At 73.1% G+C, this 57671-nt stretch carries 43 protein-coding genes, 1 tRNA gene and 1 pseudogene (1 of these 45 cut by a window edge); 21 read left to right on the forward strand and 24 right to left on the reverse strand.

What is annotated here, in order from left to right; all coding sequences use genetic code 11:
- The 11 genes from ACZ5WC_RS24710 to ACZ5WC_RS24760 all read left to right on the forward strand — a co-directional run.
- Positions 1 to 860, forward strand: partial view of a carbohydrate ABC transporter permease gene (locus ACZ5WC_RS24710; protein ID WP_468542837.1) — the 3' portion only. 82 nt of this gene lie to the left of the window's left edge; the window shows 860 of its 942 coding nt (coding positions 83-942); its start codon lies off the left edge, out of view; it ends in the stop codon at positions 858 to 860.
- Positions 861 to 863: 3 nt separating this feature from the next.
- A complete protein-coding gene (locus tag ACZ5WC_RS24715; protein ID WP_468542838.1) occupies positions 864 to 1769 on the forward strand; it encodes a carbohydrate ABC transporter permease in 906 nt (301 codons plus the stop codon).
- 2 nt (positions 1770 to 1771) lie between these two features.
- Complete coding sequence (locus tag ACZ5WC_RS24720) at positions 1772 to 3037, forward strand: 6-phospho-beta-glucosidase (RefSeq protein ID WP_468542839.1); 1266 nt, start codon at positions 1772 to 1774, stop codon at positions 3035 to 3037.
- Positions 3028 to 4002 (forward strand): N-acetylglucosamine kinase, encoded by a 975-nt coding sequence (locus ACZ5WC_RS24725; protein ID WP_468542840.1) that lies wholly within the window; start codon positions 3028 to 3030, stop codon positions 4000 to 4002. Before ACZ5WC_RS24720 ends, ACZ5WC_RS24725 begins: the two co-directional genes overlap by 10 nt.
- A 365-nt stretch (positions 4003 to 4367) precedes the next feature.
- Positions 4368 to 5756, forward strand: coding sequence for a hypothetical protein (locus ACZ5WC_RS24730; RefSeq protein WP_468542841.1), 1389 nt, complete (start codon positions 4368 to 4370; stop codon positions 5754 to 5756).
- Positions 5757 to 5767: 11 nt separating this feature from the next.
- Entirely contained in the window at positions 5768 to 6820 is a 1053-nt protein-coding gene (locus ACZ5WC_RS24735) for a glutamate ABC transporter substrate-binding protein (RefSeq protein WP_468542842.1), read from the forward strand.
- A 94-nt stretch (positions 6821 to 6914) separates the two neighbouring features.
- Entirely contained in the window at positions 6915 to 8267 is a 1353-nt protein-coding gene (locus ACZ5WC_RS24740; protein WP_468542843.1) for a coiled-coil domain-containing protein, read from the forward strand.
- A complete protein-coding gene (locus ACZ5WC_RS24745; RefSeq protein WP_468542844.1) occupies positions 8264 to 11044 on the forward strand; it encodes a serine/threonine-protein kinase in 2781 nt (926 codons plus the stop codon). The genes ACZ5WC_RS24740 and ACZ5WC_RS24745 overlap by 4 nt, the downstream gene beginning before the upstream one ends.
- A 2-nt stretch (positions 11045 to 11046) precedes the next feature.
- The gene (locus ACZ5WC_RS24750) at positions 11047 to 12288 is read left to right on the forward strand and encodes a PP2C family serine/threonine-protein phosphatase (RefSeq protein WP_468542845.1); all 1242 of its coding nucleotides are present in this window, start codon (positions 11047 to 11049) and stop codon (positions 12286 to 12288) included.
- Between the two features lie 19 nt (positions 12289 to 12307).
- Positions 12308 to 13669 carry a vWA domain-containing protein gene (locus ACZ5WC_RS24755; protein WP_468542846.1) on the forward strand — a complete coding sequence of 454 codons (1362 nt, stop codon included), beginning with the start codon at positions 12308 to 12310 and terminating at the stop codon, positions 13667 to 13669.
- 86 nt (positions 13670 to 13755) lie between these two features.
- Complete coding sequence (locus ACZ5WC_RS24760; RefSeq protein WP_468542847.1) at positions 13756 to 15135, forward strand: FHA domain-containing protein; 1380 nt, start codon at positions 13756 to 13758, stop codon at positions 15133 to 15135.
- Between the two features lie 7 nt (positions 15136 to 15142).
- Here the strand turns inward: ACZ5WC_RS24760 and ACZ5WC_RS24765 are convergent, their stop codons facing one another.
- The gene (locus ACZ5WC_RS24765) at positions 15143 to 16135 is read right to left on the reverse strand and encodes a methyltransferase domain-containing protein (protein WP_468542848.1); all 993 of its coding nucleotides are present in this window, start codon (positions 16133 to 16135) and stop codon (positions 15143 to 15145) included.
- A gap of 108 nt (positions 16136 to 16243) precedes the next feature.
- Between ACZ5WC_RS24765 and ACZ5WC_RS24770 the strand changes: the two genes are divergently transcribed.
- The 4 genes from ACZ5WC_RS24770 to ACZ5WC_RS24785 all read left to right on the forward strand — a co-directional run bounded on the left by ACZ5WC_RS24770 (position 16244) and on the right by ACZ5WC_RS24785 (position 24073).
- A complete protein-coding gene (locus ACZ5WC_RS24770) occupies positions 16244 to 16648 on the forward strand; it encodes a globin (protein ID WP_096631149.1) in 405 nt (134 codons plus the stop codon).
- A gap of 198 nt (positions 16649 to 16846) precedes the next feature.
- On the forward strand, positions 16847 to 20173 hold the full coding sequence (locus ACZ5WC_RS24775) for an FtsX-like permease family protein (RefSeq protein WP_468542849.1): 3327 nt from the start codon (positions 16847 to 16849) through the stop codon (positions 20171 to 20173).
- Between the two features lies 1 nt (position 20174).
- Entirely contained in the window at positions 20175 to 23015 is a 2841-nt protein-coding gene (locus ACZ5WC_RS24780; protein WP_468542850.1) for an ABC transporter permease, read from the forward strand.
- Entirely contained in the window at positions 23012 to 24073 is a 1062-nt protein-coding gene (locus ACZ5WC_RS24785; protein WP_468542851.1) for an ABC transporter ATP-binding protein, read from the forward strand. Before ACZ5WC_RS24780 ends, ACZ5WC_RS24785 begins: the two co-directional genes overlap by 4 nt.
- A gap of 118 nt (positions 24074 to 24191) precedes the next feature.
- On the opposite strand, the gene ACZ5WC_RS24790 is transcribed toward ACZ5WC_RS24785, so the two are convergent.
- The 7 genes from ACZ5WC_RS24790 to ACZ5WC_RS24820 all read right to left on the reverse strand — a co-directional run bounded on the left by ACZ5WC_RS24790 (position 24192) and on the right by ACZ5WC_RS24820 (position 33004).
- Complete coding sequence (locus ACZ5WC_RS24790) at positions 24192 to 24902, reverse strand: DUF8010 domain-containing protein (RefSeq protein ID WP_468542852.1); 711 nt, start codon at positions 24900 to 24902, stop codon at positions 24192 to 24194.
- Complete coding sequence (locus ACZ5WC_RS24795; protein ID WP_107470987.1) at positions 24899 to 25321, reverse strand: acyl-CoA thioesterase; 423 nt, start codon at positions 25319 to 25321, stop codon at positions 24899 to 24901. Before ACZ5WC_RS24795 ends, ACZ5WC_RS24790 begins: the two co-directional genes overlap by 4 nt.
- 5 nt (positions 25322 to 25326) lie before the next feature.
- A complete protein-coding gene (ettA, locus tag ACZ5WC_RS24800; protein WP_096631158.1) occupies positions 25327 to 26991 on the reverse strand; it encodes an energy-dependent translational throttle protein EttA in 1665 nt (554 codons plus the stop codon).
- A 127-nt stretch (positions 26992 to 27118) separates the two neighbouring features.
- Positions 27119 to 28612 (reverse strand): Cys-Gln thioester bond-forming surface protein, encoded by a 1494-nt coding sequence (locus tag ACZ5WC_RS24805; RefSeq protein WP_468542853.1) that lies wholly within the window; start codon positions 28610 to 28612, stop codon positions 27119 to 27121.
- A gap of 188 nt (positions 28613 to 28800) precedes the next feature.
- Positions 28801 to 29262 carry a single-stranded DNA-binding protein gene (locus ACZ5WC_RS24810; protein WP_468542854.1) on the reverse strand — a complete coding sequence of 154 codons (462 nt, stop codon included), beginning with the start codon at positions 29260 to 29262 and terminating at the stop codon, positions 28801 to 28803.
- Positions 29263 to 29387: 125 nt separating this feature from the next.
- The gene (locus tag ACZ5WC_RS24815; RefSeq protein ID WP_468542855.1) at positions 29388 to 31364 is read right to left on the reverse strand and encodes a YfjP family GTPase; all 1977 of its coding nucleotides are present in this window, start codon (positions 31362 to 31364) and stop codon (positions 29388 to 29390) included.
- Entirely contained in the window at positions 31361 to 33004 is a 1644-nt protein-coding gene (locus ACZ5WC_RS24820; RefSeq protein WP_468542856.1) for an ATP-binding protein, read from the reverse strand. The genes ACZ5WC_RS24815 and ACZ5WC_RS24820 overlap by 4 nt, the downstream gene beginning before the upstream one ends.
- Before the next feature lie 306 nt (positions 33005 to 33310).
- On the opposite strand from ACZ5WC_RS24820, the gene ACZ5WC_RS24825 reads away from it, so the two are divergent.
- Both ACZ5WC_RS24825 and ACZ5WC_RS24830 read left to right on the forward strand, forming a co-directional pair.
- A tRNA-Arg gene (locus tag ACZ5WC_RS24825) sits at positions 33311 to 33383 on the forward strand.
- A 404-nt stretch (positions 33384 to 33787) separates the two neighbouring features.
- Positions 33788 to 33958 (forward strand): annotated as a pseudogene (locus ACZ5WC_RS24830) (sigma factor); the annotation flags it as partial.
- Between the two features lie 83 nt (positions 33959 to 34041).
- Here the strand turns inward: ACZ5WC_RS24830 and ACZ5WC_RS24835 are convergent.
- The 6 genes from ACZ5WC_RS24835 to ACZ5WC_RS24860 all read right to left on the reverse strand — a co-directional run bounded on the left by ACZ5WC_RS24835 (position 34042) and on the right by ACZ5WC_RS24860 (position 40555).
- Positions 34042 to 34254, reverse strand: a complete 213-nt coding sequence (locus ACZ5WC_RS24835) for a DUF4287 domain-containing protein (protein WP_468542857.1) — start codon at positions 34252 to 34254, stop codon at positions 34042 to 34044.
- Between the two features lie 137 nt (positions 34255 to 34391).
- Complete coding sequence (locus ACZ5WC_RS24840) at positions 34392 to 36446, reverse strand: nuclease-related domain-containing DEAD/DEAH box helicase (RefSeq protein WP_468542858.1); 2055 nt, start codon at positions 36444 to 36446, stop codon at positions 34392 to 34394.
- A 271-nt stretch (positions 36447 to 36717) separates the two neighbouring features.
- Entirely contained in the window at positions 36718 to 37473 is a 756-nt protein-coding gene (locus ACZ5WC_RS24845) for an ABC transporter permease (protein WP_468542859.1), read from the reverse strand.
- Complete coding sequence (locus ACZ5WC_RS24850; protein WP_468542860.1) at positions 37470 to 38423, reverse strand: ABC transporter ATP-binding protein; 954 nt, start codon at positions 38421 to 38423, stop codon at positions 37470 to 37472. Before ACZ5WC_RS24850 ends, ACZ5WC_RS24845 begins: the two co-directional genes overlap by 4 nt.
- Before the next feature lie 92 nt (positions 38424 to 38515).
- A complete protein-coding gene (locus tag ACZ5WC_RS24855) occupies positions 38516 to 39220 on the reverse strand; it encodes a response regulator (protein WP_468542861.1) in 705 nt (234 codons plus the stop codon).
- A gap of 99 nt (positions 39221 to 39319) precedes the next feature.
- Positions 39320 to 40555, reverse strand: a complete 1236-nt coding sequence (locus ACZ5WC_RS24860) for a sensor histidine kinase (RefSeq protein WP_468542862.1) — start codon at positions 40553 to 40555, stop codon at positions 39320 to 39322.
- A 521-nt stretch (positions 40556 to 41076) separates the two neighbouring features.
- Here ACZ5WC_RS24860 and ACZ5WC_RS24865 point away from each other — a divergent pair.
- Positions 41077 to 41952, forward strand: coding sequence for a peptidoglycan-binding protein (locus ACZ5WC_RS24865; RefSeq protein WP_468542863.1), 876 nt, complete (start codon positions 41077 to 41079; stop codon positions 41950 to 41952).
- Between the two features lie 71 nt (positions 41953 to 42023).
- Positions 42024 to 42695 carry a GNAT family N-acetyltransferase gene (locus ACZ5WC_RS24870; protein ID WP_468542864.1) on the forward strand — a complete coding sequence of 224 codons (672 nt, stop codon included), beginning with the start codon at positions 42024 to 42026 and terminating at the stop codon, positions 42693 to 42695.
- A gap of 4 nt (positions 42696 to 42699) precedes the next feature.
- Here the strand turns inward: ACZ5WC_RS24870 and ACZ5WC_RS24875 are convergent, their stop codons facing one another.
- From ACZ5WC_RS24875 to ACZ5WC_RS24890, 4 genes are all read right to left on the reverse strand, one after another.
- Complete coding sequence (locus ACZ5WC_RS24875) at positions 42700 to 43167, reverse strand: anthrone oxygenase family protein (RefSeq protein WP_468542884.1); 468 nt, start codon at positions 43165 to 43167, stop codon at positions 42700 to 42702.
- A 145-nt stretch (positions 43168 to 43312) separates the two neighbouring features.
- Entirely contained in the window at positions 43313 to 45025 is a 1713-nt protein-coding gene (locus ACZ5WC_RS24880; RefSeq protein ID WP_468542865.1) for a vWA domain-containing protein, read from the reverse strand.
- Positions 45026 to 45163: 138 nt separating this feature from the next.
- Complete coding sequence (locus tag ACZ5WC_RS24885; RefSeq protein WP_468542866.1) at positions 45164 to 46066, reverse strand: ABC transporter permease; 903 nt, start codon at positions 46064 to 46066, stop codon at positions 45164 to 45166.
- Positions 46063 to 48717: an alpha/beta fold hydrolase gene (locus tag ACZ5WC_RS24890; RefSeq protein ID WP_468542867.1), complete on the reverse strand. Its 2655-nt coding sequence runs from the start codon at positions 48715 to 48717 to the stop codon at positions 46063 to 46065. Before ACZ5WC_RS24890 ends, ACZ5WC_RS24885 begins: the two co-directional genes overlap by 4 nt.
- A 132-nt stretch (positions 48718 to 48849) precedes the next feature.
- On the opposite strand from ACZ5WC_RS24890, the gene ACZ5WC_RS24895 reads away from it, so the two are divergent.
- The gene (locus tag ACZ5WC_RS24895) at positions 48850 to 49296 is read left to right on the forward strand and encodes a GNAT family N-acetyltransferase (protein ID WP_468542868.1); all 447 of its coding nucleotides are present in this window, start codon (positions 48850 to 48852) and stop codon (positions 49294 to 49296) included.
- A 13-nt stretch (positions 49297 to 49309) separates the two neighbouring features.
- Here the strand turns inward: ACZ5WC_RS24895 and ACZ5WC_RS24900 are convergent, their stop codons facing one another.
- The 6 genes from ACZ5WC_RS24900 to iolC all read right to left on the reverse strand — a co-directional run bounded on the left by ACZ5WC_RS24900 (position 49310) and on the right by iolC (position 56522).
- On the reverse strand, positions 49310 to 49927 hold the full coding sequence (locus tag ACZ5WC_RS24900) for a DUF4291 domain-containing protein (RefSeq protein ID WP_468542869.1): 618 nt from the start codon (positions 49925 to 49927) through the stop codon (positions 49310 to 49312).
- Positions 49928 to 50053: 126 nt separating this feature from the next.
- Complete coding sequence (locus ACZ5WC_RS24905; protein ID WP_468542870.1) at positions 50054 to 51556, reverse strand: CoA-acylating methylmalonate-semialdehyde dehydrogenase; 1503 nt, start codon at positions 51554 to 51556, stop codon at positions 50054 to 50056.
- A 47-nt stretch (positions 51557 to 51603) separates the two neighbouring features.
- On the reverse strand, positions 51604 to 53643 hold the full coding sequence (gene iolD, locus ACZ5WC_RS24910) for a 3D-(3,5/4)-trihydroxycyclohexane-1,2-dione acylhydrolase (decyclizing) (RefSeq protein ID WP_468542871.1): 2040 nt from the start codon (positions 53641 to 53643) through the stop codon (positions 51604 to 51606).
- Positions 53640 to 54575, reverse strand: a complete 936-nt coding sequence (iolB, locus tag ACZ5WC_RS24915; protein WP_468542872.1) for a 5-deoxy-glucuronate isomerase — start codon at positions 54573 to 54575, stop codon at positions 53640 to 53642. Before iolB ends, iolD begins: the two co-directional genes overlap by 4 nt.
- Positions 54576 to 54621: 46 nt before the next feature.
- Positions 54622 to 55509, reverse strand: coding sequence for a Cgl0159 family (beta/alpha)8-fold protein (locus ACZ5WC_RS24920; protein WP_468542873.1), 888 nt, complete (start codon positions 55507 to 55509; stop codon positions 54622 to 54624).
- Entirely contained in the window at positions 55506 to 56522 is a 1017-nt protein-coding gene (gene iolC, locus ACZ5WC_RS24925) for a 5-dehydro-2-deoxygluconokinase (RefSeq protein ID WP_468542874.1), read from the reverse strand. The genes ACZ5WC_RS24920 and iolC overlap by 4 nt, the downstream gene beginning before the upstream one ends.
- Before the next feature lie 133 nt (positions 56523 to 56655).
- Between iolC and ACZ5WC_RS24930 the strand changes: the two genes are divergently transcribed.
- A complete protein-coding gene (locus tag ACZ5WC_RS24930; protein ID WP_468542875.1) occupies positions 56656 to 57582 on the forward strand; it encodes a sugar phosphate isomerase/epimerase family protein in 927 nt (308 codons plus the stop codon).
- The last annotated feature ends 89 nt before the right edge of the window (positions 57583 to 57671 follow it).

A 57671-nucleotide genomic window follows, 5' to 3' on the forward strand; every position in this document is an offset into this window, starting at 1 on the left:
TCTCGGTCTTCTTCGCCTACCCGATGGTCTCGACGGTCTACTTCTCGTTCATGGACTACGACGGGTTCGGCGCGCCCACGTTCAACGGGCTGACGAACTGGACGTACGTCTTCCAGGACTATCCGATGTTCTGGCCGTCGCTGTGGAACACGCTCTGGCTGGTGGTCGTCGTGGTCACCTGCCGGGTCGTCTTCGGGCTCGGCATCGGGATGCTCATCACGAAGATCAAGACGGGGACGGGCGTCTTCCGGACGCTGTTCTACCTGCCCTACCTGGCCCCGCCGGTCGCCGCGACGCTCGCCTTCGTCTTTCTGCTCAACCCCGGCACCGGGCCGGTCAACGCGATCCTCGGGGACCTGGGGCTGCCGACGCCCGGCTGGTTCAACGACGCCACCTGGTCCAAGCCCGCGCTCACCATGCTCGCGGTCTGGGGCATCGGGGACCTGATGGTCATCTTCATGGCCTCGCTGCTGGACGTACCGACCGAGCAGTACGAGGCGGCCGAGCTGGACGGCGCGTCCGCCTGGCAGAGGTTCCGCTTCGTGACCCTGCCGAACATCTCGCCGATCGTGCTGTTCGCCGTGGTGACGGGCGTCATCCAGGCCATGCAGTACTACACGCAGCCGCTGGTGGCCGGGAAGGTCGCCTCCGGGGTCATCGGCGGCTCAGGGCAGTCCTTCGAGCCCGGCTATCCCGACAAGTCGACACTCACGCTTCCCCAGCTCGTCTACAACCTCGGCTTCCAGCGGTTCGACTACGGCGCCGCCTGTGTCGTCGCCCTCATCCTGTTCGCCCTGGCCATGGCCTTCACCGCGCTGCTCATGCGGGGCCGCAACAACCTCATCCAGGCCGGTGACTGAGCCATGACCCAACTCCTCGACAAGCCCGCGGCCGGCACCGCCCCGGCGACCGCCCCGCGGACGCCCGCCGAGCGCACCGCCCGCCGCAAGGCGCTGCTGCACTGGATCGCCGTGCACTCCCTCGGGATCGCCGCCGCGCTCTTCTTCGTGCTGCCGTTCGTCTTCGTGGTGCTCACCTCGCTGATGAACGACCAGCAGGCGCTGACCCGTGACCTCACCCCGAACACCTGGGAGTGGGGCAACTACGAGCGGGTCTTCAACACCCCGGGCTTCCTCACCTGGTGGCGCAACACCCTGTTGTACGCGGGGCTCGGCACCGTCCTCACCCTCGTCTCGTCCATCCCCGTGGCGTACGCCCTGGCGAAGTTCCGCTTCCGGGGCCGCAAGCTGTCGCTGATGCTCGTCATCTCGATGATGATGCTGCCGCCGCAGGTCGTCATCATCCCGATGTACCTGTTCTGGGCGAAGCAGATGGACCTGTCCGGCACCCTGTGGCCGCTGATCATCCCGATGGCCTTCGGTGACGCGTTCTCCATCTTCCTGCTGCGGCAGTTCCTGCTGACCATTCCGAACGAGTACCTGGACGCCGCGAAGGTCGACGGCTGCGGCGAGTTCCGCACGCTGGTCAAGGTCGTCCTGCCGATGGCCAGGCCCGGCATCGCGGCCGTCGCCCTCTTCCAGTTCTTCTACGCCTGGAACGACTACTTCGGACCACAGATCTACGCCTCCGAGAACCCGGCCGCCTGGACGCTCAGTTACGGCCTGGAGTCCTTCAAGGGCGCGCACCACACCGACTGGAACCTGACCATGGCCGCGACCGTTCTGGTCATGGCCCCCGTGATCGCCGTCTTCTTCTTCGCCCAGAAGGCATTCGTCGAGGGCGTCACACTGACCGGAGTAAAGGGCTGACAATGAAGCTCGCAGTAGTGGGTGGCGGGTCCACCTACACCCCTGAACTGATCGACGGATTCGCCCGGTTGCGGGACACGCTGCCGGTCGAGGAGCTGGTCCTCGTCGACCCCGCGGCCGACCGGCTGGAGCTGGTCGGCGGCCTCGCGCGGCGGATCTTCGCCAAGCAGGACCACGCCGGGAAGATCACCACGACCACCGACCTGGACGCGGGCGTCGCCGACGCCGACGCGGTCCTCCTCCAACTGCGCGTCGGCGGACAGGCCGCGCGCGACCAGGACGAGACCTGGCCGCTGGAGTGCGGCTGCGTCGGCCAGGAGACCACCGGCGCGGGCGGTCTGGCCAAGGCGCTGCGGACCGTGCCGGTCGTCCTGGACATAGCCGAGCGGGTACGCCGCACCAACCCGGACGCCTGGATCATCGACTTCACCAACCCGGTCGGCATCGTCACCCGCGCCCTGCTCCAGGCCGGCCACAAGGCGGTCGGCCTGTGCAACGTGGCGATCGGCTTCCAGCGCAAGTTCGCCCGGCTGCTGGAGGTGGAGCCGGGCGCGGTCCACCTCGACCACGTCGGGCTCAACCACCTCACCTGGGAGCTGGGCGTGCGCCTGGGCGGCCCGGACGGCGAGAACGTGCTGCCCAGGCTGCTGGCCGAGCACGGCGACGCCATCGCGGACGACCTCCGCATGCCCCGGCAGATCGTGGACCGGCTCGGCGTCGTCCCCTCGTACTACCTGCGCTACTTCTACGCCCACGACGAGGTCGTCCGGGAGCTCGGCACCAAGCCGTCCCGGGCCGCCGAGGTCGCGGCGATGGAGAAGGAGCTGCTGGCGATGTACGGCGACCCGGCGCTGGACGAGAAGCCCGGGCTGCTCGCCAAGCGCGGCGGCGCGTTCTACTCGGAGGCGGCGGTCGACCTCGCGGCCTCCCTGCTGGGCGGCGGCGGTTCGCCGGTCCAGGTGGTGAACACGTACAACAACGGGACGCTGCCGTTCCTCCCGGACGACGCGGTCATCGAGGTGCAGGCACGGGTCGGCCACGACGGTGCGACCCCGCTGGCCGTGCCCGCGCTGGACCCGCTGTACGCCGGTCTCATCGCCAACGTGACGGCGTACGAGGACCTCGCCCTGGAAGCGGCGCTGCGCGGCGGCCGGGACCGGGTCTTCAAGGCTCTGCTCGCCCATCCGCTGATCGGCCAGTACGAGTACGCCGAGGGCCTCACCGACCGGCTGATCGCCCACAACCGGGAGCACCTCGCGTGGGCGTGAACGTGTCGGTCGTCGCCGTCGACGCGGGCAACAGCAAGACCGATGTGGCGTTGATCGGCGCGGACGGCACGGTGCTGGCCTCCGCCCGGGGCGGCGGTTTCCAGCCCCCGGTGGTGGGGGTGGCGGCGGCGGTCGACGGGCTGGCCTCCGTACTGGAGCGGGCGGTGGCGGAGCTGCCGGGTCCGGTCGGCTCGCTCGGGCATGTCTCCGCGTGTCTGGCCAACGCCGATCTGCCGGTCGAGGAGGCCGAGTTGGCGGCCGCTTTGGAGGCGCGCGCCTGGGGCACGTCGGTGGAGGTCCGCAACGACACCTTCGCCATCCTGCGCGCCGGGGTGGACGAGCCCCGGGGCGTGGCGGTGGTGTGCGGCGCCGGGATCAACTGCGTGGGCATGACCCCGGACGGCCGGGCCGCCCGCTTCCCCGCGATCGGGCGGATGTCCGGTGACTGGGGCGGCGGTTCGGGTCTCGCGGAGGAGGCCCTGTGGTTCGCCGCCCGCGCCGAGGACGGGCGCGGCGAGCCGACGGAGCTGGTCCGGGCGCTGCCGGGGCACTTCGGTCTCGGCTCGGTGTACGCGCTCATCGAGGCGCTGCACCGGGGCGCCGTCGAGCCGGGGCGGCGGCACGAGATGACGCCGGTGCTGTTCGCCACGGCGGCCGCCGGGGACGCGGTGGCGGCCGCGCTGGTGGAGCGGCAGGCGGCGGAGGTGGTGGCGATGGCCTCGGTGGCGCTGGCCCGCCTGGAGCTGCTGGAGGAGGAGGTTCCGGTGCTGTTGGGCGGCAGTGTGCTGGCCGCACGGCATCCGCAGCTGAACGACCGGATCGCCGATCTGCTGGCCGCCCGTGCGCCGAAGGCCGACGTGCGTGTGGTGGCCGAGCCGCCGGTGCTGGGTGCGGCGCTGCTGGGCCTGGACCGTACGGGCGCGGCGCCGGAGGTGCACCGCAGGCTGCGCGCGCAGTACGCCTGACGCCGGAGCACACGGCACGCCACGGCCGTACGCCCTTGGGCGCCCCATCGTGCGATCGCGCGGTGGGGCGCCCTCGTACGCCGGAGCCGCCCCCCCGTACGGGGGATAGGAGGGGCGCGAGGGAACCGATCGGCTTCGTGGAACGTGTACCTGATGGGGAGTCCGTTCGCCTATGGGGATGTTTCCGGGCACGTCGCACCGGTTGTCTTGATCGGCCGCGTCCGCACTGATCGAATGCGGGGGCCGATGGGGGATCTGGGCGTTCCTGGTGTGGATGCCCGTCCCCGCGGCCATACTTCTGGCCGGGCACGCGCCGTCCGGAAGGGGACGGGGGACCCGCCGTCCGTGACCGAGGGGGAGGTCGAGTGACACACCCGCCGAGCGGCGGCGCGCCGCCGCTGCACGCGCCGGACCCGGTGTCCGCGCCCGTCGGCGTGCCCGCACCGCGTGGCGGCGGCTTGGCCGCCCAGGCGCGGCGGCTGCGTGCCGTGGCGACGACCGAGCCCGGCCGGCTCCAGATCATCGGGGCCGTCCTGGCCCTGCTCGTCGTGGCGTTCGGTGCGGTGACCACCCTGGAGATATCCCAGCGGGCCTCCGCCGCCGACGACGTGGTCGGGCGCAGCCAGCCGCTGAGCGCCGACGCGGCGGACATCTACCGCTTCCTCGCGGACGCGGACACCTCCGCGGCCAGTGGCTTCCTCGCGGGTGCGCAGGAGCCCGACGCCGTGCGCGAGCAGTACCGGAAGGACATCGAGGAAGCCGCGCGGCTGCTGGTGAAGGCCTCGGCGAACACGGACTCCGCCACCGCGTCCGGGCGGGAGATCACCACGCTCAACGAGCTTCTTCCGGTCTACACGGGCCTGATCGAGCGGGCCCGTGCCAACAACCGCCAGGGCCTGCCGCTGGGCGGGGCCTATCTGCGGTACGCGAACCAGAAGATGACCGGCGAGATACTCCCCGCCGCCGAACGGCTGTACGCGGCGGAGACCGGCCGGCTGGAGTCGGACTCCGCCGACGCCCGGCGGTGGCCGCTCCTGTCGCTCGGGGCCGGGGTCCTGGCGCTGGGCGCGCTGGCGTGGCTCCAGCGGCGCACCTACCGCCGGACGAACCGGGTGCTGAACCACGGGCTGCTGGCGGCGACCGCGGCCGCCTCGGTGGTGGTGCTCTGGCTGGCCGTCGGGCATACCGTGGCCCGTACGGAGCTGCGGTCGGCGATGACGCACGGCCAGGCCTCGCTGGACGTCCTCAACGACGCCCGGATCAACTCCCTTAAGGCGCGCGCCAATGAGAATCTGACCCTGGTGGCGCGCGGTGCCGTGCTGACGGCCGACGGCTCCGCCGACCAGTACGAGACGGACTACACCACGGGTATGAAGGCGCTGAAGGACCGGCTGGAGAAGGCCGAGCGGCTCGCCGACGACAAGAGCGGGAGCGAGCCGGTGGCCAGGGCCGCCTCCGCCGTGTCCGAGTGGCAGAGCCGCCACCGCGCGGCGCGTGCCACGGACGACCAGGGCGACTACAACAGCGCGTTGCGGCAGATCATCGGGGCCGAGGGGTCCACCGGCGAGTCCTTCCAGCAGGCGGACGCCGCGCTGAGGAAGGCGCTCGCCCATGAGCAGGGCGAGTTCACCGCGGCGGCGGAGGACGGGCGCGGAGCGCTGCGGGGCCTGCCGACAGGGGCCGCGGCACTGGCAGTGCTGGGGGCGATCGCCGTGATCGTCGGGGTCAACCGCAGGCTCTCGGAGTACCGGTGAGAGGGGCAGCGATGACCAGGGCGAGGGGCCGGTCCGTGGAAGGCCGGTTCGCGGGCGGCCGACTGCGCGGCTGGGGCGGCGTGACGGGGATGGCGGTGGCGTGCGCGGTGACCGCCGCGGTCACTTTGCTGCCGCTGTCCCACCACAGCGGCGGGGCGGCCGGTGCGGATGCGACGGGCGGCGGGGCGGTCGCGGCCGTGCAGGCGCGGGCCGAGGCGTGCACGGAGCCGGAGGCGAGCCTGCCGCCGTCGGGGGCGGACGGGCCGAACATCGCGAAGATCAAGGCGCGCGGCAAGCTGATCGCGGGAGTCGACCAGAACAGCTTCCGCTGGGGCTACCGCAATCCGGCCAACGGTGAGCTGGAAGGGTTCGACATCGATCTGGTGCGGGCCGTCGCCGAGGACGTCCTGGGCGACCCGGACGCGGTGATCTTCCGTGCGATCCCCACCAACCAGCGCATCGCCGCCCTGGAGAGCGAGCGGGTCGACGTCGTCGTACGGACGATGACCATCAACTGCAAGCGGCTGGAGCAGGTCTCCTTCTCCACCGCCTACTTCCAGGCCGGACAGCAGGTCCTCGCCCCGAAGCAGTCCGCGATCACCGGCTACGACGCCTCGCTGAAGGGCAAGCGGGTCTGCTCGGCCGAGGGCTCCACCGCGTACGAGGCGCTGGAGAAGGAGTCCTTCGGGGCGGTCTACAAGGACGAGTTCGACGGCACCGAGCGCGACCGGGACCGGCTGACCGTGCCGAACCAGCTGGACTGCCTGGTGCGGCTCCAGCTCGGCGAGGTCGACGCGATCGTCACGGACAACGCCCTGGCGGCCGGTCAGGCGGCCCAGGACCCGGCGGTGGAGCTGAAGGGGAAGGCCCCCTTCACCACCGAGTACTACGGCGTCGCCACGAAGAAGGGCGCCGACGACCTGGTGGCCCGGGTCAACAAGGTCCTCGTCGACTACCGGGCGGGCGGCGGGAACAGCGCCTGGATGACGTCCTACGACAAGTGGCTGGCGACCGGCCTGCCCGGCATCACGGCACCGCCCGCACCCAAGTACCGCAACGACTGACCCCGTACCACCGGCAGGCGTACAGACCGGAGCAGACCGAAGCAAGCGATCCCGTCGGGCCGACGGCCCGGCGGGGAGAGCGGAGAGGTGTTCGATGGGCGTCGCGGGATCCTTCCCCAGCTTCGCGGGGAGGCCTCCCGGCCCGGTCATGGACCGGGAGGAGGCGGACCGTGCGCTGGCCCGGCTCGGTGCGGAGCACGAGGCCATCGAGACCTCGCTCCTCGCCCTCCAGGACCATGCCGGCCGCCGGCTCCTGGAAGGCGCCGAGCTGACCGGTGTCACCCGGGAGCGCTGGGCCACGACCGAGCAGTCGATCACCCTGCTCTGGGGGTACTTCGACGCCTATGCGGGGGCGCTGGCCGAGGCCCGGGAGATACGGGCCCGCCGGCGCCAGCCGAACCGGGAGGACCTCGCCGCGCTGACCGAGCTGCTGCGCGGGGACGCGGTCCATGTGGCGAACCCGGGGGCGGTGCCGCCGCCCTCGGTCGCGGGCCCGGCACGGCTCTCCGAGCGGTTCTCGCTCCAGGAGCTGGTCGCCCGGATGAACGAGCTGTACGCCCGTTCCCTGGACATGGTCGTCGCCGCCGACTCCGTCTGGTCGGCGCTGCCCGCCCGGATCGATCTGCTCGCGGCCGAGCTGCACCGGACGCGGTCCCTGGCGCACTCGGTGGGCGTGCGGCCCGGTGAGCATCCGGCGGGCGACGATCTCGCGGAGATCACCGAGGAGCTGACCACCCTGCGGACCCAGGTGATATCCGACCCGCTGGCGTTCTGGCTGCCGGGGCCCGGCAGCGCGGCACCCGGCGGGGGCCGCCCCGACACCTCGCGCTACGACCGGGCCGCCCGCGCCCTGGAGGACGTACGGCGGGAGATCGAGGCGGTCCTCGCGGTCCGCCAGGACGCCGAGGCCCGCCTGGTCCGGCTGCGGGACGTGCTGTCCCGGGCCGACCGCACCCTCACCGAGGCGCGGGCGGCGCGCGGTGAGGTGCTGGCGAAGATCGCCGCCTCCGAGGTGCCCGCGGTCAGCGGACCGCCGACCGCCCTCCAGGAGCGTCTGGCTGCCGCGTCGGACTACCGCAGGCACGCCCAGTGGCACCGGCTCTCGCCGCTGCTGGAGTCGCTGGAGCAGGAGGCCGAGGACGAACTGCTGCGCGCCCGCGAGTCGCTGACCTCGGTGACGGCCCCGCTGGCGGTCCGCGCGGAGCTGCGCGGCCGGCTCGACGCGTACAAGGCGAAGGCGGCCCGGCACGGCCTGGCGGAGGACCCGATGCTAATCGAGCGGTACGACGCGGCGCGCCGGATGCTGTGGAGCGCGCCGTGCGATCTGCGGGTCGCCGAGCAGGCCGTCCTGCGCTACCAGCACGCGGTCCAGGAACTGCTGGCGCCGCGTCGGCCCGACGCACCCCAGGACCGGCGGGACGCGGGCGGACAGGGGGAGACCCGATGAGTACGCAGTGCCAGCGCCCCGGTTGCGAGGGCGCCTACGAGGACATGGGCGGCGGTGAGCTGTACTGCGGCACCTGCGGCCTGGCCCCGGTCGTCTCGCCGACGGGCATGGTGAGTTCGCCGCCCACGGGGGTCGCCGGGGGCGGCCGGGCGAGCAGCCGGGACAGCTCCTCGCAGCGCTCCGGGTCCCGCGCCTCCTCGCGGTCCTCGTCGCGTTCGTCGACCTCGCGCCGCTCGGTCTCGGGGCGGCTGTCGCGCTCGCTGTCCGGGGCGTCCGCCTCACGTTCGGTCTCGGTGCGCTCCTCGGGTTCGACGTCGGCGACCTCGGCCCGGGGCCGCCTCGGCGTCGGCCTGGTGGAGGTGCCGGACGTGCCCCGGCCCGATCCGCGTACGGCGGTGATGGAGAACCCGGAGGTACCCGAGCGCAAGCGGTTCTGCTCCCGCTCGGACTGCGGGGCGCCGGTGGGCCGTTCGCGCGGGGACCGGCCGGGCCGCACGGAGGGGTTCTGCACCAAGTGCGGTCACCCCTACTCCTTCGTGCCGAAGCTGGATGGCGGGGACATCGTGCACGGCCAGTACGAGGTCGTGGGCTGTCTGGCGCACGGCGGGCTCGGCTGGGTGTACCTGGCGGTGGACCGCGCCGTCTCGGACCGCTGGGTGGTCCTCAAGGGCCTGCTGGACACCGGCGACCAGGACGCGATGGCCGCCGCGATCTCCGAGCGCCGCTTCCTCGCCGAGATCGAGCACGCCAACATCGTCCGCATCTACAACTTCGTCGAGCACCTGGACCAGCGGACCGGCTCGCTCGACGGGTACATCGTCATGGAGTACGTCGGCGGCAAGGCGCTCAAGGAGATCGCCAACGAGCGCCGCACCCCGGCCGGGAAGCGTGATCCGCTGCCGGTCGAGCAGGCGTGCGCGTACGGGATCGAGGCGCTGGAGGCGCTCGGTCATCTGCACAGCCGCAATCTCCTCTACTGCGACTTCAAGGTCGACAACGCGATCCAGACCGAGGGCCAGCTGAAGCTGATCGACATGGGCGCGGTGCGCCGGATGGACGACGACGAGTCGGCCATCTACGGCACGGTCGGCTACCAGGCCCCCGAGGTCGCGGAGCTGGGCCCCTCGGTCGCCTCCGACCTGTACACGGTGGCGCGGACGCTGGCGGTGCTCACCTTCGACTTCCAGGGGTACACCAACGTCTTCGTGGACTCGCTGCCGGACCCGGACACCATCGAGGTGCTGCGCACCTACGAGTCGTTCTACCGGCTGCTGGTACGGGCCACCGACCCGGACCCGGCCCGGCGCTTCGCATCGGCCGCGGAGATGGCCGAGCAGCTGACGGGGGTGCTGCGGGAGGTCGTGGCGCTCCAGACGGGGCGGCCGAGGCCCGCGCTGTCGACGCTGTTCGGCACGGAACTGCGCGTGACCGACACGGAGTTGTTCGCCGAGCAGAGGGGCGACGTGTCCGAGCTGGGCGCTCGCGCCGCCTCCTCCCGCGGCGGGCTCTTCGGCCGCCGCAAGGGCGGGGCGCGTCCACTGTCCGGAATTCCGGCACAGGGAGGGGCAGCGCCCGCAGCGCCCCCGCCACCGGTCGCGGGGGCGCTGCCGTTGGGAGCCCAGCCTTCCGGTCCGGCTTCGGGCCCGGCGGGGGCCGACCCGCTGGGGGCGCCGCCGACCCATGTCCGGCGCGGTCCGCAGGGCGGTGCGCCGCTCGCGTACGCGCCCCCGGCGCACGCCCCGGTTCCGGCGCCCCGGGCGGCGGAGCCCGCCCCCGCCACGGCGTACGGGCCCGCGAGCGGACCGGCGGTCCCCGGGGACGTCCGGCTCGTCGCGTTCGACGCCCGGGCCACCGCGCTGGCGCTGCCCGTCCCCCGGGTCGACGCGACGGACCCGAACGCCGGTTTCCTCGCCGGACTGATGGCCACCGCCCCGGCCGAGCTGATCACGGCCCTGCGCGCGGTGCCCGCGCCCTCGCCGGAGACCCGGCTGCGGGAGCTGCGGGCCCGGCTGGAGATGGGGGAGCTGGACTCGGCCGCCCGTGCGCTGACCACCCTGGAGGGTGAACACCCGGACGACTGGCGGGTCGTCTGGTATCGCGGTGTCACCTCGCTGGTGACCGGTGACGACGAGAGTGCCGCGCTCTCCTTCGACGCGGTCTACGACGCCTTCCCCGGGGAGATGGCGCCCAAGCTGGCGCTGGGGATCTGCGCGGAGGTGCTGGGGCAGCTGGACAACGCCGCCGAGTACTACCGCCTGGTGTGGGCGACCGATCCGAGTTACGTCAGCGCCGCGTTCGGCCTGGCCCGGGTGCAGATGGCCGCCGGGGACCGGGAGGCGGCGGTGCGCACACTGGAGTCGGTGCCGGAGGCCTCGATCCACTACACGGCCGCCCGGGTCGCCGCCGTGCGGTCACGGCTGCGTGAGCGCTCCCCGCACGAGCCGCTGCTGACCGATCTGACGGCCGCCGCGAGCCAGGTGACGGCGCTGGCCGCCTTCGGTCTGGATCCGGTGCGCCGCGAGCAGTTGTCGACCGAGGTACTGGGCAAGGCGCTGGACTGGGTACTCTCCGGTAGTCCCGGTGCCCCGTCACCGGGCGGGCCGGAGACCGGGCCTCCGGACTCCCGGAAGCTGCTCGGTGCCGAACGGGACGAGCGGGGACTGCGGTTCGGGCTGGAAGGCTCGTACCGGATGCTCGCCCGGCTCGCGCAGCGGGGCGACGAGAGGATCGAACTGGTGGAGCGGGCCAACCGTTTCCGCCCCCGGACGTGGGTGTGAAGATGTCTCAGAGCCACCAGCAGCCCGCCGTGTCGAGGTGCCCCGGCTGCGAGGAGCCGCTGGATTCGGGCGATCTGTTCTGCGGGGCGTGCGGCTACGACCTCTCGGCCGTGCCGGCGCGCCCCGCCGACCGGCCCACGACGGCCATCACGGTGCCCGCGGGCGAGGCCGCCGCGGCCGTGCGCCACGACGACCGGACGGGCCCGGGGGCCCGTGGCGGTGCGGACGACTCCGGAGACTTCGCGCTGGCGGCGCCCGATCCCCGTACGGCGGAGCACGCCGCCGCGCCCTTCGCCGCGCCCGCCGCCGGGGCGAAGGTGTGTGTGGCCTGCCGCTCGGGCCGGGTGGACCCGGACGGCTACTGCGAGAACTGCGGGCACGCGCAGCCCCGCGAGCGCGACCACATGGAGCAGGAGCTGGACGCGGTGGCCGCCGTCAGCGACCGGGGCCTGCGCCACCACCGCAACGAGGACTCCTTCGCGGTGTCCTCGACCGCGCTGCCGGACGGTTCGCCCGCCGTCGTCGCGATCGTCTGCGACGGCGTGTCCTCGGCGAGCCGTCCCGACGAGGCGTCGGCGGCCGCGGCGAGCGCCGCCAACGAGTCGCTCCTGGAGTCGCTGCCCCGGGGCACCCATCCGCAGCAGGCGATGCACGAGGCGATCGTCGCCGCGTCCGAGGCGGTCAACGCCCTGGCGCAGGAGCCCGCCGGGGCGATGGAGCACGACGCGCACCGCCATCAGAACGCCCCGGCCTGCACTCTGGTCGGCGCGATCATGGCGGGCGGGCTGCTGATCGTCGGCTGGGTCGGCGACAGCCGGGTCTACTGGGTGCCCGAGGACCGCACGGGCCCGCCCGCCCGGCTCACCGAGGACGACTCCTGGGCCGCGCAGATGGTGGCGGCGGGCCTGATGAACGAGGCGGAGGCGTACGCGGACGAGCGCGCCCACGCCATCACCGGCTGGCTCGGCGCCGACGCGTACGAACTGGAGCCGCACACCGCGGCGTTCAAGCCGGACCGGCCCGGCCTGGTGGTCGTCTGCACGGACGGCCTGTGGAACTACGCGGAGTCGGCGCAGGAGATGGCCGCCGCCGTCCCGGTCGAGGCCCAGACGCGCCCGCTGCACGGGGCCCAGGTGCTCGTCGGGCACGCGCTCGACGGCGGGGGCCACGACAACGTAACAGTGGCTCTTCTGCCGTTCGCCGTGGAGCCGCAGGGGGCAGGATCGGCCTGCACCGCCGTTTGAGCTTCAAGGAGCCGACCAGATGGCCAACTTCTCCAAGTCGAACGTGCCGCAGTTCTCCGTCGAGGTGTACCAGAACGCGTTCCTGCCCGAGGGCGGACGCGAGGTCAACGCGATCGTCACGGTCACCTCGACCGGCGGCGGCACCACCGGGGGCGTTCCGCTGGCGGGGGTCGTGCCCTCACCGGCGTACGGGCCGGGGCAGGCGCCCGACGCGGCCGTGGTGCTGATGGTCGACTGTTCCGGTTCGATGGACTACCCGCCGACGAAGATGCGCAACGCGCGCGACGCGACGGCCGCGGCCATCGACACCCTGCGCGAGGGCACCCGGTTCGCCGTGGTCGCCGGGACGCATGTGGCCACGGACGTCTACCCGGGTGAGGGGCGGCTCGCGGTCGCCGACGCGCGGACGAAGGCGCGGGCCAAGGACGCGCTGCGGAAGCTGAGCGCGGGCGGCGGCACCGCGATCGGCACCTGGCTGCGGCTGGCCGACCGGCTGCTGGGCTCCGCCGACGTGGGCATCCGGCACGGCATCCTGCTGACCGACGGCCGCAACGAGCACGAGGCGCCCGAGGACCTGAGGGCGGCCCTGGACTCCTGCGCCGGACGGTTCACCTGTGACGCCCGCGGGGTGGGCACCGACTGGGAGGTGAAGGAGGTCACCGGCATAGCCGCCGCCCTCCTCGGTACGGCCGACATCGTCGCCGACCCCTCGGAGCTGGCCGCGGACTTCACGCGGATGATGGAGAACGCCATGGGCAAGGAGGTCGCGGACGTGGCGCTGCGCCTCTGGACGCCCGTGGGGGTGGAGATCCGCTTTGTGAAGCAGGTCGCGCCGACGGTCGCGGACCTGACCGGCCGGCGCACGGAGGCGAGCCCCCGGGCCGGGGACTATCCGACGGGTTCGTGGGGCGACGAGTCCCGCGACTACCACGTGTGCGTCCAGGTGCCGGCGGCCGGGATCGGCCAGGAGATGCTGGCCGCCCGGGTCTCGCTGATCCTGCCCGGCCCCTCGGGCGCGGGCGCCCCGCAGACCCTGTCCCAGGGGCTCGTACGGGCCGTGTGGACGGACGACATGGTGGCGTCGACCTCGATCAATCCGCAAGTCGCGCACTACACGGGTCAGGCTGAACTGGCACAAGTCATCCAGCAGGGTCTGGACGCACGCAAGTCGGGCGACTTCGACGGCGCGACGGCGAAACTGGGCCGTGCGGTGCAGCTGGCGTCGGCGTCCGGGAACCAGGACACTGCGAAACTGCTTTCGAAGGTGGTCGACGTCGTCGATGCGGCGACAGGTACTGTGCGACTGAAGGCGAAGGTCGCGGAAGCGGACGAGATGACCCTCGAAACGCGCTCCACCAAGACCGTTCGCGTCAAGAAGTAGCACAACACGATCACCTCGCGGTCATGGTGCCGCGATCGACAGCATGCGGCCTCCGGGGCCGGAAGAGGAGAGGGGGAAGCGCCGACATGCCGACCTGCCCGAACGGACACCAGTCGGGTTCCGAGGACTGGTGCGAGGTCTGCGGACACCGCATGGCCGCCGGCGGTGCGCCCGCGGGCGCCGTGCCCCCGCCGCCTCCGCCGCCGCCCGCGCCCGGTTACGGCTATCCGCAGGGCTCCGGCACCAGCGGCGGCCAGCCCACGATGCAGGCGGAGCTCTGCCCGCAGTGCCGTACGCCCCGTGAGGCGATGGCGCCGTTCTGCGAGGAGTGCCGCTGGAACTTCCTCACCAACACGGCGACCTCCTACACCCCGCTGGCCCCGCAGCACGGCACGCCCGGCGGCCCCCCGCCCGGCCTCAACCTGCCGCCCGGCTTCCAGGCGCAGGGCCCCGGCGGCCGGGGCGGTCCGGATGGACCCGGCGGTCAGAGCACGCCCGGTGGACCCGGCGGTCAGAGCGGACCCGGCGGCCAGAGCGGTCAGGGCGGGCCCGGTGGCACGCCCCAGCAGCGTGACCCGTTCGACTACCAGGGCTCGCGCCCCTCGCAGATGAACCGTCCCGCCGAACCCCTCGCCCCCGAGCAGGGCGGCCGGAACGGCCAGGGCCCTCAGGGCGGTCCGCACGGCGACGGCGGCCAGGCCGGTCCTCCTCCGCAGTCGTTCCAGCAGGGTCCCCCGCCGCCCGCGTATCCGCAGCAGGGGCACCAGTCCCAGCAGCAGCAGTCGGCGCCCTCCCCGTTCGAGCCACGGCAGTCCTCGTCCTTCGCACCGCCGCAACAGCAACAGCAGTCGGCTCCTCCCGCGCCGCCGCAGTCCTCCGGCCACGCCGGCGGCGGGGACGACTGGCTGCTCCCGCCGCCCTCCCAGGCCCAGGGGTACGGCCAGCAGGGTCAGCAGAGCCACGGCCAGGACCAGGGGTACGGCCGACAGGGGCAGGAGCAGGGGTACGACCAGGGGCAGCCGAACGGCGGGGTGCCCGGCCCGGGCCGCCCCCAGCAGCCCCTGTCCTGGACCGCCGTCATCGCTCCGGACCGCGAGTACTTCCTCGCGATGATGCAGCGCAGCGGTCCCGAGGCGACCGGGCTGAACCTGCCCGCGTACTCCCCCGAGCAGCGTCTCCCGCTCACCGGCAACCAGATCACCATCGGGCGCCGCCGCCAGAGCACCGGCGAGTCCCCCGACATCGATCTCTCGGTGCCGCCGGAGGACCCGGGCGTCTCGCACCAGCACGCGGTGCTGGTGCAGCAGCCCGACGGCGGCTGGGCGGTCGTCGACCAGAACTCCACCAACGGCACCACGCTGAACGGCGCCGAGGACCCGATCCAGCCCTACGTCCCCGTACCCCTCCAGGACGGCGACCAGGTGCACGTCGGGGCGTGGACGACGATCACCGTCCGCCGGGACTGAGCGGCGCTCATTCGCTCAGCGGCCAGGTGTAGGGGCCCTGCGGGTCGTCGAGCCAGGCCCACTGGCTGCCCTGGCCGACCGTGATGCCGTACCTCTCCCGCTGCGGGCGCCCCTCGCGCTCCCAGAGGGAGAGGGCCTCGTGCGGATCGAGGGCGCCCGCGGTCAGCGCCAGCAGGAACCGGAACAAGTCGTTCCCGGCCACCCGGCGGGGCAGTCCGCCGAGGTGCGGAAGCCCGGCGGGGAGCGGCAGCGCCCCGCGCAGGGGCACGAAGTACGCCGGGGTGTGCAGGAAGTGCCCCTCGGCGCGCGGCCCCTGCGCGGTCGCGGAGACCCGGAGCGCGACGAGCCCGGTGGCGAACGGCGCCAAAATGCGCGCCCCCGGGCGGCACTGCTCCAGCCAGGCCTGCGGTACGGACGGCAGGGCGCAGGTCACGATGATCCGGTCGTACGGGGCGCGCTGCGGGCAGCCGCGGGCGCCGTCACCGGTGATCACGGTCGGGCGGTACCCGGCGGCCGCGAGGTGGCGGCGGGCCGGTTCCGTGATCTCCGGATCCAGGTCGATGCTGGTCACCGCCTCCTCGCCGAGCCGGTGCGAGAGCAGGGCCGCGTTGTAGCCGGGGCCGGTGCCGATCTCCAGGACCGTGTGGCCGTCCCGTACGTCGAGGGCCTCCAGCATCAGCGCCATCAGGGACGGCTGGCTGGAGGACGAGATGAGTTCGCCGTCCCGGATGCGGGTGGCCAGCGCCCCGTCCGCGTACACCCCGCTCAGCCAGCGGGAGCGGTGCTCGGGGTCGGGGTCCTCGCCCCAGAGGCGTTCGTAGCCCGCGATGCCGTGCACGTAGTAGGACGGCACGAACAGATGGCGGGGCACCTCGGCGAAGGCGGCGTACCAGGCGGGGTCGGTCAGCCCGCCCTGCGCGACGATCTCCCGCACCAGGGCGTGCCGCGCCGCGTCGGCCTCGGCGGCGGGGACGGCGGGGGCCTCCCGGTCTGCTCCCATCTCTCCACTGTCCTGCGCGGGGCCCGCGACGGCCAACGGCGATCCCGGGCCCGGTCCCTTGGTCCTAGGACCCCTGTCCTCGGCCGGTGCGTCTGCGACCATGGACGGGTGACAGAGATTCCGCGCGACACGCTTCAGGAGCAGACCTTTTACGATCAGGTCGGCGGCGAGGCGACGTTCCGACGCCTGGTCCACCGCTTCTACGAGGGCGTGGCGGGCGACGAGCTGCTGCGGCCGATGTATCCGGAGGAGGATCTGGGGCCGGCCGAGGAGCGGTTCGCCCTGTTCCTCATGCAGTACTGGGGCGGCCCGCGCACCTACAGCGACCACCGGGGCCACCCTCGGCTGCGGATGCGGCACGCCCCGTTCCGGGTGGACCGGGCGGCCCATGACGCCTGGCTCGGCCATATGCGGGTGGCGCTGGACGAACTGGGGCTCGCACCCGAGCACGAGCGGCAGCTGTGGGACTACCTGACGTACGCCGCCGCGTCGATGCTCAACACCGCGGACTGACCGCCTGCCGCCGAATCCTTCCGGATCTCACCGCATTCCCTCCGCAGTTCACCGGAATTCGGCGTTCTGTCGCCAGATATCGATCACGATCGCATCAAGGTGGGCCTGCAAGCGGTTACCAGAATCCTTTCGCTCTGAAAGCATCACCCGTACGTCGGGGGGCGTGCGGACGCGGTGTTGACGGGGCGGGGGACACAGGTGACGGGTTTTGTCTTGCTGCGGGTGAGGGCGCACCGCCTTCTCCTCTCCGCGGCCGTGCTCGCCGTTCTGCTGACCACGTCCGTCCTGGCCGCGCTCACCGCGTTCTCCGGCTCAGTGGGCGACGCGGCCCTGCGCCACACGCTCACCCACCGGTCCGCCGCCTCCGCCTCGCTCGTCGTCTCCGCCTCGGTGGACCACGACCGGCGCGCCGAGGCCGATGCCACCGTCCGCGCGGCCGCCCTCGACGCCTTCGACGGGCTGCCCGTGAGCGTGGGGAAGCTGGAGAGTTCGGGGGCGTACGCGCTGCCGCGCGGCCTCCAGGCCCCGGCCGCCCGGCGCGGCGAGCCGGACCTCACCCACTTCGCCGCCCTGGACCGCGACCGGGTCCGGATCACCGAGGGCCGGGCGCCCGCCGCGCCGGACGGCTCGGGACCGGTCCAGGTGGCGCTGCCCCTCGTCGCCGCCGAGGCGCTGAAGCTGAAGCCGGGCGCGCGGCTCACCGTCACCGACCGGCTGCGCGACGACAAGCCGCAGCAGATCCTGGTCACCGGCGTCTACGAGGCACTCGACCAGTCCGACCCGTACTGGCAGCTGGACCCGCTCGGCGGGCGCGGGGTGCGCAAGCTCGCCTTCACGACGTACGGCCCCCTGCTCACACACCCCGCCCCGCTGGCCTCCGGGAACCTCGGCGACGGGGAGACGTCCTGGCTGGCCACGGCGGACTTCGCCACCCTGACCACCGGGTCGATGGCCGGGCTGCACCGGGCGTCGTCGGACGCCCCCGAGGCCCTCACCGCCGCGCCCGTGTTCAAGTCCGGGGTCACCGCGCGGACCTCGCTGCCCACCGTGCTCGACCAGCTCGACCGGGCGCTGCTCGTCTCCCGCTCCACGCTGATGATCGTCGCGGTGCAGCTGGTGCTGCTGGCCGCGTACGCGCTGCTGCTCGTGGCCCGGCTGCTGAACAGCGAGCGCGACGGGGAACGGGAACTGCTGCGGGCCCGGGGCGGATCGCGCGGCCGGATCACCTCGTTCGCGGCGATCGAGGCGCTGCTGCTCGCCGCCCCCGCCGCGCTGGTCGCCCCGCTGCTGGCGGGGCCGCTGACCGGCCTGCTGGCCGAGCGCAGCGCCCTGTCCCGGATCGGGCTGCGGGTCGGGGAGAGCGCCACCGCGACGGTGTGGCTGGTCTCCGCGGCCGTGGCGCTGTCCTGCGCCCTGGCGGTGGTCGCTCCGTCGCTGACGGCCGGGGCGGGCGGGCGCAGGGCCCGGGCGGCCTCGCTGCCGGCACCCGTGCGGGCGGGCGCCGACATCGGGCTGCTGCTCATCGCGGCGGTTGCGTACTGGCAGCTGGAGCGGCAGACCACGGCGTCCGGCAGCGGGGCCCTCAGCGGCGGCCAGGACGGCAGCCTCGGGGTCGACCCCCTGCTGGTCGCCGCCCCGGCGCTGGCCCTGCTCGCCGGTACCGTGCTCACGCTGCGGCTGCTCCCGCCCGCCGCGAAGCTCGCCGAACGGCGAGCCGCCAGGGGCCGCGGGCTGCCCGCCGCGCTGGCGGGCTGGCAGTTCAGCAGGCGCCCGATGCGCGGCGCGGGGCCGGTGCTGCTGCTGGTGCTGTCGGTCGCGATGGGCATGCTGGCCATCGGGCAGAGCGCCTCCTGGAACCGTTCGCAGAGCGACCAGGCGGACTTCGGCTCCGGCGCCTCGGTCCGGGTCGTGGGCGAGCACGGGAGCACTCCGGTGACGGCCGGTGCGTACGCCTCGGTGGACGGGGTGCGGCAGGCCGCCCCCGCCCACCGGACGGAGGTGGAGGTCTCCGGCGGGCGCAAGGCCGAGGTCCTCGCCCTGGACACGGCGCACGCGGACGAGCGGATGCTGCTGCGCTCCGACCTCACCGACGGGTCCCCCCAGCAGCTGTTCGACGCGATCGCCCCGGAGCGGGACGGCCGCGCCGGGCTCGTCCTCCCGAAGGACAGCACCCGGCTGAAGCTGGACCTGCGGATCACCGCGGTGCCGCCGAAGCCCGCCGACGCCTCCGGGGACGACGCCTCCGAGGCTGACGTCTCCGACGATCCGGACGCGCAGCCGCCCGTGGTCACCCTGCTGCTGGAGGACCGGTACGGGCTCCCCCACCGGGTGCCGGCCGGGTCCGTCCCGGTCGGCGACCGCCCCGCCACGGTGTCCGTCCCGGTGTCGGCGGCGGCCGGACTGTCCCTGACCGGCATCGAGGTGGACGGCGACGCCCCCTCCGGCGCGGCGGAGAAGCGCAGGGTGTCGGTGAACGACGTACGGGTGGTCACCGCATCCGGCGCCGAACACCCCGTGGCGACGCCCGGATCGGTGCGCTGGAAGGCCGCCGTGACGCTCACCGAGTTCGGAGAGGACCGGCCGGGCGAACGGCCCGTGCCGAACAGGGCTTCCGGTGCGCCGGACTTCACGTACGACACCGGCGTGCAGGACCTCGACGCCTGGGAACGGACCACCGGCACCCTGCGGATCACCGCGGCCAGGCCACGGGCCGCGGCGGTGAAGGCGGTGGCGACGGACGCCTACCTGAGGAGCACCAGCGCGAAGCCGGGCGACGAGATCGATCTCACGCTGGCCGGGAACACCGTCCGGGTGACCCTGGTGAAGGCGGTACGGCAGCTGCCGACCACCGGCACCCCCACCGGCGCCCCGGACCCGACGGCGGGCGGCGGCGGGCTGCTGCTCGACCTCAGGGCGGTCGCCGGTGCCCTGGCCCACCGGCCGACCGCCACGATCGAGGCGAACGAATGGTGGCTGAGCACCGCCCCCGGCGACAGCGCGAAGGTGGCCGCCGCCCTGCGCGCCCGGCCGGACACCGATCCGGCCCAGGTGCTGGTCCGCGCCGAGGCCGCCCAGCGGCTGGTCGACGACCCGTTGGGCGCGGGCCCGCAGTCCGCGCTGCCCGCCGTCGCGGTAGTCGCCGCCGCGCTCGCCGCGGTCGGCTTCGCCGTCAGCGCCTCCGGCTCCCGGCGTGAACGGTCCGCCGAGCTGGGCGTGCTGCGGGCGCTCGGCGCGCCGCGCCGCCAGCTGGCCCGGATGGTCGCCGCCGAACAGGGCGTCCTCATCGCCATCGCCCTGCTGATCGGGGCGGCCATCGGCACCGTGCTGACCCGGGCCGTCGTCCCGCTGATCGTGCTGACCGGGCAGGCGGACCGGCCCGTGCCTCCGGTGCTGGTGGAGCTGCCCGCCGGGCAGGTCGCCGCACTGCTGGCCGGGGTCGCCGCGCTGCCTCTCGTGATCGTCGCGACGCTCGCGCTCCGCCGCGGGGACCCGGCGGTATCGCTGCGCCACCAGGGGGACCACTGACATGAGCGACGACAACAGGCGGTCGGCGGAAGCCCCGTGGATACGGACCCGGCTGCGGACCGCGCCCGGTGCGGCGGCTGCCCTCGCGGTACTGGTGCTGGTGACCTCGTTCCTCGCCGCCGCGTTTCCGCGCGCGGTGGACGCGTACGAGACGAAGGGGCTGCGCCACGACATCCTGACCGCCGACCCGAACCGCAGCGTCGTGGAGGTCGCGCGTCCGCAGCCCGGCCTCGAACTCCCGCAGGGGCAACGGGAGGCCGAGATGCGCGGCCCGCAGCTGACGCGCGTCGGCGGTGAGTTGCTGAAGGCGCTGCCCGCACCGCTGCGCGCCGACACGTCCTCCGTCGCGTACGGGGTGCGCACCACGAAGCCGGTCGTCGCCACCGAACCCTGGCTGCCGCGCCCCGACGCGGCTCCGCCGCGGCTCACCTATGCGGCGCAGCTGGGCCTGAGGGAGCACGCCACGCTCAGCTCGGGGGCCTGGCCCGCGACGACGGGCCGGGTGACCTCGGACTCCCGTGCGGTGGAGGGCGCGGTCACCGAGGAGACGGCCGCCGAGCTGAAGGTGAAGGTCGGCGCGACCCTCGCGGTGCCCACGGCGTCGGGCGAGACCATCACCGTGCGGATCACCGGCATCGTCGCCCCGCGTGACCCGCACGGCAGCTACTGGTCCGCCGATCCGCTGCTGCGCAGCCCGTCCCTGGTCCCGGACCCCACGAGTCCCTTTGCCACCTACTTCTGGGCCGGCACGGTGCTGCTGGCCGAGGACGCCGCGCCGGTCCTGCTGAGCACGGCCACCGAGCCCGCCCTGTACTGGCGGATTCCGCCCGACCCGGCGGCGCTGACGGGCCCCGACGGCCCCCGTCTGGCGTCCGTCCTCGCCTCCTTGGAGAGCGGCCCCGGACTGCTGAAGACGCGGGAGATCGCCGGGGACACCGCGGTGGTCCGCAGCGGGCTCGGCCACATCGTGGCGGCGAACGCCCGGATGCACGAGGCGATCAGTCCGGTGATCGCGGTCGCCGCCCTGGGCATCGGCTCCGTGGCCGCTGTCGTCCTGCTGATGACGGGGGCCCTGATCGGGGGGCGCCGCCGCGGCGAACTGGCCCTGCTGCGCTCGCGCGGCGCCTCCCTGCGCGGCATCGGCGGACGGCTGCTCGCGGAGACCGCGGTGACGGTGCTGCCCGCCGCCGCGCTCGGGCTGCTGCTCGCGGTGCTGGTGGTGGGCGAGGGCCGGTGGTGGCCGGGAACGCTGGCGGCGACGGGGACCGGTCTGCTGGTGTGCCTGGCCCTGCCGCTGCGGACGACGCTCCAGCACATCCGGCCGACGCTGCACGGGGCGCGCGAGGACATGGTGAGCGCCCGGCCGTCCCGCCGGCGCACCGTCGTCGAGCTGACCCTGCTGGTGCTGGCGGTCGGCGCGGTGACGGCCCTGCTGCGGCGCGGTACGTCGGCCGACGGCGGCACGGATCTGCTGGTCAGCGCGGCACCGATGCTGGTCGCCCTGATCGCGGCTCTCGTCCTGGTCCGGCTCTACCCGTTGCCCCTGCGCCTGGCCGCGCGCCCCGTGGCCCGGCTGCGCGGGGCGATCGGCTTCCTGTCGCTCGCCCGCGCCGGGCGGGCCTCGGCCGGCGGGACGCTGCCGTTGCTCGCCCTGCTGCTGGCGCTGGCCACGGCCGCGTTCGGCGGGTCGGTGGTGGCGGGCATCGGGGACGCCCGGGACGACGCGGCGCTGAAGGCCGTGGGGGCGGACGCCCGGATCAGCGGGCTGAGCGAGCGGACGACGCTGCCCGGCCCCCTGGTCCGTACGGTGAAGGACCTCGACGGGGTGGAGAACGTCGCCCCGGTACGGGTCGAGCACAGCGTGGCCCTGCCGACGGCGGACGTGGGCGGCACCGACGCCGCGGGAGCCGGTGCGAGCGACGCCGGGGCTGCCGACGCCGACAGCGCGGCCCTGGTGGGCGTCGACCCCGCCACGTACGCCCGGCTGGCGCGCGCGACCGGGCTGCCGGAGTTCCCCGCCGCCCGGCTGAAGGCCACCGGCGCGGCGGCGCCGCTGCCGAAGGGCACGGAACCGGGCCCCGGGCGCGTACTTCCGGCGATCGCGTCCCCGTCGGTGGCGGCCCGCCTGGGCAAGGAGCCGGTCGCCGTCGACACCTTGTCCGGCGACTTCAAGGTCCGGATCGTGGGGGTGGCCTCGCGCGCGGCGGCGGTCTCGACCGCGCACTTCCTGATCGTGAACTCCGCCTCGCTCGACCACGGGGAACCCACCACCCTGTTCCTCAACGGCACACCGGACCCGGGGAAGCTGCACGCGGCGGTCGGCGGGAGCGGCAAGAAGTACGTCGTACAGCTGCGTTCCGAGGAGCGCGAGCGGTATGTGAACGCCCCGATGCAGGCGGGCGCCGAACGCATCTACCTCGCGGCCGTCGTGGCGGGCGCCGGATACGCGCTGCTGGCCGTGCTGCTGTCGCTGCTCCAGACCGCACCGGAACGCAGGACGCTGCTGGCGCGACTGCGCACGATGGGGCTGACCACCGGACAGGGCAGGCGGCTGCTGGCCTTCGAGGCGATGCCGCAGGCGCTGCTGGCGGCGGTCGGCGGACTGTTCACCGGCTGGGCGACCATCGTCCTGCTCTCCCCCGGCGTCGATCTGGTCGCGCTGGCGCTCGCGGGCGTCGCCGGATCGGCCCCGGACCCCGTCCCGTTGCGCACCGACCTGTGGTCGCTGGGGCTTCCGGCGGCCGGGGTGATCGCGCTCGCCGCAGCGGTCGCGGGCGTTCAGGCGTGGTGGGCGAGCCGCCGCGGATCGATCACCGAACTCAGGGCAGGAGACTCCCGATGACCTCGTCCACCACGTCCGCCTCGTCCGCCTCGTCCCCGTCGTCCACCGAGACGGCAGGCACGGCCCGTGGGGCCGAGACGACGCTGGCCGAGTTGGAGCGGCGCGCGGCGGCCCGCCGGGACCGCCCCTCCTACGGCCACGACGCACTGATCGCCTGCGACCGTGTGGTGCGCATCTTCACCACGGACGGGGTGGAGGTACAGGCCCTCCAGGGCCTCGATCTGCTGGTCGCCGAGGGCGAGTTGATGGCCCTGGTGGGGGCGTCGGGCAGCGGCAAGTCGACGCTGATGAACATCCTGGCGGGCCTGGACGTGCCGACCGCCGGATCGGCGAAGGTCGCGGGGTGCGACCTGCTGTCGATGGGGCCGAAGGAGCGGCTGCGCTACCGCCGCGACGTGGTCGGGTTCGTCTGGCAGCAGACCGCCCGCAATCTGCTCCCGTACCTCACCGCGATCCAGAACATCACCCTGCCCATGCAGCTGCGCGGCGGCGGCAGCAAGCGCGAACGGACGGCCCGCGCCGAGTCGTTGCTCGCCATGCTCGACATCGCGGACTGCCGTGACCGGCGGCCCCAGCAGCTGTCGGGCGGGCAGCAGCAGCGGGTGGCCATCGCGGTGGCACTGGCCAACTCCCCTTCCGTCCTGCTCGCGGACGAGCCGACCGGCGAGCTGGACTCGGCCACCGGGGAGCAGGTGTTCGCCGCGTTCCGGCGGGCCAACGAGGAGCTGGGCACCTCGATCGTGATCGTCACCCATGACCAGGCGGTGGCGGGCGAGGTGCGCCGTACGGTCGCCATCCGTGACGGCCGTACGTCCTCCGAGGTGCTGCGCCGCACGGAGGTGGACGCGGCGACGGGCCAGGAGTCTCAGGTGGCCCGGGAGTACGCGATGCTCGACCGGGCGGGCCGGCTCCAGCTGCCCGCGGACCACACGCGGGCGCTGGGCATGGAGCACCGGGTGCTGCTGGAGCTGGAGCAGGACCACATCGGGGTCTGGCCGGACGCGCACGGGGAGCCGGGCGGCACGGAAGGGAAGGCCGAGGGAGCTCCGGAGCGGTAGCAGCCGGAGGCGGCGAGGCGGTCGGGGGCTCTCGGAGCCGTATGCCGCAGCCGGGTCCGACGGTTCAACCGGGTCCGGCAGTTCAGCCAGGCGAGGCAGATCAACCGGTTCCGACGATTCAGCCAGGCCCGACCGACAGCCCCAGTCCGCCCGGCCCGCCGAGGCCGCCGGTCGGGTCGCGGCGCAGGGCGATCGAGCCGAACGGGGTCCGCAGCCGCAGCCAGCCGCCCGAGGCGAACAGCGAGACCGGGAAGTCCGGGTCGGCGCGGAGGAAGCCGAGGGACTGGGCGGCGTGGACCGCGCGCAGCGGCAGGTCCGTGGTGCCGACCGGGCGGGACCAGATCTCCCGGCCGATGCGGTCGCGCTCGGCGCGGGTACGCAGTTCTTCGGGCAGCGCTTCGTCCCGTGTACGGAATTCGGCGACAGCCGCGTCGAGGGCGGTGCGCAGGGCGTCCGGACCGGGCAGCCCGGCCTGCTCCCGCCAGGGCCCCCGGGGCGGCAGGACACCGGTCCAGGGCGGCCCGGTGACGGGTGCGGGCAGCGCCCCGCCCTGCTCGCCGGGGCCCTCACCGGCGACGTCGAGGGACTCCAGCAGTTCCCCCGCCGACACCGTGATGTCGAGCGTCTCGGGGCGGGCCAGACGGGCCGCACGGATGGCGAGGACCTCGAAGGAGGGCGGGCGGCCGAACACGGCCAGCGCGTCGCCGCCGCCCGCCTGCAACCGGACCGCGGCGGCCCGGTCGTAGTGGAGCAGCCGGCCGAGGAAGGCGGCGAGATCCGCCGCCTCCCTCGGGTCGGCGAACAGCAGCGACTGCACGGGCACGGTCATGCCGCGGCGGGCTCCTCTGCCAGGTACTTCTGGAGGAAGAGCTTCTCCTCGGCGGAGATCCGCCGGGGCCGCTCCGCCGCCAGGTCGTAGGGGACGACGACGGTCGAGGCCCGTACGTACACCTGCTCGGGGTCCTTGATCTCATAGGCGATCGTCAGGGACGCGGCGCCTATCTTCGTGACCCACGACTCGACGGTCACCGGCTCGTGCCGGTGGACCAGCGGCCGTACGTAGTCGATCTCGTGCCGGGCCACGACGGACCCGCCCGAGAACGACGGCGAGCCGTCCCCCGGCGCCAGCCGGAACATGAAGTCGATGCGCGCCTCCTCCAGATAGCGGAGGAAGACCACGTTGTTGACGTGGCCGAAGGCATCCATGTCCGACCAGCGCAGCGGGCAGCTGTAGAGATGACGAGCCAAGACGATCAGCCTCGCGTGAGCTTCTTGTACGTGGCACGGTGCGGCCGGGCCGCGTCCGGACCGAGGCGCTCGACCTTGTTCTTCTCGTACGACTCGAAGTTGCCCTCGAACCAGTACCACTTGGAGTCACCCTCGTAGGCGAGGATGTGCGTGGCGACGCGGTCCAGGAACCAGCGGTCGTGGGAGATGACCACCGCTGCGCCCGGGAACTCCAGGAGGGCGTTCTCCAGCGAGGACAGGGTCTCGACGTCGAGGTCGTTGGTGGGCTCGTCGAGGAGCAGCAGGTTGCCGCCCTCCTTGAGCGTGAGGGCCAGGTTGAGGCGGTTGCGCTCACCACCGGAGAGGACACCGGCCGGCTTCTGCTGGTCCGGGCCCTTGAAGCCGAACGCGGAGACGTAGGCGCGGGACGGCATCTCGACCTGGCCGACGTTGATGTAGTCCAGCTCGTCCGAGACGACGGCCCAGAGGGTCTTCTTCGGGTCGATGTTGGCGCGGGACTGGTCGACGTAGGAGATCTTGACCGTGTCACCGATCTTGATGGAGCCGGTGTCCGGGGTCTCCAGGCCCTGGATCATCTTGAACAGCGTGGTCTTGCCCGCGCCGTTCGGACCGATGACGCCGACGATGCCGTTACGGGGCAGCGTGAACGACAGGTCGTCGATGAGGACCTTGTCGCCGAAGGCCTTCGAGAGGTTCTCGACCTCGACGACGATGGAGCCGAGCCGGGGGCCCGGCGGAATCTGGATCTCCTCGAAGTCCAGCTTCCGCATCTTCTCCGCCTCGGCCGCCATCTCCTCGTACCGGGCGAGACGGGCCTTGGACTTGGTCTGGCGCCCCTTGGCGTTCGACCGCACCCACTCCAGCTCCTCCTTGAGGCGCTTCTGCCGCTTCTCGTCCTTGCGGCCCTCGACCTTGAGGCGGGTGGCCTTCTTGTCGAGGTACGTGGAGTAGTTGCCCTCGTAGGGGATCGCGCGGCCGCGGTCGAGTTCGAGGATCCACTCGGCGACGTTGTTGAGGAAGTACCGGTCGTGGGTGACGGCGACGACGGCACCCGAGTACTTCGAGAGGTGCTGCTCCAGCCAGTTCACCGACTCGGCGTCGAGGTGGTTGGTGGGCTCGTCGAGGAGGAGCAGGTCCGGGGCCTCGATGAGGAGCTTGCAGAGCGCCACCCGGCGCTTCTCGCCACCGGAGAGGTTGGTGACCGGCCAGTCGCCGGGCGGGCAGCCCAGGGCGTCCATGGCCTGCTCCAGCTGGGCGTCCAGGTCCCACGCGTTGGCGTGGTCCAGGTCCTCCTGGAGCTTGCCCATCTCCTCCATCAGCGCGTCGGAGTAGTCGGTCGCCATGAGCTCGGCGACCTCGTTGAAGCGCTTGAGCTTGCCCATGATCTCGGCGGCGCCGTCCTGCACGTTCTCCAGGACCGTCTTCTCCTCGTCCAGCTTCGGCTCCTGCATGAGGATGCCGACGCTGAACCCCGGCGACAGGAACGCGTCACCGTTGGACGGCTGCTCCAGGCCCGCCATGATCTTCAGCACCGTGGACTTACCGGCGCCGTTGGGTCCCACGACACCGATCTTGGCACCGGGCAGGAAGTTCAAGGTGACGTCGTCAAGGATCACCTTGTCGCCGTGCGCCTTGCGCGTCTTGCGCATGGTGTAGATGTACTCAGCCAAGAGAAACCGTCCGGCAGCAATAGAGGTGTGGGCAGATACACCCCATCTTGCCTGACGTCCAACCCCGGACGGAAACCCGTATCACCGTAGGCTCCTTCCTCGCACGTCACCGCATGTGTGCGGGCACTCACTCGTCCTCGGTGCGCGCCTGCTTCCGGCGGAGGAGGAAGACCGCGCCGCCGCCCACGACGAGCAGGCCGATCGCCACGGCGGCGATCATCGGGGTGGCGCTGGAGCCGCCGGTCGCGGCGAGGTCGCCCTCCAGGCCCGAGGTGCTGGAGCCGGTCGTGGCCGGGACGGACCGCTGGGCGCTCCGGGTGTCGATGTCGTTGCCCGCCCCGCCGTCGGCCCCGTCCCCGCCCGGCGGGACGCTGCCGGCGGTGGCGCAGTCCAGCACCCCGGTGAAGCTCTTCCGGAAGCCGCCGGGCCCGGTGATGGCGAAGTCGTACGCCTGGTCCTCGGCGACCGGAAGGGTCACGGTGCGGGTGGCCCCGGCCGCGACTGTGTGCTCGGCACCGGCCAGCTCGAACGTGAACGGCGCGTCGCCACGGTTGGCGACGGTGATGTCGACGCCGCCCTTCGCGCAGTTCTCCCGGGCGGTCACCGCGGGGGCCGGGCCCGTCTCGGCCCAGGTGGCGGTGGCCCGTGCGGAGACGGTGGACTCGCTGGACCCGGCCAGGATCTGCGCCTGGGTCCGGCCGATCCCGGTGAAGGCCCGGCCGACCGGCACCTGGGTGGTGGCCTGGACGCTCAGCGCGGCGGAGCCGTCGGCGGTGTCCTTCGGCAGGTCGAAGTACAGCCGGTCGCCGTCGGCGGCGGCGGTGATGGCCTCGCCCTTCTCGTCGGTGACCCTGATCCCGCTGGCCGCCGCGTCCACCGGGGGCGACACCGAGACCTGGTCGGCGCCGGTGCGGACGGTCACGGGCCCCAGCCGCTCCCCGGCCCGGCCGGAGACCGCCGCCGGTTCCAGGGTCAGGGAGGCGCGGGGCTCCTTCGCGTTGCGCGCGTGGCGGTGCAGCCAGTCGGCCAGCTTCTCCGCCTGCTTGTCCGCCGCGGTGACATCGGCGCCGTCCGAGTAGCGCCAGATGGCGACCTGGGTGCCGGCGGCGGCGGTCCGCTCGGTCAGCGGACCGGTCCCGGCGGCCTCGGCGAGGGCGGCGAGGTCGTCGACCTGAGGGTAGGAGTGCTGGAGGATCCAGCGGATCTTCCCCGCGTCCCGGTTGCCGCCCAGCGAGGTTTCGGCCCAGGGGGTCTCCAGATACGTCGCCTGGTTCTGGGTGGGGTTGTGGAGGTCGATGCAGTACGTCTTGAGCTTGCCGCCGCCGTCCACGGTCATCTCGAACAGTCCGGCGGGCAGTTCCTGGGTCCGGTCGGGCTCGCCGTTCTCGCCCGGCACACGGAGCACGGCGCTGTCGAAGGTCTTCAGCCCGTCGAGCACCGCGGCCGCGCCGCCGTGGTGCCGCCCCGGGTCGGCGGCCACCGCCGGGCCCGCGCCGACGAGGGCGGCCGCCGCGACGAGACCGGAGAGCAGCAGCGCGGTGACCGGGCGGAGGATGCCTCGGCCGGGGGGCGCCCCTGTCGTACCGGAAGACGCAGCGGACAATGAAGACTCAGACAACACAGAATTCCCCTCCGGGCGGGACCCTCGCGCGTGGTGCGCGTGTGGGGAATGTCCCGCCAGCAGACCCAAGTGACCCATGAGCTCTGGGAATCCTAAGGAACGGGCGAAGGGCAATCCCCCGTACTGCCCTGGGACAACCATTCCGAATCGGAATCGTTATCGCCCAGGCGGCACCTCGGCCAGCCCTTTCAGGACACCGCCGCCATTTCACCGGCTCGCTCCCGCCCCGTCGGCGGCTGCTCCGCATCGCCGTCCGTGACGCGTTCCGGACGCTCCGTCAGACCCGGCTCGGCCCTGATCGCCCTGCGGAAGGCGGCCGTTCCACGGCTCAGGTCGTGGCCCACGGCGACGGCCTCGACATCGACGAACGTCCGCCGCTGACCACCCTGTTCCTCCTCGCGCACCTTCAACCGGCCGTGCACGACCAGTGGTTCGCCGACGGAAACGGAACCGGCCAGATTGGCGGCCAGGGCACGCCAGGCCCAGACGGTGTAGAAGCTGGTGTGTCCGTCGGCCCAGAGCTGTTTCTCGCGGTCCCAGCGGCGCGGTGTCACGGCGAAACGGAATCGCGCCATTCCGCCGGTGGCCGTCTCCCGGAACTCCACGGCCGTGGCCGCGTTTCCCACCAGCGTCACCAAGGTCTCATTCATTTTTCCCGCCCCCGTTTTCCTGTCCTGACGCGCTGTCGTCTTCCCGTCCTGACGTGCTGCCGTCCGACGTTGCCGTACGGACTCCATGGTGGACGCCGGAAGGGAATCGCGCCGGGGCCTGTGGACTACCGGCCGGTTGTGGAAAACTCCGCCACCGTCACGTACCGCTCGCGCACCTCCCGGTAGCGCACCAGCTCGGCGGCGACCGGGTCCAGGACCCTCGCCCGGCCGCACGCGGCCGCGGCCTCGCGCAGCCGTCGCTCCGCGTCCTGCCCGTAGCGCCGGGCCGGTCCCCGGATGGCCGCCGCGCAGGACCACTCCACCAGCGGCCCGCCGACGACTCCGGCCAGCATGATGAGCGCGGGGGTGACGAGCCCCGGCTCCAGGACGCCGATGATCTGGCCGACCAGCCACAGACCGCCGAAGATCTGGATCAGCGTCATCGACACCTGGGCCAGCACCGCGGCGGGCCACCACTTGGGCCGGGGCGGCTTGGCCGGGCGCCCGCCGACCGGGTGGCCGCCCCTGCGGCCCCGCCCCTCGGCACCGTCGCTCCCGGGCTGATCATCCCGGCCGGAGCCGCCGCCCCGCCCGGTGGCTCCGGAGCTCCGCCCGGCACCGCCGCCCCGCCCGCCCGCACCGGGCGCCCCCGCCTTCACGGCCAGCTCGTCCAGCGCTTCGGGCAGCCCCTTCGCCCCGCTGAACGCGGCTTCCCGCACCGCCTGCGCCCAGGGTCCGGGCAGCCCGTCGGCGGCGTCGTCCGCGACGATCCGGACCGCCTGTTCGACCCGCTGCCGGGCCGTCAGTTCCTCCTCGGGCGGGGTGAGCGCCTGGCCCATCCGGTCCAGGCTGCCGGGCAGGCCCCGGGACTCGTACCAGCGCCACAGCCGCAGCCACGGCGTCCCGCAGGCACGGCCCGCGTTCCTGCGCCATTCCCGCTCGGCGGCCTGCCCGGCGGCCGCCGCCCCGACGGCCTCGGCCAGCCGGTCGGTGAACTCCTCCCGGGCCCGTTCGCCAAGACCCGGCCGCCCCTCCGCCACGTACACGGGGCGCAGCCGCGCCGCCGCCGCGTCGACGTCGGCGGAGAGGCGGCGGGTGGCGGCGGTGCGGTCCTGGACGAACCGGCCGACCATCTCGCGCAGTTCGGGCACCCCGTCACCGGTGAGCGCGGACAGGGACATGACGGTGGCGCCGGGTTCGCCGTGCTCGCCGAGGGCGATGCCGTCCTCGTCGAGGAGGCGGCGCAGATCGTCGAGGACGAGGTCGGCGGCCTCGCCGGGCAGCCGGTCGATCTGGTTGAGGACGACGAAGGTGACCTCGGCGTGTCCGGCGAGCGGGCGCAGATAGCGTTCGTGCAGGGCGGCGTCGGCGTACTTCTCCGGGTCGACGACCCAGATCACCGCGTCGACCAGGGCCAGGACCCGGTCCACCTGTTCACGGTGTTCGGTGGCCGCCGAGTCGTGGTCGGGAAGGTCGACCAGGACGAGCCCTTGGAGCACCTCGTCGAACGCGACGGGCCCGGGGTGGGGCCTGCGCCGCAGCCGCCCCGGGATGGCGAGGCGGTCCAGCAGTCCGGCGGCCCCGTCGGTCCAGCTGCACGCGATGGGCTGGGAGGTGGTGGGGCGGCGCAGCCCGGTGTCGGAGATCTGGGCCCCGGCCAGCGCGTTGAACAGGGTGGACTTCCCGCTGCCGGTGGCGCCCGCGACGGCGACGACGGTGTGCCGGGAGGAGAGCCGCTGCCGGGCCGCGGCCTCGTCCAGCACCCGTCCCGCCTCGGCGAGGGTGTCCCGGTCGAGCCGGGCCCGGGAGAGCCCGACGAGTTCGCGCAGGGCGTCCAGGCGGGCGGGCAGCGGTCCGCCCGAGGGAACGTACGCCTCGACCTGTGGCCGTACGTCGTCCTCGTCCGGGACTCCGGGCCCGGGCTCCCCGCCCCGGCGGGCCTCGGCAGCGGCGGCCCGGCGGGCGATGAGTCCGTCGTCCCAGCGCCGGCCGGTGCGCTCGCCGTCGGGCCCCGGCGCGGGCCCGTCCTCGCGGCCACCGTCCTTCCGCGGGCGGGCCTTCGCCGTGCCGTTGTCGTGGTCCTCGTCCGTGACGGCGGTCATCGCTGCCACCTCTCCTTCTGCAGTACGGAAAGCGCGGCGATCAGTTCGGCCTGGGGTTCGGGGGCGACGTCGAGGGTGTCGAGCGGGGCGAGGCGGCGGTCGCGTTCACCGCCGAGCACCTGGTCGATATAGCCGGTCAGCAGCTCACCGCCCTTGTCACGGAGCCTCAGCGCACCCTGGGCGCCGATGCGTTCGGCGAGCTGCTCCCCCGCCGTACGGGCCCGTCGGCCGCCGAGGAGGGCGGCCGCGAGGAGGGCGGCGACGGTCTCGGGGTCGGGCGCCACGCTGCGGTCCAGCTGGCGCACCTCCTCGTCGGCCAGCTCCTCCAGGACCCGCCGCCACCTGCGTACGGCGACGGCGATCCGCCCCTCGACGTCCTCGGCGGGCCCCCATCCCCCGGCGTCCCGTCCGGCGCCGTCGAACCGGAACAGGGCCCCGGCGGGCTCGCGACGCCACTGGGTGCGGATCTGTTCGTCGGCGGCGGAGACGGAGCACTGGAGGAGGGCCACCAGGCTGTCGACGAGCGCTTCGAGGAGTTCCTCGGGCGCGCTGTAGAGCGGGTAGCCGCGCCACCGGGTCCGCGCGTCCCCGGAGAGCACCGCCCCGCTCTGGAGGCGTCGCCTGATCCGTGCGGCCTCCTTGCCGTACGCGTCCTCGACCACCCCGGTCAGCCGTACGGAGGCGGCGTACTGGGCGGCGACGGCGGCGGCCAGCTCGGGCATCCGTACGTTCAGCGACTCGATGACTCCGGACGCGGTGCGCCCCACCGCCTGCTGCCGGGCCGCGGGGTCCTGGGCGCGGTGGGTGAGCCAGGCGCGCAGCGGGGCGACGGCGGTGGTGGGGAGCAGTCCGCTGCCGCCGCCCGCGGACTCGGGCAGTTCGGGGATGGTGAACCGGGGTACGTCCCCGAGTCCGGCCCGGGTCAGCAGCGCCGCGTACTGCCGGGACACCTCGGCGATCACCTGGTGGGGCACCCGGTCGAGGACGGTGATGAGGGCCGCGTCGTACTCCTTCGCGGTACGCAGCAGGTGCCAGGGCACGGCGTCGGCGTAGCGCGAGGCGGTGGTGACCATCACCCAGACGTCGGCGGCGCAGATCAGCTCGGCGGCGAGGACCCGGTTGCGGACGACGAGCGAGTCGATGTCGGGGGCGTCCAGGATCGCGAGCCCGCGGGGCAGGCTGACGGCGGTCTCCACCCGGAGCGCGGTCTCCCCGTGCTCACCGCGCGCCCCGAGGTCGTCGAGCCCGTCGGGGTCGGGCGTCTGCCCCGGCGGCAGCCAGATCCGGGTGAGCTGCGGCAGCACGCGTACCCCGGCGAACCAGTGGTGGTCGTCGGGGTGGCAGACCAGCACCGGGGTCCGTGTCGTGGGCCGCAGCACCCCGGCCTCACTGACCCGGCACCCCACCAGCGAGTTCACCAGCGTGGACTTCCCGGCCCCGGTGGAGCCGCCGATCACGGCGAGCAGCGGCGCCTCGGGGTCCTTGAGGCGTGGGAGCAGGTAGTCGTCGAGCTGGGCGAGGAGTTCGACCCTGGTCTGCCGGGCGCGTTCGGCCCCCGGCAGGGGCAGTGGAAGACGCACAGCGGCGACACGGTCGCGCAGGGCGGAAAGTGCGTCGATGAGCTGAGGCCGTACGTCCATGGTCACCACATGCGAAGAATGCCCAATTTTAGAGCCTTTTTGAAGCTTATAGCCCCCTCTGCGCGGCGGTTCCACCCTCCGGACAGAGTCCGGACAGAGGGGACGAGTGGGGCAGGGGCATAACGAGTGCACAACACCCGGCGCGCGGGGGGCGAAAACCGGTGCAGGAATCGCACCCACCTGCGATTATCGGTTCGCTTCACCGAACCTCCACATCGTGCCACGCAGGTGAAGCAACCGGGTCCAGGGGATCGGAGCCCTATCCTTGTCCCGGCACGGCCACGGAACCACCGATCAGGACTCCCGGCCCCCGTAGCTCAGTGGATAGAGCAGGTGCCTTCTAAGCACTTGGCCGCAGGTTCGAGTCCTGCCGGGGGCGCACGATCCAAGACCCTCTTTCGAGAGGGTCTTTTCTGCTGGTCAGGGCTGTTTCCGACGACCCGGTCGGGAAGCCGGGAAGCGACGCCGAGGCGGCTTGGAATGTCCCGCTGAAATTGCAATGCCCCGCTGAAACCGGCTGGTGGCGAGGTTCGGCCTGGAACCGGCCGACGGCGAGTTTCGTCGGCCGATCGGCCCGGAAGCGGCCCGCAGTTCGGGCCGTCCGCTGAGGCTCTGTCGCTGCGGTGGCCGGGCTCAGGCTCGCCCGGCTCGGAGCCGAAGGGGATCGCGTGCGGAACGACGTGGCGGCAGTGCGATGGACCGGCTTGAGGAGTACAGGCGAGAGCTGACCGGCACTGCTACCGGTGAGGTGTACAGCGAGAGCTGACCGGGTACGCCTGCCGGATGCCGGGGTCGTACGCCGAGGCCGAGGGCTCCGTGCGGGAGACGCTGGTCCGGGTCTGGCGGAACGCCGACCGGTTCGAAGGCCGCTCGTCGCCGCGGTCGTGGGCGTACCGCATCGCCACGAACGTCTGCCTGGACGCCCTCGCCTCCGGCAGGCGCCGGGCGCTGCCCACCGTGCCGCCGAGCGCCTCTTTCCGCTCTTCGGCCTGCCGGACCGTCCGGGCGAGGACGCCGCCCCCGGCATCCTCCCCTGGCTACGCGCCGGAATCCTCGGCGAGGGTGTGGGCGACGAGGGCGTTCGCGTGGCCGTGCCCCAGTCCGTGCTCGGACTTGAGCCAGTTCACGAGCTCCATGTGCTTGGCGAGGGGGGAGGTGCGAATGAGCTCCTGCCACTCCGTGACCGGACGGCCGTACTTCTTCTCAATGGAGGGGAAGTAGCTGGCAGGACCCTTCACCGCGTCGGCCATGAGATGCCTCGCTTTCTGTCCGGTTCTGTCCGGACGATCCGGTTTCGGTCCGGACGATCGGGATGGTCTGGCTGATCACGACGACCGCGCCGACCGTCAGGCCTAAGGGCTGTCCGCCGGAGAGTACGGCACAGCCCCTAGGAAGCCACGCCGCCCAGCCACAGCACGTCACGCGCCCGGGTCATCGCCACGAACAGCTGGCTGCGCAGCAGCTCTTCACGCTCCCGTGCCGTTTCGGCCGCCTCCGCCGCGTGGGCGTCGCCGGACAGCGACGCGTTCGGCAGGGCGGCAGTGTGCTGCGGCAGGTACACACGCTTGAACTCCAGGCCCTTGGCCCTGCGATAGGTGCCCAGCTTGACCGCGTCGACGGGGCGGCCGTCGTAGTGCTCCAGCAGGCACACCGGGATCTCCGCCTGGGTGAGCAGCCGTTGGTAGTGGCCGATGGCCCGCACGGAGGGGCACAGCACGGCGGCATCGGCCCGCGCGCCGTCGGGCAGGGCGTGCAGCGCGTCGAGGAGCGCCCGGTCGTGTTCGGTCACCGTCGGCTCGGTGACCCGCACCACCTGGCCGTCGTGGTACGTGAGATCGACGTCCCGGCGGCCCGGTGTGCGCAGGCCGTCGATGTCGTCGAACGCGACATCGGCTACCACCGCGAGTGCCGTGTCGAGGATCTCCTTGCTGTTGCGGTAGTTGGTGCGCAGGACCTGGCCGCGGTCGCCCCGGATGTCGATGCCGGCGTCGGCGAGGCGGAACCCGCCCGGGTAGACGGCCTGTTGGCCGTCGCCCACCAGGAGGAGGCCGTTGGGGGCATCGCCGGCCAGGGCGTGCAGCAGGCGCACCCCGACGAGGGTGAGGTCTTGGACCTCGTCGACTATCACGGCCGAGTAGGGCGGCTCCCCCGTGTGCCGCGTCGCCTCGGTCAGGGCGAGGGAGAGGACGTCGTTGAAGTCGTGCACACCGCGTTCGGCGCGCAGCGACTCGTACGTCTTGTACAGCTCCCACACGGCCTGCCGGTGTGGCCTGCGCAGAATCGCCCTGCGGCGGCGCCGGGCCACGGTCGCGTACTCCTCGAAGCCGGTGATGCCACGGCCCTTGATGACGTGGTCGATCTCCTCGCGCCAGTAGCCCGGTGCCGGGTCGATCTCGGCGAGGCGGCTGCCGCGCCCGACACGCGTCCAGGCGAGGCTGAAGGCGGTCTCGGCCTTGTCCTTGTGCAGCCGGACCTGGACGCCGCGCTCCTGGAGGAACTCGTGCGCCCACGCGTGCAGACCGCGGAAGTCCACGCGGTCGGCGACCGCCGGGGACATGGTCCGCAAGAAGGTGCCCTGGACCCGGGGCAGGTTGTTGGCGAACGTGACGAACAGAATCCGGCCGCTGGTACGCCGGGCCAGGTGGGCCGCGCGGTGCAGGCCCACAACGGTCTTGCCCGTGCCCGCCGGACCGCTGATGCGCGCCGGGCCCGACCAGTTGCGGCGTACCAGCGCGACCTGGTCGGGGTGGAGGAACGTCATCCACTGCTCGATCGGGGCCCGCATCGCCTCTTCCAGCGCCGCGTCCCGCAGACCGGAGAGGTCGAACAGCCCCTCGGGTTCGGACTGCTGGCGCGCATCGGCCTGGCGAGGAAGCGCGGCGGGAGGCGGCGGGGCCGTCTGGGCGACCTCCGATCCCTCGTAGTCGGGGAAGACACGCTCCAGATGGTCGGCGATCGCCCGGACCGATTCCTTACGCAGTCGGGAGCGTTCGGACAGGAGGGCGGGGCCGACCTCGTGCTCCCCCAGGAGCCGGACACGGCCGAGCTCCGCGTCGACCCGGCGGCCCGCGAAGACCATGATCGGCTGGACCGCCACCGGGGACAGTCCGAGCGAGGCGACCGCGCCCTCGGCGGCCTTCGTCACCGCCAGGAGCTTGGTGGCGTGCTCGTCGCGCGACTCGCCGCCCGCCCGGAGCTTGCCGTCCAGGACCTCGGGGGCGGACCGCCAGTTCTTGACGTCGATCACGAAGACCCCGCCGGGCCCCACCAGCAGCATGTCCACGTTGGCGGTACGCGTCCCCGGCCACCGCCGGTCCACGAGCAGACGCCAGCCGCGCTCCGTGAGCACCAGCAGCTGAGCGGCGACCAGGCGTTCGCCCTCGCTCCCCGCCTCCCACTGGCGTGCCTGGCGCCGGGCCGCCTGCCACTGTTCACGCAGCAACCGCTCCTGGCGCCACGCCTCCTGGGCCCGTCGCGAAGCCGACCCGCCTGCCCCCATACCCAGCCCCCCTCGTACACCCCGTAGTGATCATAGGACGGTCAGCGACGGGGCGGCAGGGCGCGTCGCTTTCCGGGGCTTGACGAACAGCGTGGCCGCGAGCGCCGGAAGGAGCGGCCCGGCATCCGCGTCGCTGGACACCTCGCCCGCAGGGGAGTCCGGTTCCTCGTTTGACCGCTCCACGCCCCCGCCCCCTGGGGGACTCCCTGGTGTCTCACGCGTCCCGCCGCCTCAGGAGCAGCAGGGCGGCCGACGCGACGGCGGCCGTGCAGACGGCCACCAGGAGCAGGGAGGGCCAGGGGCCGAGGCTGCCCACGGCGTCGGCGGTGGCCTCGGAGGTCTGGGTGAGCTTCTCCAGGGCGGCCGTCGGGGAGACTCCGGCCACCCAGCGCTCGGCGTCGCCGAAGAGGGGGCCGAACAGGGACGGCAGGAGCAGCAGGCCGATCACCGTGGTGACCGCCCCGGCGGAGTGGCGTACGAGGGTGCCGACGGCCAGGCCCAGCACGGCGGCCACCGCGAAGGAGGCGGCGATGCCGAACAGGGCGGGCAGCGGCTCGCCCTGCGCGTAGCGGCCCTGCGGCAGCAGCGCGTCCCCGACGAGGTAGGCGAGGGAGCAGGAGAGCAGGGCGAGGACGTACATCACGCCCGCCACCAGGGTCGCCTTGGCCGCGAGGACGGTGCCCCGGCGGGGGACGGCGGCGAACGTCGTACGGATCGTGCCGCTGCTGTACTCCCCGGTGACCACCAGCGCACCCACCACCGCCGCCAGCATCTGGGCGACGACCGAGAGCGTGAGGCTGCCGCCGAGGACGGTGTCGTCGGGTTGCAGGCTGCCGGTGGCGGCGACGAACACCGCGCCCACGACGGGAAGTGCGGCGGCGACCACCGTCGTCCACACCGTGGAGCGCACGCTGCGGAACTTGATCCATTCGTAGGCCAGGGCCTGGGCCCCGGGGGCGGCTGTCGTCATCGGACTGTCTCCTTCCGGCTCGCCGAGGGGGTCCTGTCCTCGGCCCGGTAGGCCCGGTACTCCACCGAGGGCTGCGACAGCGCCGTGTAGACCTCCTCCAGCGAGGAGTGTGCGGGCGTGAGTTCGTGGACGGCGATCCCGTGGTCGCGGGCCAGGTCGCCGATGGTCGCGGCGTCGGGTCCGTCGACCCGCCAGCCGCCCCGGGCGTCGAGCCGGACGCCCGCTCCGGCCGCTGCCAGCAGGGCCCGGAGCTTCTCCGGTTCGGGGGACCGTACGAGCGTGTGGGCGCGGGAGTTGGTCTCGATGAAGTCGCGCATCGTGGTGTCGGCGAGGAGCCGGCCCTGTCCGATCACGATGAGGTGGTCGGCCGTGAGCTCCATCTCGCTCATGAGGTGGCTGGAGAGGAAGACCGTGCGGCCCTCCGCCGCCAGCGACTTCATCAGCTCCCGGACCCAGCGGATGCCCTCGGTGTCGAGGCCGTTGACCGGTTCGTCGAGGATCAGCACCTCCGGGTCGCCGATCAGCGCGGCCGCGATGCCGAGCCGCTGGCCCATGCCGAGCGAGAAGCCCTTGGTGCGTTTGCGGGCCGTTGCGACCGGCAGGCCGACCAGGTCGAGCACCTCCTCGACGCGGCGGCGCGGGATGCCGTTGCTCGCCGCGAGTCCGGCCAGGTGGTGGTAGGCGGAGCGGCCGCCGTGGACGCCCTTGGCGTCGAGCAGCGAGCCGACGGCGCGCAGCGGGCGGGGCAGGTCCCCGTACGCCTTCCCGCCCACGGTGACGCGCCCCGCGCTCGCGGAGTCGAGGCCGAGGATCAGGCGCATGGTGGTCGACTTCCCGGCGCCGTTCGGGCCGAGGAAGCCGGTCACCCTGCCGGGCCGGACGGTGAACGACAGGCGGTCGACGGCGGTCCGGTCGCCATAGCGTTTGGTGAGTTCCGTTGCTTCGATCATGCCGCCGACGCTACGAGCGGGGGGCCGGGGGCGAATCCTCCGGCGGGAGCCGCCTCCTACTCCCGCCGGAGTACGGCCGTGTCGGCGTGCGGTCAGCGGTCTCCGGCTCTGACCAGGCCCGTTTCGTAGGCGAGGACCACCAGCTGGGCCCGGTCGCGGGCTCCGAGCTTGGTCATGGTCCGGCTGACGTGGGTCTTCGCTGTCAGCGGACTCATGATCAGCTCCTTGCCGATCTCCTCGTTGGTCAGTCCGGCGGCGACGAGCGCCATCACCTCGCGCTCCCGGTCGGTGAGGACCGCGAGCCGTTCGGCGCCCGCCGCCTCGGGGGCCTTCAGCCGGGCGAACTCCTCGATCACCTGACGGGTGACGGCCGGGGCGAGCAGGCTCCGGCCCGCGGCGACCGTGCGGATGGCGGCGCGCAGGTCGTCCGGCTCGATGTCCTTGAGCAGAAAGCCCGCGGCACCGTGGCGCAGGGCCTCGAAGACGTACGCGTCCACCTGGTACGTGGTGAGCATGACCACGCGGACGTGGTCGAGGGAGCGGTCCCGCGCGATCCGGCGGGTGGCCTCCAGTCCGTCGACGCCCGGCATCCGGATGTCCATCAGCACGACGTCCGGGCGGGTCATCCGGACCACCTCGACGGCCTGGGCGCCGTCGGCCGCCTCCGCGACGACGATCAGGTCGTCGGTGAGGTCGAGGAGGGCCCGGAATCCGGCCCGTACGACGGTCTGGTCGTCGGCGAGGACCACGCGGACCGTCGTCGCGCTCGCGGATGTACCGTCCGGCCGCTCGGTCATGAGGTCGCTCCGGAGGTCGTGCTCATGGGGTCGCTCCGGAGGTCATGCCCACGGGGTCGCGCCGGAGGTCGTGCTCACCGGTCGCTCCAGGAGTGGTGTTCACGGAGTGCCCCCTTCGGCCGGGAGCTCAGCCGGAAGTTCCGCCGGGTGTTCCTCCGGGAGCTCCGCCGGAAGTTCGGCGTGAACGCGGAACCCGCCGCCCGGGTCCGGACCGTACGTCACACTGCCGCCCACCGAGACCGCCCGCTCCCGCATCCCGATCAGGCCGAAGCCCTGGTCGGCGGCCCGGGCTCCGGGCCGGTCCGGAGGCGGCGGGACCGGCGGGCCGTCGTCCACGACCTCCACGCGCAGCCGGGGGCCGGTGCGGGTCACCGACACCGCGGCGTGGGTGGCCGCGGAGTGGCGCACCACGTTGGTCAGCGCCTCCTGCACGATGCGGTACGCGATGGCCTCGACGACTGCCGGAACCCCGGCGCCCCCCGTGTCCCGGCGCAGGCTGACCCGTACCCCACCCGCCTCGACCCCCGCCGCCAGCTCGTCCAGCTGGGCCAGGCGGGGCGCGGGGGCCGTGGACTCCTCCTCGCGCAGGACGGAGAGGGTGGCGCGCAGCTCCCGTACGGCTTCCTTGCCGGAAGCGCGCACCTGGGTCATCGCGCGCCGGGACACCTCAGGGGCCGTGTCCAGCGCGTCGAGGGCCACCCCGGCCTGGACGGTCATCGCGCTCACGGTGTGCGCGAGGATGTCGTGGACCTCCCGGGCGACCCGCGCCCGTTCCTCCCGGACCCGGCGGGCCGCCTCCCGCTCGCGGTCCTCCTCGGCCCGGACGGCCCGTGCCGCGTACTCGGCGAGCAGTTCCCGGCGGGTCCGTACCACCTCACCCAGCAACAGCGGGACGAGCGGCCAGACCATCTCCAGGACGGGCAGGCCCTGCGGGTTCACCACGTCCCGTCCCACCGCCAGCGCGACCGCACCGGAGGCGAGCGAGGCGACGACCGCCGTCCACAGGGTGCGCCGCCGGTCGCCCAGCAGCGCGACCGTGTACAGGGCCACGATCACCGGGAGGTTCAGCAGCTCCCCGATGTGCCCGTACAGTGCCCACCCGGCGCAGGCCGCCCCGGTCACACAGGCCACCGGAACGGGCCAACGGCGGCGGCAGACGAGTGCCGCCAGCGAGACCGCGAGCAGCGCCCAGGTCAGCGCGTCGGCCTGGCGGTAGCCGGGCTCGTTGACCGCCGCGTCAGCCGCCGTGAACACCCCGACCACCGCCGCCACCAGCAGATCCGCGGCGAGCGGCGGCAGGGCCCGCGCGCGGGCGGCCAGGCGGTCGAAGGTCATCACCCCCTCACGGTAGGAGGCGCTGCGCCCGGCCGCATACGACAGAGGGAGTACGGCAGCGGGAGTACGGCAGCGGGCGCGGGAGTACCCGGGGCGCGTCGCTCCGGCGGTACGGCACAACCCCCGCCGCAGCATGCTCCCGGGCAGGCGTTCGGACCTGCTCGGACGGGAGTTCGGGAGGCGGCGCAACCTTCCGCCGGACGGGACGTTCGGCAGGGTTCGGAAGCGGGCAAATCATCAGGTAGGCCATATGTGGCCCTCCCCTCACCCTCCAGGCCGCTCCCGACGGCCGCATCAACCGGCGCACCTGCGCAACTCCCCGTTCTTCCTCTCCCCCCCGGGGCCGTCGGTCCCGCCGCACGCACAAGGGACCGCGGACACCGAACCACGCACACCGAACCACGCACGACGAACAGCCTCACGACGAACCGCCCGCACACCGACCGCCCGCACACCGACCACCCCGTGTGAACCCACGCCCCCGCTTGACCCCACGCAGCCGCTGGGAAAGGAGCGCCACGATGGCGACGCCGCTGTCCGCCGAAAAGCTGCTCAAAGCCCTCCGCGACGAAGGCCTCCACGTCGTCGAACACCGGAGCTGGCGTACTAACAACCGCAACCACAAGGGCCCCTGGGGTCCGACGCACGGGGTGATGATCCATCACACCGTCACCTCGGGCACCACGTCCTCCGTCGAGCTCTGCTACAACGGCCACTCCGCCCTGCCCGGCCCGCTCTGCCACGGCGTCATCGCCAAGGACGGGTCCGTCCACCTCGTGGGCAACGGCCGCGCCAACCACGCCGGACTCGGCGACGACGACGTACTGCGTGCCGTCATCGCGGAGAAGGCCCTGCCCCCCGACAACGAGGCCAACACCGACGGCAACCGGCACTTCTACGGCTTCGAATGCATCAACCTCGGCGACGGGAAGGACCCGTGGCCCGCCGCCCAGCTGCTGGCGATCGAGCGGGCCGCCGCCGCCGTCTGCCGGGCCCACGGCTGGACGCAGCGGTCGGTGATCGGGCACCTGGAGTGGCAGCCGGGCAAGATCGACCCGCGCGGGTTCACGATGAACTCGATGCGCACGAGAATCGGCAAGCGGCTGGGCGGCGCCCCGGACGGCCCCTCCAAGCCACCGCCGAGACCGAGGTACGAGCCGTACCCGGGGGCCGCGTTCTTCAAGGTCGGCCGCAACAGTCCGATCATCACAGCGATGGGAAAGCGCCTGGTCGCCGAGGGCTGCGGCCGGTACACGGTGGGCCCCGGCCCGGCGTGGTCCGAGGCCGACCGTCGGTCGTACGCCGCCTGGCAGCGCAAGCTGGGCTACACGGGCGGCGACGCGGACGGCATCCCCGGCAGGACCAGCTGGGACCGGCTGAAGGTCCCCGACGTGTGACGCTGGAGGCCGAAGGTCACCCGCCTGCGGGTGACCCGGCGACTGGCTGTCCGCCTCCGAGGAGCGGTGCGATGACGGTAGAGGTACGGACGGTCACGGCCAAAGGACTGCCCCGGTACGCCGACGGCATCCGCGACGTGTACGCACGAGCGTTCGCGGGCCCGCCGTGGAACGAGGATCCGGCCGGGGCGGACGCCTACGCCGAGCGGCTGGCGCGGGACGCGCGGCGGCCCGGGTTCACGGCGGCGGTGGCGGAGGCGGAGGCGGAGGCGAGAGCTGATGTGGCGGTGACCACGGCCGAGGGGAGGGTGGCGTCGGCTGAGGGGACAGTGGCACCGGCCAAGAGGACGGTGGCGTCGCCCGGGGGCGCGGTCCGCGGTTTCGCCACGGGCTGGAGGACACCGGAGGTCTTTCCCGCCGACCGCAGCTACGGGCAGGTCGCCGAAGCCCTCGGACCCGAGCGTACGCGGGCGTGGCTGTGCGGCGCGCTGGAGGTGGACGAACTGGCCGTCGCACCGGAAGGCCGGGGCGCGGGGCTGGGTGCGACCCTGCTGGACGCCGTGACCGCGCCCGCGGCGGACGGCCGTTGCTGGCTGCTGACCTCCGTACGGGCGCAGGCCGCTCTGCGGCTGTACGAGCGGGCCGGCTGGCACCGTGTCGCCGCACCCGTACCGGGCCGGGCCGCCCTCGTGGTGCTCCTCGGCCCCCGTCACCCCCGGCGCGCGGAGGCGGGTCGGGGATGACGCCCTACAGAGCCGCGGTCAGCAGGGCGCACGCCGCCAGCGCGAGCGCGGTGCGGACCCGGTGGAGGGTGTTCCAGCGGGGCTCGAAGGCCGCACGCGCCGCACTGTCGTCGCCGCCCTCGGACGCGGCGAGGGCGTTGTTGAGCGGGACGTTCCCGGCGATGGTCACTCCATGGCCGGCAACCACGCAGACCAGGGCGGCCACGATGGCGGGCCCCGCCACCTCGTCGTGCTCTCCCAGGCCGGTGACGAACGCGGCGGCGGGCAGGGCGACCACGCCCAGGAACAGGACGAGGAAGACGGGCCCGGGAACCTTCTCATTGAAACGGCGCATGGCAGCCGTGAACTGTTCGTCCGTCAGTTCTGCGAGGCCGGGCATGATCGCGACCAGGAAGGTCAGCATGAAGCCCGCGTAGAGGCCGTTGACGATCGCGGAGAGCGCCAGGAGCAGGGAGGTCATGGCGGACATCATGACGCGGAACTCCGGTGCGCACAGCCATCTGCCGGATGACTGCACGGACACCTCCGCGCGGACGCCCTCCCCCTCCCCGCTCCCTCTTCCGCCGCCTCCTGCTCCCGCCCCGCTCGGTCGATCCCGCCCTCAGCCGATCACGCGCTCAGTCGATCTCGCCCTCGGCCGGTTCCGGTCCCTTGTCCGTGCCCGGTCCGCCCTTGAGCCGGTTCGCCTGGCCGATGGCCGTGGCCAGCTTCCGTACGGAGCTGTCCTCGGTCGCCTCCGCCAGTTCCGCCGCCCGGGACGCCAGTGCGCCGAGCCCGGGCGCCCCGGGGAGGTCGCCGTTGCGCAGGTTGTCCGCGAAGTAGGCCGCCACGGCTGCCACTTGGAGCCGGTCGGTGTCGCCGCCCCACAGGGGGCCGCCGATCGCGTCGGTCCGTACGGTGCCGGTCTTCTCGTGAGCCTTGCGGGTCTTGGGGTCGAGCCAGCGCACGGTGGCCCGGGCGACCGTGCCGGACGTGCCCGCGCGCAGGCGTACGGCATACAGCGCGGTCACCGTGTGGCCGGGGCCGACCTCGCCGCCATCCACGCTGTCGTTCCGGAAGTCCTCGTCGGCGACCTTGCGGTTCTCGTAGCCGATCAACCGGAACTGCCGCACCGTCTTGCGGTCGAACGCCACCTGGGCCTTGGCGTCGCGCGCCCGGATTTCGAGGTGGGCGGGCAGCTGGTCGACGAAGACCTTGCGGGCCTGCTCGTCGTCACCGACGTACGTGGTGTTCCCGTCGCCCTTGTTGGTGAGCTGCTCCATGAACGCGTCGCCGTAGTCGCTGCCGACCCCGACGCCGAAGAGGGTGATGCCGTACTCGCGGCGGGCCGAGTCGATCTTCTCCAGGATGTTCTCGGCCTTGGTGTCACCGGTGTTGGCCAGCGCGTCGGACAGCAGCACGACCCGGTTGGTGGCGCCCTCGCGGTGGCCCTCGACGGACTCCTCGTAACCGAGGGTGATGCCCGCTTCGGCGTTGGTGGACTGCGCCGGCCTCAGCTCCGCCACCACGCCCTTGATCCGGTTCCGGTTGTCCTTGATACGAGTCATCGGGAGCCGGGTCTCGGCCTCATTGCTGAAGGTGACCAGGGAGATGGAATCGTCGTCGCGCAGCTCGTCGGTGAGGACCGTGAGGGACTTCCTGACCAGGTCGAGGCGGCCGACCTCGGCCATGGAGCCCGAGATGTCGACGACGAACGTCAGCGCCGCGGGCGGCCGCTCGCTGGCCGGCGGGGCGGTCTTCGTGGCCAGGCCGACCCGCAGCAGCGACCAGCCGGAGGCTCCGGTTCCACCACCTCCGCCTCCTCCCCCGCTCTCGCCTCCGCCCTTCAGGGTGTCGATGCGCGCCCCGTCCACGGTCACCGAGAAGCCGTTGCCCGTAGGCCGTTCGTACCCCTGGCGGAAGCTGTTGACGAACTCCTCGGGCCGTACGTCCTGGGGTGCGGGCAGCTTGCCGTCGCCGAGGGTGCGGCGCGCGTAGCCGTAGCTCGCGGTGTCCACGTCCAGGGCGAAGGTGGAGAGGAAGTCGGGCTCGGCCGGGTCCGGCCGCGCCCCGTCCTCCTCGCTCTCCCGGACCCCCTGCGCGGGCGCGGCCGCATCGGGCGCGGGCTGTCCGCCGGTCGCCCCCGGCCCCTTGCGGGCGGCGGAGTTGCGGTCGGCGGTGGCCCCGCTGTCTCCCGTGCCGCCGCAGGCTGTGAGCAGCATGCCGCCCGCCAGCAGGAGCGCGAGAACTCCGGTCCGCCGGACCGCAGCCCGGCTCCCTGCCCCCGCGCCTGCCCTTGCCCGCTTCCCGCGCCGCTGACCGTGCGGTCCGAGCCGACTGGCCTGGTTCATTCGTAGCCCCCCACGTTGTCACGATGTCCTCGACATCTGTGAATGTGACGTATGGGGCCCTGGGGCGGATCCGACGAAAGCGTTGCGGAACCATCTCGATGCGGCAACAGCGGGCGGGTGACCGGCGGAACATCAAGTTCAGGACACGATGTCCTTACGGCTGAACCCGCGGAAGGCCAGCGCGAACAGGATCAGGGCATAGGTCACTGATACGGCCGTGCCCTTGATCATGCCGCCCCACTCCAGTTGCGGCTGAAGCGCGTCGGCCCAGGCGAACTGCCAGTGCGCGGGCAGGAAGTCGCGCCAGGAGCCGAGCGCGGTGATCGCGTCGAGCACATTGCCGAGAATGGTGAGGAAGACCGCGCCGCCGACCGCGCCGAGCGGCGCGTCCGTCTTCGTGGACAGCCAGAACGCCAGCCCGGCGGTGACCAGTTGGGAGACGAAGATGAACGCCACCACGAGCGCGAGGCGCGGCACGGTGTCCCCGGCCGCCAGCGCTCCCCCGGTGGGCAGTTTCAGCGGGCCCCACCCGTAGGCCGCCGTGCCCGCCGCCAGCGCGACGACCGGCAGCAGCACCATCGCGGCCAGGCTGAAGCCCAGCGCCACGACCAACTTGCTCCACAGCAGCCGCACACGCGGCACCGGCGCGGCGAGCAGATAGCGCAGCGAGGACCAGCTCGCCTCGGAGGCGACGGTGTCCCCGCAGAACAGGGCCACCGGGATCACCAGCAGGAACCCGGCCGAGACGAACAGTGCGGTCGCTGCGAAGTTCGCGGCCGACTCGGTCGCCACGTCCATCAGGTTGATCCGGTTGCCGCCCCGGCCGCCGCCCTCGCCGTCCGGTGTGCCGCCGATCGCGAAGGCGATGATCAGGATGAACGGGAGGGCGGCGAGCACCCCGCCCATGAGCAGGGTGCGGCGCCTGCGCAACTGCCGCATGGCCTCGACGCGGAGGGGGAGGGTGCGCCCGGCACGGTAGCCCGCGGCCTCCGGGTGCTCGGTCTCCACCCGGGACTCGGGGGGCTGGACGGGGGCGCTCATGCTGCTCCTCCGGAGATCAGGGTGAGGAAGGCGTCCTCCAGGCGGCGGTGCGGTCCGACGCCGGTGACCGGGACGTCGAGCCGGACGAGGTCGGCGACGAGCCGCGAGGTGGTGGCCCCGTCCAGGCGGACGAGGAGCCCGCGCCCGTCGTCGGTGCGGACGGCGGAGCCGATGCCGGGCAGGGCGGCGACCTTCTCCGCCAGCGGCTCGGACACCTCCTCCGCCACGCTCACCAGGAGCATGTCGCCGGAGCCGGTGATCTCGGCGACCGGACCGGCCTGAACGAGCCGGCCCCGGTCCATGACGACCAGGTGGGTGCAGGACTGCTCGACCTCGGAGAGCAGGTGGCTGGAGACGATGACGGTCCGGCCCCCGGCCGCGTAACGGATCATCACGTCCCGCATCTCACGGATCTGCGGCGGGTCGAGCCCGTTGGTCGGCTCGTCGAGGATCAGCAGGTCCGGCATGCCGAGCATGGCCTGCGCGATGGCGAGCCGCTGCCGCATGCCCTGGGAGTACGTCCGTACGGCACGGGCCAGCGCGTCTCCGAGTCCGGCGATCTCCAGGGCCTCGTCGATGCGGGCGTCCTCGGCGGGGCGGCCGGTGGCCTGCCAGTACAGGTCGAGGTTGGCGCGCCCGGAGAGGTGCGGCAGGAACCCGGCCCCCTCCACGAACGCCCCCACCCGGGACAGCACCGGGGCCCCGGGCCGGATGGCCTGCCCGAAGACGCGGATCTCGCCCTCGTCGGGGCTGATGAGCCCCATGAGCATGCGCAGGGTCGTCGTCTTGCCCGCGCCGTTGGGCCCCAGCAGCCCGAGCACCTGCCCCTTCTCGACGCGGAAGGACAGCTCGCGCACGGCGTACCGGTCGACGGACTTCGCGTACTTCTTCGAGAGCCCGGTGATCTGGAGCGGTACGTCGGCGAGTTCGGGGTCCGGCGCGGGCGTCGCGGTACGGCGGCGGGCCGTGAGCAGCAGACCGGCCGCGATGGCGAGGGCGGCGGCGGGAAGGCCCCAGGTCCACCACGGGAGCGCGGCGGCCGCGGTCCGCACGGCGGGCGCGGTGGGGATGGTCAGCGGTCCGTCGGCGGTCACGGTGTACGTGGCGGGCTCGGCCGGGGACGCGTAACCGAGGTCGGTCGCGGAGAACACCAGCCGCAGCCGGTGTCCGGCGTCGAATTCGTGGTCCACGGCGGGCAGGGCCAGTTCGAGGGGCTTGCCCTGCTGGTCGGGGGTGATCCGGTAGGGGGCGACGAGCTGGTGGGGCAGCACCTGCTGCCTGCCGTCCGGCGACACGTCGTACACCTTGCCGAAGAGCACCGCGTCCCGGCCGCCGCTCGCCGTCACGTTGACCTTGACGGTCGGTGTGCCGGTGACGCGTACGGAGGTGTCGAGCGGGGCGGACTCGAAGCGGCCGAACTGCCCGGGGAAGTCGAGCGAGAGCCCGACGCCGAGGGAGGAGAGCTGGGCGAGTCCGCCGCCGATGCCCGGCACGGCGGAGATGGCGGGCGGCGAGGAGCCGGCCGGGTTGCGGAAGGTCTTCGTCCCGCCGCCGAGCGCGAGTTCGCGGCCGCCGCTGCGCAGCCCGGGGTAGGTGTCGCTGCTGGCCCCGCGCAACAGGGCGGCGCCGTCGGTGGAGTCGATGCCTCCGGTCCGGCTGACCCGGAAGGCGGGCCCGGTGTCGGTGCCGGTCTCCTCCTTCAGATACCGGTCGAACCAGGCCCCGACGCGCCTCTCGACGCGACTCGTCTCGCTGTCGCCGCCGTCGTGCCCGCCGGAGATCCAGTCGACGGAGACGGGCGCGCCGTTGGCGCTGATGGCCTTCTGCATGGCGTCGGCGTGGCCGAGCGGGAAGAGGGAGTCGGACTGCCCCTGGAGGAGGAGCGAGGGAACGTTGATGCGGTCGGCGACGGCGGACGGCGACCGCTCGGCGAGCAGTTCCACCGCCTCGGCGTCGGGCTTGCCGCTGACGGCGACCCGCTCGTACATCTCGCAGAGCCGCTGCTCGAACTTCTCGCAGCCGCCGCCGGTGGTGATGAAGATCCCGGCCCAGAGCTTCTTGAAAACCCCTTCGGGGAAGAGGGCGTCGGCGAGGTTCCAGTAGGTGATCACCGGCGCGATGGCGTCGACGCGCTCGTCGTGCCCGGCGGCCAGCAGGGACACGGCCCCGCCGTAGGAGGCTCCGGTGAGGCCGACCCGCGGGTCGCCCTTCCCGTCGAGCTCGACCTCGGGCCGCCCGGCCAGCCAGTCGATGAGCCGGGAGACATCCCTGACCTCGTGCTCCGGGTCGTTGAGGGAGATCTTCCCGCCGGACTTCCCGAAGCCGCGCGCGGACCAGGTCAGCACCGCGTACCCGTCGGCGGCCAGCTTCTCGGCCTGGGCCCGAACGTCGTCCTTGCTGCCGCCGAAGCCGTGCCCGACGAGCACGGCGGGCCGCTTGCCGGACCCTTCTCCGTAGAAGTACGAGGTGTCGACCGGCACCCCGTCCATCCGCAGTGTCCGGTCCTCGCGCTGCACGGCGGGCGAGCCGTCGTCGGCGACGGCGCTGAAGGTGCCACCGCCCACGAGCACGGCGAGCGCGGCGCCGGCCGCGGCCCACCGGCCGGGGGTGCGGGGCAGCAGGCGCCGCCATCGAGCAGTAGGGGTCTCCATCCCTCGACCCTAGTCGGCGGACGCAACTCGCTTACCTGCCTCCAGGGTGAGGTGGGCGGCCTCCCTGAGAGGTACGGTGCACCTCCCCCGTACTCCGGACGCGGTACGGAATTTCCGCCTCGGGAGGCCATTGTGGACATTCGCCGCGCAACGACGGCCACGGAACTCCTCGCCGCCGGCCACCTCTTCGACACCCCGCCCCGCGAGACCTGGGCCGCCCGCTTCCTCGCCGCGGACGGCCATCTGATGCTGATCGCGTACGTGGACGGCGTCCCGGCGGGCTTCGTCTCTGGCATCGAGATGCTGCACCCGGACAAGGGCACGGAGATGTGCCTGTACGAACTCGGCGTCGACGAGGCGTTCCGCCGCCGGGGCATCGGCGCGGCCCTGACGCGGGCGCTCGTGGACATCGCCCGGGAGCGCGGGTGCTACGACCTGTGGGTCGGCGTGGAGCGCGACAACGAGGCCGCGCTGGCGACGTACCGGTCGGCGGGGGCGGCGGACGACGGGGGGTTCGCGATGCTGACGTGGGAGTTCGCGGGGGAGGACGCTTCGGAGCAGAGCGAGCGGGGCACGTAACCCGTCGCACCGCTCACACCGCGATGTCCCCGGCGGGCCGCACGGGGCGTGGCGCGGCCAGGTCGAGCGGGGTCTCCACCGGCAGCAGGGCGGCGGCCCGCTCCCGCTCACCCGCCCGGACCGCCGCGTGCACCTCGCGCGCGAGCGGGGTCACATCGCGGACGGACACGGTCCACTCGTCCGCGTAGCGCCGGGCGGCCTCACCGCTCAGACCGAGCTGGAGGGAGCGGTACGGCAGCGGGTTCAGGTCGAGGTCGCGCTCGGGGTCCCACTGGACCCGGGCGGGGGCGGTGCGCAGGCTCCGCTTCCAGGACCTCTCGTCGGGGTGCACATCGCGTACGTAGTGGGAGAGTTCGGCGTGCGCGAGGGCCCACTCCAGTCCGGCCCGCTCGATCTCGACGGCGAGGACGACCTCCTGCCCCTCCTTGGTGCCCCAGCCGCAGCGGTACATCATCCACAGGAAGCTGGGCTTGACCCAGGTCATCCGGTCCCGCTTCCAGGCTTCGGGGAACCGCCCGTCGCGCGCGGCGGGCAGCCCGATGTCGGGCCAGTACGCCTGGTAGACGGTGACGGTCGAGGCGGTGTGCCGGGCGCGGATCTCGTAACGGGGCGGGAGGGGCTGGGTGTTCATACGCCCAGGATGAGGGACGCGTACACATCAGGGCACCCGGATTTCCGCCGGCGGCCGGGCGCGCCCGAAGCCCCCGCCCGCGGCGAACGCGGACGGGGGCCGGGGCCGGGGGAAGCGGGGCGGCCCTCAGTGGTTGCGCGGGAAGCCCAGGTCGACGCCTGCCGGGGCGTCGGCCGGGTCGGGCCAGCGGGTGGTGACGACCTTGCCTCGGGTGTAGAAGTGCACGCCGTCGTTGCCGTAGATGTGGTGGTCGCCGAAGAGCGAGTCCTTCCAGCCGCCGAAGGAGTGGTAGCCGACCGGGACCGGGATCGGGACGTTGACGCCGACCATGCCCGCCTCGACCTCCAGCTGGAAGCGGCGGGCCGCGCCGCCGTCACGCGTGAAGATCGCGGTGCCGTTGCCGAAGGGGGAGGCGTTCATCAGGGCGACGCCGTCCTCGTACGTGTCCACGCGGAGCACGCACAGCACCGGGCCGAAGATCTCGTCCTTGTACGCGTCGGAGTCGGTGGAGACCTTGTCCAGGAGGGACAGGCCGATCCAGTGGCCGTCCTCGAAGCCCTCGACCGTGTGGCCCGTGCCGTCGAGGACGACCTCCGCGCCCTGGGCGGCCGCGCCCGTGACGTAGGAGGCGACCTTGTCACGGTGGGCGGCGGTGATCAGGGGGCCCATCTCGGAGGTGGGGTCGTTGCCGGGGCCGATCTTGATCTTCTCGGCGCGCTCGCGGATCTTGGCGACCAGCTCGTCGCCGATCGCGCCGACCGCGACGACGGCGGAGATCGCCATGCAGCGCTCACCGGCGGAGCCGTACGCAGCCGATACCGCCGCGTCGGCGGCCGCGTCCAGGTCGGCGTCCGGGAGGACGAGCATGTGGTTCTTCGCGCCGCCGAGGGCCTGGACGCGCTTGCCGTTGGCGGAGGCGGTGGCGTGGATGTAGCGGGCGATGGGGGTGGAGCCGACGAAGGAGACCGCCGCCACGTCGGGGTGGGCGAGGAGGGCGTCCACCGCGACCTTGTCCCCGTGGACGACGTTCAGCACACCGTCCGGAAGGCCGGCCTCCGAGGCCAGCTCGGCCAGCAGGTTGGCGGCCGACGGGTCCTTCTCGCTGGGCTTCAGCACGAACGTGTTGCCGCACGCGATCGCCAGCGGGAACATCCACATCGGCACCATGGCCGGGAAGTTGAACGGGGTGATGCCCGCGACGACGCCCAGCGACTGGCGGATGGAGGAGACGTCGACCCGGTTGGAGACCTGGGTGGACAGCTCGCCCTTGAGCTGCGTGGTGATCCCGCACGCCAGCTCGACGATCTCCAGACCGCGGGCGACCTCGCCCAGCGCGTCCGAGTGCACCTTGCCGTGCTCGGCGGTGATCAGCGCGGCGATGTCGTCGCGGTGGGCGTCCAGCAGCGCGCGGTAGCGGAAGAGGACCGTGGTGCGCTGGGCGAGGGAGGACGTGCCCCAGGTCGCGTAGGCGGCCGTCGCCGCGGCCACTGCCGCGTCCACCTCCTCCACCGAGGCGAGGGCCACCTGTGTGGTGACCGCGCCGGTCGCCGGGTCCGTGACGGGACCGTACTGGCCCGACGTGCCCTCCACTGTCTTGCCGCCGATCCAGTGGTTGACGGTCTTCGTCATGACGTACTCCTTCAGGCTTCGGGCTTCAGGCAGGCGCAGGCGTGGTTTCACAGGTGGCGGCGTCGGGCGGCGACCTGTCGGGCGTACTCCTCCCGAGCCCTGACCGCCGCCGGGCGGCTCGCGGTTTCGGCTACCGGAACATCCCACCACGCCTGTGCCGGAGGGGGGCCCGACACTGTGTCGGGCGTTTCGGTCTCGACGTAGACACAAGTGGGGCCCTCCGCGTCGCGGGCCTCTGCGAGGGCTTTGCGCAGGTCGTCAATGGTGGTGGCGCGCAGCACGTGCATGCCGAGGGAGGCCGCGTTGGCGGCGAGGTCGACGGGGAGGGGCGGGCCGGTGAAGCCTCCGTCGGCGTCCCGGTGGCGGTAGGCCGTACCGAAGCGCTCGCCGCCGACCGCCTCGGAGAGGCCACCGATGGAGGCGTACCCGTGGTTCTGGAGGATCAGCAGTTTCAGCGGCAGTCCCTCCTGGACGGCGGTGACGATCTCGGTGGGGTTCATCAGATAGGTGCCGTCGCCGACGAGCGCCCAGACGGGGCGGCCCGGCCGGTCCGCGCGGGCCTGGGCGGCGGTCGCGAGCAGGACGCCGATCGCGGCCGGGATCTCGTAGCCCATGCAGGAGTAGCCGTACTCGACGTGGTACTGGTCGCGGGAACGGGTCCGCCAGAGCTTGTGCAGATCGCCGGGGAGGGAACCCGCCGCGTTGATCAGGATGTCGTCCTCGGTGACGAGCGTGTCGAGGAGACCGAGGACCTGGGTCTGGGTGGGGCGCGCGGAGGGGTCCGGGGTGGCGAAGGATGCCTCGACCCGCTCCTCCCACGCCTCCTTCGCTCCGGTGTACTCCGTCTCGTACGCCGGATCGACCCGGTACCGCCGTCCGGCGAGTGCCGCTGTGAGCGCCTCCAGACCGGTGCGGGCGTCGGCGACGAGCGGGAGGGCGGCCAGCTTGTGGGCGTCGAAGCCGGTGATGTTGAGGTTGAGGAAACGTACGTCCGGGTTCGCGAAGAGCGTTCCGGACGCGGTGGTGAAGTCCGTGTAGCGGGTGCCGATGCCGATCACCAGGTCGGCGCTGCGAGCCAGCTCGTCGGCGGTGGCGGTGCCGGTGTGCCCGATGCCGCCGACGTCGGCCGGATGGTCGTGGCGCAGTGCGCCCTTGCCCGCCTGCGTGGTGGCGACCGGGATGCGGGTCGCGGCGGTGAACGCGGCGAGCGTCTCCTCGGCAGCGCTGTGGCGGACCCCGCCGCCCGCGACGATCAGGGGGCGGCGGGCCGAGCGCACCGCCCGAACGGCCGCTTCCAGTTCGAGCGCGTCGGGAGCGGGCCTGCGGATGTGCCAGTCCCGCTCGGCGAAGAACTCCTCCGGCCAGTCGTACGCCTCCGCCTGGACGTCCTGCGGCAGCGCGAGCGTGACCGCCCCGGTCTCGGCGGGGTCGGCGAGGACCCGCATCGCCTGGAGGGCGGCCGGGATCAGCGCCTCGGGCCGGGTGATCCGGTCGAAGTAGCGCGAGACGGGGCGCAGACAGTCGTTGACCGATACGTCTCCGGCGTGCGGCACTTCGAGCTGCTGGAGTACGGGGTCGGCGGGCCGGGTCGCGAACGCGTCGCCGGGGAGGAGCAGGACGGGCAGGCGGTTGATGGTGGCGAGGGCGGCCCCGGTGACGAGGTTGGTGGCCCCCGGGCCGATGGACGTGGTCACCGCGTGCGCCGAGAGCCGCCCGGACTGACGGGCGTACCCCACGGCCGCGTGCACCATGGCCTGCTCGTTGCGGCCCTGGAGGTACGGCATCCGGTGCGCGATCCCGGTCCTGGTACTGGTCCCGGTCCCGCCTCCGCTTCCGCCGCCGCCCGCTTCCACGAGCGCCTGGCCGATGCCCGCGACGTTGCCGTGGCCGAAGATGCCCCAGGTGGCGCTGATGAGCCGCCGGCGGCGGCCGTCGCGCTCGGTGTACTGCCGGGCCAAGAAGGCGACCAGGGCCTGAGCGGTGGTCAGACGACGGGTGGGACAGAGCCGGTTCGCGGGACTCGTCGGGCTCGCGGGACTCGCGGAGCCGGTGGGATTCGTCGGGCTCGCGGGACTCGTCGGGCTCAAGGCGTTACCTCCGGGCCGGGCGACGGATGCGCCGTGTACAGCGGGAGTCTGGCGTCGATCGGTTCGTCTCGCCAGGTGTCGCGGATCCAGCGGTGGTCGGGATGGTCGCGGATCAGCCAGGCGCGCTCCGCCCCCGGCCCCGCCATCACGTTGAGGTAGTACAGCGTGCGGCCGGGCGGGGCGATGGACGGGCCGTGCCAGCCGTCGGGGATGAGGACGGCGTCCCCGCTGCGGACTTCGGCGAGGACGTCCGTACCGCCGTCGCGCGACGGGGAGACCCGGTGATAGCCGAGCCCGCCGTCCTCGACCTCGAAGTAGTAGATCTCCTCCAGCTCGCACTCCTCGCCCGGGACGTGCTCGTCGTGCTTGTGGGGCGGGTACGAGGACCAGTTGCCGCCGGGGGTGAGGACCTCCACGGCGATCAGCCGGTCGCAGTCGAAGGTGTCGGCGGCGGCGAAGTTGTTCACCTGGCGCGAGCAGGTGCCGGAGCCGCGCAGCTCGACGGGTACCTCCGGCGCGGGGCCGTAGCGAGCGGGGAGTCGTCGCTCGCACTTCGCTCCTGCCAGGGCGAAGCGGCCTCCAGCGCCGGAGGCGATCTGTGCCTGGGCGTCACGGGGTACGTACGCGAAGTCGGAAACCCCGCTGAACACGCTTTCCCGGCCCAGCAGTTCAAAAGTCTCACCTGCTGTATGCACCGTACAGCCGCCGGTCAACGGCAGGACGATCCATTCGCTCCCGCCGGTGACAAGCGTGTGAACTCCACCGGGCCCCAGCTCCAGCACCCGCAGGCTCGACCGGTCCCATCCGGCCCGCTCGGGATCGATATCGAGGGCGTACGGGCCGTGCGCGGCGCTGCCGGAGACCAGGTGGTGCCGGTTCGGATGCTGGTGCTGGTGCTGGTGCTGGTGCTGGTGCTGGTGATGCGTCGTCATGTCCGACTCCCTACCCGTCCGGAAACCGTCTGGAGCAATACGGCGGTCAGAGCGATACGGCGGTGTCGACGGCACGCGCCACATCCCCGCCGACCGGGTAGAGCAACGAGCGCCCGACGACGAGGCCCCGCACGGTGGGCAGCCGCAGCGCGGTGCGCCACTTCTCGTACGCGGCTTCCGGATCGCCGCCGACCTCGCCGCCGAGCAGAACGGCGGGCAGCGTGGAGGCCTCCATGACCCGGCCCATGTCGTCGGGGTTCTCGGTGACGGGGACCTTCAGCCAGGTGTACGCGGACGTCCCGGCGAGGCCCGACGCGATGGCGATGGAGGTCGCCACGGCGGCGGCCCCGAGGTCGTTGCGGAGGCGGCCGTCGACGCGGCGGCAGAGGAACGGCTCGACGAAGACGGGCAGCCGGTGCGCGGCCATGGCGTCGATGGCCCGGGCGGCGGTGTGCAGGGTGTCCAGCGAACCGGGGTCGTCGTGGTCGATGCGCAGCAGCAGCTTCCCCGCGTCGAACCCGTGGCGGACCAGGTCCTCGGGGCGGTGGCCGGTGAACCGGTCGTCGAGCTCGAACGCCGCGCCGGCCAGCCCGCCCCGGTTCATCGAGCCCATGACGACCTTGTCCTCCAGGGCACCGAGGAGGAGCAGGTCGTCCAGGACGTCGGCGGAGGCGAGGACACCGTCGACGCCGGGGCGGGAGAGGGCGAGGCAGAGCCGCTCCAGCAGCTCGAACCGGTTGGCCATGGCCAGGGCCCGGTCCCCGACGGCGAGCGCGCCGCGTGCGGGGTGGTCGGCCGCGATGATCACCAACCGGTCGCCGGTGGTACGGAGCAGGGGACGCCGCGTCCGCCGCGCGGCGGCTTCGGCCACCGCTTCGGGGCGCTCGGCCCGCAGCCGGACGAGCTCGGAGACGGACGCGGCGGCAGCGCTCATGAGCCCGCTCCGGGGGCGGGGGCCTCGGGGCCGGAAGCCGCCCGTGCGAGGGCCTGTTCGACCTCGTACGGGAACGGCATCGCGGGCGAACAGGCGAGGCGGGAGGCGACGATGGCCCCGGCCGCGTTGGCGTACCGCACGACGCGGTCCAGCGGCCACCCCGCGAGCAGCCCGTGGCAGAGCGCGCCTCCGAACGCGTCCCCGGCGCCGAGTCCGTTGACCACGTCCACCGGCAGCGGCGGGCAATCGGCGGCCGTGCCGTCACGGTGGACGGCGAGCACGCCCTTGGGGCCCTGTTTGACGATGGCGAGCTCCACCCCGGCCGCGAGCAGGGCGCGGGCGGCGGCGTACGGTTCGCGCTCGCCGGTCGCGATCGCGCACTCGTCGACGTTGCCGACGGCGACCGTGGCGTGGGCCAGCGCTTCCCGGTACCGCGCGGGCGCCTCCGTACTGTCGTCGCCGTCCTCCCAGAACATGGGCCGCCAGTCGAGGTCGAACACGGTCGCGATGTGCGGCGGGCCCGGCGGGCGGCCGGCGCCACGGGCCCGGAGGGCGGCCAGCGTCGCGGAACGGCTGGGCTCGGCGCTGAGCCCGGTGCCCGTCATCCAGAAGATCCGGGCACCGCGGACCGCGTCGAGGTCGAGTTCCGGCGCGTGGATCTCAAGATCGGGCGCCTTGGGCTGCCGGTAGAAGTAGAGCGGGAAGTCGTCCGGCGGGAAGATCTCGCAGAACGTGACCGGCGTCGGATAGTCCGCCACCGCCGTCACCCACCGGTCGTCCACCCCGAACTCCCTGAGCTCCTGGTGGAGATACTCCCCGAAGGCGTCCTCCCCCGTACGGGTGATGACCGCCGTCCGCCGCCCCAGCCGGGCCGCCGCCACCGCCACGTTCGTGGGGGAACCGCCGAGGAACTTGCCGAACGTCTCGACCCGGGCGAGCGGCACCCCGATCTCCAGCGGGTAGAGGTCCACCCCGATCCGCCCCATGGTGATCACGTCGTACGGCTCAGGCATGCGCATCCCTTCGACCCACCGGTGGCCGGCTGACCCCAGGTCTAGTCGCCTCCCGGGAACCCTGTCAATATTTTGTCCGGACATTCGGACGAACTCTTGACACTCTTCCGTACGGGCCCCGAGGCTGGGCGATATGACCGCCTCCGCCCGTTCTTCGGCCCGCATCCGTATCGGCTCGGCACCCGACTCCTGGGGAGTGTGGTTCCCCGACGACCCGCGACAGGTGCCGTGGCCGCGCTTCCTCGACGAGGTCGCGGAGGCCGGGTACGCGTGGATCGAACTCGGCCCGTACGGCTATCTGCCCACCGACCCGGCCCGGCTGGCCGACGAGACCGGCAGCCGGGGGCTGACCGTCTCCGCCGGCACCGTCTTCACCGGATTGCACCACGGCCCCGACGTCTGGGAGCGGACCTGGGCGCATGTCGCGGACATCGCCGGACTGACCCGGGACATGGGTGCCGAACACCTGGTCGTCATCCCCTCCTTCTGGCGCGACGACAAGACGGGCGACGTACTGGAGGACCGGACGCTCACCCCCGCGCAGTGGCACGATCTGACCTCGCAGACCGAGCGGCTGGGCCGGGAGGTCCGGGAGCGCTACGGGCTGCGGATCGTCGTCCACCCGCACGCCGACACACACATCGACAGCGAGGAGAACGTCAACCGCTTCCTCGACGCCACCGACCCCTCCCTGGTCTCGCTCTGCCTGGACACCGGGCACTACGCCTACTGCGGCGGCGACAGCGTCAAGCTCATCGAGACCTACGGGGAGCGCATCGGCTACCTCCACCTCAAGCAGGTCGACCCGGAGATCCTGGCGGCCGTGGTGGCGGAGGAGGTCCCGTTCGGCCCGGCGGTGGCCCGGGGGGTGATGTGCGAACCACCGGGCGGAGTCCCCGCCCTGGAACCGGTCCTGGACGCGGCGCGCGCCCTGGACGTCGACCTGTTCGCGATCGTGGAGCAGGACATGTACCCGTGCCCCCCGGACAAGCCGTTCCCCATCGCACGCCGCACCCGCGAGTTCCTCCGCTCCTGCGGATCGCCCGGCTCCGCCCTCTGACGTCCCCGGAACGTCACACATATCTCCGTTACGCGGCTTTTCCGTCACAGGCGATCAACAGCCCCACCCCGCCTGTCGGCCAGGGGCGT

Source organism: Streptomyces sp. NPDC033165 (assembly GCF_055577965.1).

Excerpts from the sequence above, each read along its gene's own strand:
- ACZ5WC_RS24905 (WP_468542870.1), bottom strand. The coding sequence starts at position 51,556 with ATGACGAAGACCGTCAACCACTGGATCGGCGGCAAGACAGTGGAGGGC.
- ACZ5WC_RS24720 (WP_468542839.1), top strand. The coding sequence starts at position 1,772 with ATGAAGCTCGCAGTAGTGGGTGGCGGGTCCACCTACACCCCTGAACTG.
- ACZ5WC_RS24835 (WP_468542857.1), bottom strand. The coding sequence starts at position 34,254 with ATGGCCGACGCGGTGAAGGGTCCTGCCAGCTACTTCCCCTCCATTGAG.
- ACZ5WC_RS24920 (WP_468542873.1), bottom strand. The coding sequence starts at position 55,509 with ATGAGCGCTGCCGCCGCGTCCGTCTCCGAGCTCGTCCGGCTGCGGGCC.
- ACZ5WC_RS24765 (WP_468542848.1), bottom strand. The coding sequence starts at position 16,135 with ATGGGAGCAGACCGGGAGGCCCCCGCCGTCCCCGCCGCCGAGGCCGAC.
- ACZ5WC_RS24885 (WP_468542866.1), bottom strand. The coding sequence starts at position 46,066 with ATGAGCGCCCCCGTCCAGCCCCCCGAGTCCCGGGTGGAGACCGAGCAC.
- ACZ5WC_RS24880 (WP_468542865.1), bottom strand. The coding sequence starts at position 45,025 with ATGAACCAGGCCAGTCGGCTCGGACCGCACGGTCAGCGGCGCGGGAAG.
- ACZ5WC_RS24810 (WP_468542854.1), bottom strand. The coding sequence starts at position 29,262 with ATGAATGAGACCTTGGTGACGCTGGTGGGAAACGCGGCCACGGCCGTG.
- ACZ5WC_RS24850 (WP_468542860.1), bottom strand. The coding sequence starts at position 38,423 with ATGATCGAAGCAACGGAACTCACCAAACGCTATGGCGACCGGACCGCC.
- ACZ5WC_RS24740 (WP_468542843.1), top strand. The coding sequence starts at position 6,915 with ATGGGCGTCGCGGGATCCTTCCCCAGCTTCGCGGGGAGGCCTCCCGGC.
- ACZ5WC_RS24755 (WP_468542846.1), top strand. The coding sequence starts at position 12,308 with ATGGCCAACTTCTCCAAGTCGAACGTGCCGCAGTTCTCCGTCGAGGTG.
- ACZ5WC_RS24785 (WP_468542851.1), top strand. The coding sequence starts at position 23,012 with ATGACCTCGTCCACCACGTCCGCCTCGTCCGCCTCGTCCCCGTCGTCC.
- ACZ5WC_RS24855 (WP_468542861.1), bottom strand. The coding sequence starts at position 39,220 with ATGACCGAGCGGCCGGACGGTACATCCGCGAGCGCGACGACGGTCCGC.
- ACZ5WC_RS24760 (WP_468542847.1), top strand. The coding sequence starts at position 13,756 with ATGCCGACCTGCCCGAACGGACACCAGTCGGGTTCCGAGGACTGGTGC.
- ACZ5WC_RS24715 (WP_468542838.1), top strand. The coding sequence starts at position 864 with ATGACCCAACTCCTCGACAAGCCCGCGGCCGGCACCGCCCCGGCGACC.
- ACZ5WC_RS24865 (WP_468542863.1), top strand. The coding sequence starts at position 41,077 with ATGGCGACGCCGCTGTCCGCCGAAAAGCTGCTCAAAGCCCTCCGCGAC.
- ACZ5WC_RS24930 (WP_468542875.1), top strand. The coding sequence starts at position 56,656 with ATGACCGCCTCCGCCCGTTCTTCGGCCCGCATCCGTATCGGCTCGGCA.
- iolB (WP_468542872.1), bottom strand. The coding sequence starts at position 54,575 with ATGACGACGCATCACCAGCACCAGCACCAGCACCAGCACCAGCACCAG.
- ACZ5WC_RS24750 (WP_468542845.1), top strand. The coding sequence starts at position 11,047 with ATGTCTCAGAGCCACCAGCAGCCCGCCGTGTCGAGGTGCCCCGGCTGC.
- ACZ5WC_RS24890 (WP_468542867.1), bottom strand. The coding sequence starts at position 48,717 with ATGGAGACCCCTACTGCTCGATGGCGGCGCCTGCTGCCCCGCACCCCC.
- ACZ5WC_RS24845 (WP_468542859.1), bottom strand. The coding sequence starts at position 37,473 with ATGACGACAGCCGCCCCCGGGGCCCAGGCCCTGGCCTACGAATGGATC.
- ACZ5WC_RS24820 (WP_468542856.1), bottom strand. The coding sequence starts at position 33,004 with ATGGACGTACGGCCTCAGCTCATCGACGCACTTTCCGCCCTGCGCGAC.
- ACZ5WC_RS24860 (WP_468542862.1), bottom strand. The coding sequence starts at position 40,555 with ATGACCTTCGACCGCCTGGCCGCCCGCGCGCGGGCCCTGCCGCCGCTC.
- iolC (WP_468542874.1), bottom strand. The coding sequence starts at position 56,522 with ATGCCTGAGCCGTACGACGTGATCACCATGGGGCGGATCGGGGTGGAC.
- ACZ5WC_RS24815 (WP_468542855.1), bottom strand. The coding sequence starts at position 31,364 with ATGACCGCCGTCACGGACGAGGACCACGACAACGGCACGGCGAAGGCC.
- ACZ5WC_RS24790 (WP_468542852.1), bottom strand. The coding sequence starts at position 24,902 with ATGACCGTGCCCGTGCAGTCGCTGCTGTTCGCCGACCCGAGGGAGGCG.
- ACZ5WC_RS24745 (WP_468542844.1), top strand. The coding sequence starts at position 8,264 with ATGAGTACGCAGTGCCAGCGCCCCGGTTGCGAGGGCGCCTACGAGGAC.
- ACZ5WC_RS24735 (WP_468542842.1), top strand. The coding sequence starts at position 5,768 with ATGACCAGGGCGAGGGGCCGGTCCGTGGAAGGCCGGTTCGCGGGCGGC.
- ACZ5WC_RS24875 (WP_468542884.1), bottom strand. The coding sequence starts at position 43,167 with ATGATGTCCGCCATGACCTCCCTGCTCCTGGCGCTCTCCGCGATCGTC.
- ACZ5WC_RS24870 (WP_468542864.1), top strand. The coding sequence starts at position 42,024 with ATGACGGTAGAGGTACGGACGGTCACGGCCAAAGGACTGCCCCGGTAC.
- ACZ5WC_RS24780 (WP_468542850.1), top strand. The coding sequence starts at position 20,175 with ATGAGCGACGACAACAGGCGGTCGGCGGAAGCCCCGTGGATACGGACC.
- ACZ5WC_RS24900 (WP_468542869.1), bottom strand. The coding sequence starts at position 49,927 with ATGAACACCCAGCCCCTCCCGCCCCGTTACGAGATCCGCGCCCGGCAC.